Origin of the sequence: Janthinobacterium sp. SUN137 (assembly GCF_030587265.1) — a bacterium.
GTDB lineage: Bacteria > Pseudomonadota > Gammaproteobacteria > Burkholderiales > Burkholderiaceae_D > Janthinobacterium > Janthinobacterium kumbetense.
Genome location: NZ_JAPWHZ010000003.1, coordinates 830,389 through 886,823, shown reverse-complemented (window position 1 = coordinate 886,823; position 56,435 = coordinate 830,389). Strand labels below are relative to the sequence as shown.

Annotated in this window: 50 protein-coding genes and 2 tRNA genes (2 of these 52 only partly in view); 32 read left to right on the top strand and 20 right to left on the bottom strand. The window is 62.8% G+C overall.

Annotated features, from left to right (window positions below; all coding sequences use genetic code 11):
* From O3298_RS18895 to O3298_RS18870, 6 genes are all read left to right on the top strand, one after another.
* Positions 1-2,943 carry the 3' portion of an EAL domain-containing protein gene (locus tag O3298_RS18895; RefSeq protein WP_305060244.1) on the top strand. The gene continues 693 nt to the left of window position 1, outside the view, so 2,943 of the gene's 3,636 nt are visible here — the last part of the coding sequence; its start codon lies beyond the left edge, outside the window; the stop codon is at positions 2,941-2,943.
* 135 nt (positions 2,944-3,078) lie between these two features.
* Complete coding sequence (locus O3298_RS18890; protein ID WP_305060243.1) at positions 3,079-3,684, top strand: phasin family protein; 606 nt, start codon at positions 3,079-3,081, stop codon at positions 3,682-3,684.
* Positions 3,685-3,822: 138 nt separating this feature from the next.
* Positions 3,823-4,494 (top strand): TetR/AcrR family transcriptional regulator, encoded by a 672-nt coding sequence (locus tag O3298_RS18885; RefSeq protein WP_034758777.1) that lies wholly within the window; start codon positions 3,823-3,825, stop codon positions 4,492-4,494.
* A gap of 41 nt (positions 4,495-4,535) precedes the next feature.
* A complete protein-coding gene (locus tag O3298_RS18880) occupies positions 4,536-5,309 on the top strand; it encodes a hypothetical protein (RefSeq protein ID WP_099664834.1) in 774 nt (257 codons plus the stop codon).
* A gap of 11 nt (positions 5,310-5,320) precedes the next feature.
* Positions 5,321-5,866, top strand: coding sequence for a TIGR00730 family Rossman fold protein (locus O3298_RS18875; RefSeq protein WP_180278808.1), 546 nt, complete (start codon positions 5,321-5,323; stop codon positions 5,864-5,866).
* A gap of 312 nt (positions 5,867-6,178) precedes the next feature.
* Positions 6,179-6,772: a PEP-CTERM sorting domain-containing protein gene (locus tag O3298_RS18870; RefSeq protein ID WP_099664832.1), complete on the top strand. Its 594-nt coding sequence runs from the start codon at positions 6,179-6,181 to the stop codon at positions 6,770-6,772.
* Positions 6,773-6,901: 129 nt separating this feature from the next.
* Here the strand turns inward: O3298_RS18870 and O3298_RS18865 are convergent, their stop codons facing one another.
* The 3 genes from O3298_RS18865 to O3298_RS18855 form a co-directional block, all read right to left on the bottom strand.
* Positions 6,902-7,414, bottom strand: coding sequence for a YgjP-like metallopeptidase domain-containing protein (locus O3298_RS18865; RefSeq protein ID WP_034758768.1), 513 nt, complete (start codon positions 7,412-7,414; stop codon positions 6,902-6,904).
* 189 nt (positions 7,415-7,603) lie between these two features.
* Positions 7,604-8,020, bottom strand: coding sequence for a KGG domain-containing protein (locus tag O3298_RS18860; protein WP_305060242.1), 417 nt, complete (start codon positions 8,018-8,020; stop codon positions 7,604-7,606).
* Positions 8,021-8,067: 47 nt separating this feature from the next.
* Complete coding sequence (locus O3298_RS18855; protein WP_099664830.1) at positions 8,068-8,580, bottom strand: phasin family protein; 513 nt, start codon at positions 8,578-8,580, stop codon at positions 8,068-8,070.
* A 345-nt stretch (positions 8,581-8,925) separates the two neighbouring features.
* Between O3298_RS18855 and purU the strand changes: the two genes are divergently transcribed.
* Complete coding sequence (purU, locus tag O3298_RS18850) at positions 8,926-9,807, top strand: formyltetrahydrofolate deformylase (RefSeq protein ID WP_077401742.1); 882 nt, start codon at positions 8,926-8,928, stop codon at positions 9,805-9,807.
* A 39-nt stretch (positions 9,808-9,846) separates the two neighbouring features.
* On the top strand, positions 9,847-10,389 hold the full coding sequence (locus tag O3298_RS18845) for a YaeQ family protein (RefSeq protein ID WP_070291303.1): 543 nt from the start codon (positions 9,847-9,849) through the stop codon (positions 10,387-10,389).
* Positions 10,390-10,449: 60 nt separating this feature from the next.
* On the opposite strand, the gene O3298_RS18840 is transcribed toward O3298_RS18845, so the two are convergent.
* Entirely contained in the window at positions 10,450-11,235 is a 786-nt protein-coding gene (locus O3298_RS18840; RefSeq protein ID WP_099664828.1) for a head GIN domain-containing protein, read from the bottom strand.
* A 188-nt stretch (positions 11,236-11,423) separates the two neighbouring features.
* Between O3298_RS18840 and O3298_RS18835 the strand changes: the two genes are divergently transcribed.
* Positions 11,424-12,059, top strand: coding sequence for an SAM-dependent methyltransferase (locus O3298_RS18835; protein WP_152253319.1), 636 nt, complete (start codon positions 11,424-11,426; stop codon positions 12,057-12,059).
* Positions 12,060-12,172: 113 nt separating this feature from the next.
* On the opposite strand, the gene O3298_RS18830 is transcribed toward O3298_RS18835, so the two are convergent.
* Positions 12,173-13,447: a cytochrome c gene (locus tag O3298_RS18830; RefSeq protein ID WP_305060241.1), complete on the bottom strand. Its 1,275-nt coding sequence runs from the start codon at positions 13,445-13,447 to the stop codon at positions 12,173-12,175.
* Complete coding sequence (locus tag O3298_RS18825; RefSeq protein ID WP_289906520.1) at positions 13,444-14,166, bottom strand: c-type cytochrome; 723 nt, start codon at positions 14,164-14,166, stop codon at positions 13,444-13,446. The genes O3298_RS18830 and O3298_RS18825 overlap by 4 nt, the downstream gene beginning before the upstream one ends.
* Positions 14,167-14,319: 153 nt before the next feature.
* On the opposite strand from O3298_RS18825, the gene O3298_RS18820 reads away from it, so the two are divergent.
* Both O3298_RS18820 and O3298_RS18815 read left to right on the top strand, forming a co-directional pair.
* Positions 14,320-15,732, top strand: a complete 1,413-nt coding sequence (locus tag O3298_RS18820; RefSeq protein ID WP_289919181.1) for a PLP-dependent aminotransferase family protein — start codon at positions 14,320-14,322, stop codon at positions 15,730-15,732.
* A 97-nt stretch (positions 15,733-15,829) separates the two neighbouring features.
* A complete protein-coding gene (locus O3298_RS18815) occupies positions 15,830-16,177 on the top strand; it encodes a DUF4870 domain-containing protein (RefSeq protein ID WP_034786172.1) in 348 nt (115 codons plus the stop codon).
* A 21-nt stretch (positions 16,178-16,198) separates the two neighbouring features.
* Here O3298_RS18815 and O3298_RS18810 read toward each other — a convergent pair whose 3' ends face one another.
* The 3 genes from O3298_RS18810 to O3298_RS18800 are packed head-to-tail and all read right to left on the bottom strand — an operon-like array spanning position 16,199 to position 17,812.
* Positions 16,199-16,624: an SMI1/KNR4 family protein gene (locus O3298_RS18810; RefSeq protein ID WP_305060240.1), complete on the bottom strand. Its 426-nt coding sequence runs from the start codon at positions 16,622-16,624 to the stop codon at positions 16,199-16,201.
* A 21-nt stretch (positions 16,625-16,645) separates the two neighbouring features.
* Positions 16,646-17,293 (bottom strand): 3'-5' exonuclease, encoded by a 648-nt coding sequence (locus tag O3298_RS18805; protein WP_077401767.1) that lies wholly within the window; start codon positions 17,291-17,293, stop codon positions 16,646-16,648.
* Positions 17,294-17,302: 9 nt separating this feature from the next.
* Positions 17,303-17,812 (bottom strand): ProQ/FINO family protein, encoded by a 510-nt coding sequence (locus tag O3298_RS18800; RefSeq protein ID WP_034758713.1) that lies wholly within the window; start codon positions 17,810-17,812, stop codon positions 17,303-17,305.
* 566 nt (positions 17,813-18,378) lie between these two features.
* Between O3298_RS18800 and rpoD the strand changes: the two genes are divergently transcribed.
* Positions 18,379-20,925 carry an RNA polymerase sigma factor RpoD gene (gene rpoD, locus O3298_RS18795; RefSeq protein ID WP_289899202.1) on the top strand — a complete coding sequence of 849 codons (2,547 nt, stop codon included), beginning with the start codon at positions 18,379-18,381 and terminating at the stop codon, positions 20,923-20,925.
* Positions 20,926-20,989: 64 nt separating this feature from the next.
* Here rpoD and O3298_RS18790 read toward each other — a convergent pair whose 3' ends face one another.
* The 3 genes from O3298_RS18790 to ppc all read right to left on the bottom strand — a co-directional run bounded on the left by O3298_RS18790 (position 20,990) and on the right by ppc (position 26,999).
* Positions 20,990-22,129 carry an HAF repeat-containing protein gene (locus tag O3298_RS18790; RefSeq protein ID WP_305060239.1) on the bottom strand — a complete coding sequence of 380 codons (1,140 nt, stop codon included), beginning with the start codon at positions 22,127-22,129 and terminating at the stop codon, positions 20,990-20,992.
* Between the two features lie 56 nt (positions 22,130-22,185).
* Positions 22,186-23,982 carry a PAS domain S-box protein gene (locus O3298_RS18785; RefSeq protein WP_305060238.1) on the bottom strand — a complete coding sequence of 599 codons (1,797 nt, stop codon included), beginning with the start codon at positions 23,980-23,982 and terminating at the stop codon, positions 22,186-22,188.
* A gap of 176 nt (positions 23,983-24,158) precedes the next feature.
* A complete protein-coding gene (gene ppc / locus O3298_RS18780) occupies positions 24,159-26,999 on the bottom strand; it encodes a phosphoenolpyruvate carboxylase (RefSeq protein WP_305060237.1) in 2,841 nt (946 codons plus the stop codon).
* 243 nt (positions 27,000-27,242) lie between these two features.
* Here ppc and hemC point away from each other — a divergent pair, with 243 nt between their 5' ends.
* The 4 genes from hemC to O3298_RS18760 are packed head-to-tail and all read left to right on the top strand — an operon-like array spanning position 27,243 to position 31,368.
* Entirely contained in the window at positions 27,243-28,247 is a 1,005-nt protein-coding gene (hemC, locus tag O3298_RS18775) for a hydroxymethylbilane synthase (RefSeq protein ID WP_289906525.1), read from the top strand.
* Entirely contained in the window at positions 28,240-29,022 is a 783-nt protein-coding gene (locus O3298_RS18770; protein ID WP_289906526.1) for a uroporphyrinogen-III synthase, read from the top strand. Before hemC ends, O3298_RS18770 begins: the two co-directional genes overlap by 8 nt.
* Entirely contained in the window at positions 29,019-30,167 is a 1,149-nt protein-coding gene (locus tag O3298_RS18765; RefSeq protein WP_077401782.1) for a uroporphyrinogen-III C-methyltransferase, read from the top strand. Before O3298_RS18770 ends, O3298_RS18765 begins: the two co-directional genes overlap by 4 nt.
* A 4-nt stretch (positions 30,168-30,171) precedes the next feature.
* Entirely contained in the window at positions 30,172-31,368 is a 1,197-nt protein-coding gene (locus O3298_RS18760) for a heme biosynthesis protein HemY (protein WP_305060236.1), read from the top strand.
* A gap of 109 nt (positions 31,369-31,477) precedes the next feature.
* Here the strand turns inward: O3298_RS18760 and O3298_RS18755 are convergent, their stop codons facing one another.
* Complete coding sequence (locus tag O3298_RS18755; protein WP_305060235.1) at positions 31,478-33,907, bottom strand: membrane-bound PQQ-dependent dehydrogenase, glucose/quinate/shikimate family; 2,430 nt, start codon at positions 33,905-33,907, stop codon at positions 31,478-31,480.
* A 624-nt stretch (positions 33,908-34,531) separates the two neighbouring features.
* Between O3298_RS18755 and ppa the strand changes: the two genes are divergently transcribed.
* Positions 34,532-35,074 carry an inorganic diphosphatase gene (gene ppa, locus O3298_RS18750; protein WP_034786159.1) on the top strand — a complete coding sequence of 181 codons (543 nt, stop codon included), beginning with the start codon at positions 34,532-34,534 and terminating at the stop codon, positions 35,072-35,074.
* A gap of 52 nt (positions 35,075-35,126) precedes the next feature.
* Here ppa and O3298_RS18745 read toward each other — a convergent pair whose 3' ends face one another.
* Positions 35,127-36,260 carry a GNAT family N-acetyltransferase gene (locus O3298_RS18745; RefSeq protein WP_305060399.1) on the bottom strand — a complete coding sequence of 378 codons (1,134 nt, stop codon included), beginning with the start codon at positions 36,258-36,260 and terminating at the stop codon, positions 35,127-35,129.
* 90 nt (positions 36,261-36,350) lie between these two features.
* Between O3298_RS18745 and O3298_RS18740 the strand changes: the two genes are divergently transcribed.
* Both O3298_RS18740 and O3298_RS18735 read left to right on the top strand, forming a co-directional pair.
* Positions 36,351-37,967, top strand: a complete 1,617-nt coding sequence (locus tag O3298_RS18740) for an NAD+ synthase (protein WP_305060234.1) — start codon at positions 36,351-36,353, stop codon at positions 37,965-37,967.
* A gap of 41 nt (positions 37,968-38,008) precedes the next feature.
* Positions 38,009-38,347, top strand: coding sequence for a P-II family nitrogen regulator (locus O3298_RS18735; protein ID WP_034758685.1), 339 nt, complete (start codon positions 38,009-38,011; stop codon positions 38,345-38,347).
* 215 nt (positions 38,348-38,562) lie between these two features.
* Here O3298_RS18735 and O3298_RS18730 read toward each other — a convergent pair whose 3' ends face one another.
* From O3298_RS18730 to trxB, 3 genes are all read right to left on the bottom strand, one after another.
* On the bottom strand, positions 38,563-39,192 hold the full coding sequence (locus O3298_RS18730) for a trimeric intracellular cation channel family protein (protein WP_034786156.1): 630 nt from the start codon (positions 39,190-39,192) through the stop codon (positions 38,563-38,565).
* A 123-nt stretch (positions 39,193-39,315) separates the two neighbouring features.
* Positions 39,316-39,990: a Smr/MutS family protein gene (locus O3298_RS18725; RefSeq protein WP_305060233.1), complete on the bottom strand. Its 675-nt coding sequence runs from the start codon at positions 39,988-39,990 to the stop codon at positions 39,316-39,318.
* Between the two features lie 7 nt (positions 39,991-39,997).
* Positions 39,998-40,951, bottom strand: a complete 954-nt coding sequence (gene trxB, locus O3298_RS18720; protein ID WP_034786153.1) for a thioredoxin-disulfide reductase — start codon at positions 40,949-40,951, stop codon at positions 39,998-40,000.
* 216 nt (positions 40,952-41,167) lie between these two features.
* Between trxB and O3298_RS18715 the strand changes: the two genes are divergently transcribed.
* From O3298_RS18715 to O3298_RS18705, 3 genes are all read left to right on the top strand, one after another.
* Positions 41,168-43,528, top strand: coding sequence for a DNA translocase FtsK (locus tag O3298_RS18715; RefSeq protein WP_099664816.1), 2,361 nt, complete (start codon positions 41,168-41,170; stop codon positions 43,526-43,528).
* A 3-nt stretch (positions 43,529-43,531) separates the two neighbouring features.
* Complete coding sequence (gene lolA, locus O3298_RS18710; protein WP_035826475.1) at positions 43,532-44,188, top strand: outer membrane lipoprotein chaperone LolA; 657 nt, start codon at positions 43,532-43,534, stop codon at positions 44,186-44,188.
* A gap of 73 nt (positions 44,189-44,261) precedes the next feature.
* Positions 44,262-45,569 carry a replication-associated recombination protein A gene (locus O3298_RS18705; RefSeq protein WP_305060232.1) on the top strand — a complete coding sequence of 436 codons (1,308 nt, stop codon included), beginning with the start codon at positions 44,262-44,264 and terminating at the stop codon, positions 45,567-45,569.
* A 3-nt stretch (positions 45,570-45,572) separates the two neighbouring features.
* On the opposite strand, the gene O3298_RS18700 is transcribed toward O3298_RS18705, so the two are convergent.
* Entirely contained in the window at positions 45,573-46,313 is a 741-nt protein-coding gene (locus tag O3298_RS18700; RefSeq protein ID WP_289911923.1) for an NAD(P)-dependent oxidoreductase, read from the bottom strand.
* Positions 46,310-46,600, bottom strand: coding sequence for a DUF2917 domain-containing protein (locus O3298_RS18695; RefSeq protein WP_289911921.1), 291 nt, complete (start codon positions 46,598-46,600; stop codon positions 46,310-46,312). The genes O3298_RS18700 and O3298_RS18695 overlap by 4 nt, the downstream gene beginning before the upstream one ends.
* A 180-nt stretch (positions 46,601-46,780) precedes the next feature.
* On the opposite strand from O3298_RS18695, the gene O3298_RS18690 reads away from it, so the two are divergent.
* The 5 genes from O3298_RS18690 (at position 46,781) to O3298_RS18670 (ending at position 50,748) form a co-directional block, all read left to right on the top strand.
* Positions 46,781-48,202, top strand: a complete 1,422-nt coding sequence (locus O3298_RS18690; RefSeq protein ID WP_289911920.1) for a PLP-dependent aminotransferase family protein — start codon at positions 46,781-46,783, stop codon at positions 48,200-48,202.
* 276 nt (positions 48,203-48,478) lie between these two features.
* Positions 48,479-48,676 (top strand): hypothetical protein, encoded by a 198-nt coding sequence (locus O3298_RS18685; protein ID WP_099664811.1) that lies wholly within the window; start codon positions 48,479-48,481, stop codon positions 48,674-48,676.
* Positions 48,677-48,822: 146 nt separating this feature from the next.
* Positions 48,823-50,112, top strand: coding sequence for a serine--tRNA ligase (gene serS, locus O3298_RS18680; RefSeq protein WP_305060231.1), 1,290 nt, complete (start codon positions 48,823-48,825; stop codon positions 50,110-50,112).
* 110 nt (positions 50,113-50,222) lie between these two features.
* Positions 50,223-50,312 (top strand) — tRNA-Ser (locus O3298_RS18675).
* 346 nt (positions 50,313-50,658) lie between these two features.
* Positions 50,659-50,748, top strand: a tRNA-Ser gene (locus O3298_RS18670).
* Between the two features lie 163 nt (positions 50,749-50,911).
* On the opposite strand, the gene O3298_RS18665 is transcribed toward O3298_RS18670, so the two are convergent.
* Positions 50,912-51,532 (bottom strand): hypothetical protein, encoded by a 621-nt coding sequence (locus O3298_RS18665; protein WP_305060230.1) that lies wholly within the window; start codon positions 51,530-51,532, stop codon positions 50,912-50,914.
* Positions 51,533-51,657: 125 nt separating this feature from the next.
* On the opposite strand from O3298_RS18665, the gene hisC reads away from it, so the two are divergent.
* The 5 genes from hisC to O3298_RS18640 all read left to right on the top strand — a co-directional run.
* Positions 51,658-52,716 carry a histidinol-phosphate transaminase gene (gene hisC, locus O3298_RS18660; protein ID WP_289911917.1) on the top strand — a complete coding sequence of 353 codons (1,059 nt, stop codon included), beginning with the start codon at positions 51,658-51,660 and terminating at the stop codon, positions 52,714-52,716.
* Complete coding sequence (locus O3298_RS18655) at positions 52,674-53,147, top strand: GNAT family N-acetyltransferase (RefSeq protein ID WP_369811607.1); 474 nt, start codon at positions 52,674-52,676, stop codon at positions 53,145-53,147. The genes hisC and O3298_RS18655 overlap by 43 nt, the downstream gene beginning before the upstream one ends.
* Before the next feature lie 63 nt (positions 53,148-53,210).
* Positions 53,211-54,080, top strand: a complete 870-nt coding sequence (locus O3298_RS18650) for an NAD(P)-dependent oxidoreductase (RefSeq protein WP_099664806.1) — start codon at positions 53,211-53,213, stop codon at positions 54,078-54,080.
* A gap of 207 nt (positions 54,081-54,287) precedes the next feature.
* A complete protein-coding gene (locus O3298_RS18645) occupies positions 54,288-55,352 on the top strand; it encodes a YeiH family protein (RefSeq protein WP_251352042.1) in 1,065 nt (354 codons plus the stop codon).
* Between the two features lie 16 nt (positions 55,353-55,368).
* On the top strand, positions 55,369-56,435 hold the 5' portion of the coding sequence (locus O3298_RS18640) for a D-amino acid dehydrogenase (protein WP_305060229.1). It continues 238 nt past the right edge of the window; the window shows 1,067 of its 1,305 coding nt (coding positions 1-1,067); it begins with the start codon at positions 55,369-55,371; its stop codon lies beyond the right edge, outside the window.

The window sequence follows — 56,435 nt, the reverse complement described above, 5'->3', positions numbered from 1 at the left end:
TGGGTACTGCCCAAGCCGTCCGACCCCGAGGTCATCGTGCGCACCGTCAACGAGGCGCTGGGGCTGATGCCGGCGGCGGCACAGGTGCCGGGGGCGCCGGACGCCGGCGGCGCGGCGCTGCCCGCCGCGGGCAAGCTGGCGGGCATCGAGCACCAGGTCAGCGGCTACCTCGATGAACTGGAGTCGAGCAGCCAGCAGATTTCGCAGCTGGCCAGCCAGCGCGAGGGCCAGGCCGCCATCCCCGAAGACCTGGGCGTCATGACGGAGCGCCTGTCGCGTTCCCTGTCGAGCCTGCAGGCGGTCAGCCTGCGCCTGACGGCATTGATCGAGCTGGGCATCGAGCTGGGCGCCGAACGCGATCCGCGCGCCCTGATCGAGGCGGGCTGCAAGGTGGCGCAGAATATCTGCGTCTCGAAGTACGCGTGCATCGGCGTGCTGGAAGAGGGCGCCGAAAAGCTCAGCTATTTTTCCTCGTGCGGCGCCGAGAAAAACCTCGAGCGCATCGCCAGCGCGCCGCGCACGGGCATCCTGAACCGCTTGCTGGAGCAGCGCCAGCCCTACCGGGTCAATGGCTTGAAGGGCGACCCCGGCGCGCTGGGCTTGCCCGACACGCACCCGCCCGTGCACTCCTTCCTGGGCGTGGCCATCGCCTCGCGCGAACGCAGCCACGGCTGGCTGTACCTGGTCGACAAGCTGGGGGCGACTGAATTTTCCGAAGTCGACGAGCGGGTCGCCGCCACGGTGGCGGCGCAGATCGCCGTCGCCTACGACAACCTGCTGCTGTACGACGAGATCAAGCGCCATCACGAGCAGCTGACCCTGGACATGGCGGCGCGCATCCGCCTCGATGAAGACTTGCGCCGCTTCCGCCTGGCGATGGACGCCACGGCCGACGCGATTTTCCTCGTCGACCGCGCCGGCATGTGCTTCGTCGACGTCAACCAGACCGCTTGCCGCATGCTCGGTTTCGAGCGCGAGGATTTCCTGCGCGTGGGGCCTGGCCGCGCGCACGAGGGCGAATCCCAGCTGGAAGAGCTGTACAACAAGCTGCTGGCCGGCGACCAGGGCGGGCCGATGACGGAATTGCAGTTGCAGCGCAAGGACGGCTCGCCGCTGTCGGTGGAAGTGCAGCGGCGCACCCTGCGCTCAGGGCAGAGCTGGATCCTGGTGGCTGTGGCGCGCGACATCACCGAACGCAAGGATGCCGAGCAGCGCCTGATGAAGCTGGCCCATTTCGACACCTTGACGGGCTTGCCGAACCGCAGCCAGTTCTACGTCTCGCTGACCCATTCCCTGGCCCAGGCGGCCGAACACCAGTGGGCCGTGGCCGTGCTGTTCATGGATATCGACCGCTTCAAGAATATCAACGACACCCTGGGCCACACCATCGGCGACGACCTGCTGCGCCAGTTTTCCAGCCGCCTGGTCGATTGCCTGCGCGTGCGCGATACCATCGGCCGCTTTGGCGGCGACGAATTTGCCACCATCCTGGTGCTGCCCGACGGTGCCCAGCATGCCGTGGGCGTGGTCCACAAGGTGCGCGAGGCGATGCGCAAGCCCTTCGACTTGCAGGGCCATGAAGTGACGGTGACGGTCAGCATCGGCATTTCCGTGTACCCCGACGATGGCGTCGATGCGGACACGCTGATCCAATATGCCGACACGGCCATGTACCGCGCCAAGGAGGCGGGCCGCGACGCCTTCCGCTTCTTCACGGCGGAAATGAATGCGCAGTCGATGGCGCGGCTGGACATGGAAAACGCCCTGCGGCGCGCCATCGACAACGAGGAATTCGTGCTGTTCTTCCAGCCCAAGGTGAATATCATCTCGGGGCGCATCAGCGGCGCCGAAGCGCTGATACGCTGGCGCCGCCCCGGCCACGGCATGGTTTCGCCGGCCCTGTTCATCCCCCTGCTGGAAGAAACGGGACTCATCGTGCGCGTCGGTAACTGGGTGCTCGACGAAGCGTGCAAGAAGATCAGCGAGTGGGGCGCCAGCAGCATCGGGCCCGTGCACCTGTCGGTGAACGTCTCGGGCATCCAGTTTTTCGTCGGCGGCCTGGAAGAGGAGGTGCTCAAGGCCATCCGCAAATACGAGATCGCGCCCGAACTGCTGGAACTGGAGCTGACGGAAAGCTCGCTGATGTCGAACGCCGAGGAAACCATCGCCGTGCTGCGCAACCTGAAGGCGCTGGGCATCCAGATTTCCATCGACGATTTCGGCACCGGCTATTCCAGCCTGGCCTACCTGAAGCGCTTTCCCATCGACAAGCTGAAGATCGACATCGCCTTCGTGCGCGAAGTCACCAGCAATCCGGACGACGCGGCCATCGTGCTGGCCATCATCAGCATGGCACACAGCATGAAGCTGGAAGTGATCGCCGAAGGCGTGGAAAACGACGCGCAGCTGGCCTATTTGCGGCGCCACGGCTGCGACGAGATGCAGGGGTATTATTTCAGCCGCCCCGTGCCGCACGAGGAATTCGAGCAGATGTTGATGGGCGGCAAGTTGCTGCAGGCGCCTGAGGATGCCGCCGGCGAAGAGCAGCAAACCCTGCTGATCGTCGACGACGATGTCTTCATGCTCGACGTGCTCAGCGACTTCCTGGCGCAGGACGGCTACCGCATCCTCACGGCGCAGACGGCCGCCGAAGGCTTCGACATCCTGGCGCGCCACAAGGTGCAGGTGATCCTGTGCGACCAGTGCATGCCGCTCATGAGCGGCACCGAATTCATGGAAAGGGTCAAGCACCTGTGTCCCGACACTTTCCGCATCATGCTGTCGGCCTTTGCCGACCTGACGCCCATCATGGCGGCCATCAACCGCGGCGCCGTCGACCGCTTCTACACGAAACCGTGGAAAGGCGCCGTGCTGCGCGAGAATATCCGCGAAGGCTTCCGCCTGCACAAGCTGCTGCATGGCCAGGTGAAGGCGGCGGCCTAGGCGCTGGCCGCTGCGTGCGCTGGCGCACCTTCCGAGGCAGCTTTCTATCGGATTAGACTCCCGTCTCTAGTTTTGCTCACTAGAATAAAAAGTATCCATGAAGTGGCATGGCCTTTCATATGACGGGAGCTGGCGATGGTGAAGAAATTGAAGGAATTGGCGGAAGACAAGGAATTGGCGAACACCGTGCGCTCGTCGGCGCAGCAGATCTGGCAAGCGGGCCTGGGCGCCTTCGCCAAGGCGCAGGAAGAGGGGGGACGCGTGTTTTCCCGGCTGGTGAAGGAAGGCACGGAATTCCAGAAGCGCGCCGAAGACAAGGTTTCCGGCGTCAGCGACAGTGTCAGCAAGCTGGCCGATGGCGTGGGCAAGCAGGCCAGCGGCTCCTGGGACAAGCTGGAACAGGTGTTTGAAGAGCGTGTCGCGCGCGCCCTGGCCACCATCGGCGTGCCCACGCAACAGGATATTTCCGCACTGCACGCGCAGATCGACGCCTTGAGCCGGCAAGTGGCGGCGCTGTCGGCCCAGGCCGCGCCTGCGCCCAAGCCGAAGGCCGCGGCCAAGCCCGCCGTGAAGGCGGCGCCGAAAATTGCACCGAAAACCGCGCCGAAAGCGGTCGCCGCCAAGGCCCCGGCCAAGCCGGCAGCCCGGAGCGCGCCGCGCGCCGCGGCCAAGCCGGCCAGCAAAGCGGTGAGCAAGCCGGCAAGCAAGCCGGCGGCGAAGAAAAAAGCACCGCCCGCCTGAGCCGGTGCCGCATCCCTCCAGCCTGCGCGAGCAGGCTTTTTCTTGCCCGGGCTTTTCGCCGGCGCCCGGGGGCGGAGTGTTTCATTACAGCTATCTTAGGTGGTATGCTTGAGGCAGAACACAGAGAGATTGCCCGCCATGCTACAAAAAGCACCACGCCGTACCCGCGAACGCATCCTGGAGTTGTCGCTGCGCCTGTTCAATGAGTTTGGTGAGCCGAATATCACGACGACCGTGATTGCGGAAGAGATGAACATTTCGCCCGGCAACCTGTATTACCACTTCCGTAACAAGGACGACATCGTCAATTCCATCTTCGTCCAGTTCGAGGCGGAAATCGAACGCATCCTGACCGTGCCCGACGGGCGCCGCTCGAATATCGAGGATGTCTGGCTGTATTTGCACCTGATGTTCGAACTGATCTGGCGCTACCGCTTCTTCTATCGCGACCTCAACGATTTGCTGTCGCGCAACCGCAAGCTGGAATTGCACTTCAAGCTGATCCTGGCGCACAAGATCAAGGTAGCCACGCAGCTGTGCGAAGACTTGCGCAGCGAACAGTCGCTGGAAGCGTCGGACATGGAAGTGGCCGCGATGGCGACGAATATGGTGGTCGTTGCCACCTACTGGCTGTCGTACGAATATGTGCGCAACCCGCGCAAGTACAGCGAGCAGCAATCGATGTCCGACGCGCTGGCGCGCGGCTGTTACCAGGTGCTGTCCCTGATCGGGCCGTATTTGCGCAATGAAACGCATTTGCTGTTTCGCAAACTGTCGGAAGAGTATGTGACAAAACTCAAGAACGACTGACGCGACTGCTGGCGCCACGTCGTCATTTACAGGAGAGATATATGGCTTGGAAACAATTTCCTTATCCGGACGAAGCATATGTCTACACCCCGCAAACCCTGGAAGCGGCCTGGGCGCGCCTGCATGCGGGCGATGTGGAACCCTTTCCCACGCACCCGGCGCTGGTGCAGGCGTGGCTGGCCTTCCATGCGGGCGACTTCGAGCGGGCCGTGAAACTGGGCCTGGCTGTCGGCGTGCCCGGCTATGCGGTGGCGCACAAGGCGACTTGCATCTATGCCACGCACCTGGAAGTGGATGACAGCCGGAAACTCGACATGTACGAGGAAGTGGCGGAGCGCTGCGAGCGCCAGCAGAGCGAGCAGCCGGACAATCCGGCCGGCTACTACTGGCACGCCTACAGCCTGGGCCGCTATGCGCTGGGCACGTCCGTCGTCAAGGCCCTGGCGCAGGGCATGGGCGCGCGCGTGCGCAATAGCCTGGACCGCACGATGACGGTGGCGCCCATGCATGCGGAAGCGCATATCGCGTTTGGGATTTATCATACGGAAATTATCGACAAGGTCGGCGCCATGATAGGCGGCCTGACCTACGGCGCCAACAAGGAAGATGGCTACCAGCACTTCAAGACGGCGCTGGCCCTGACGCCGTATTCGGCGCTGGCGCACAGCGAATATGCGCGCGCCTTGAATATGCTGGACGGAAAGAAAAAGCTGGCGGAAGCGCTGGCCCTGTATGAAAAGGCGGCCGAGTGCGTGGCACTGGACGCCAAGGAGCGCCTCGAGGTCGAGGCGGCGATCGATGAATTGAAAGGGTAGGGAATACTGTGATCAAGGCTTTATGTGTGTATTGCGGCGCCAACGCGGGCGTCTCGCCGGACTATGCCGTGGCGGCGCGCGAACTGGCGCGCGTGCTGGTGGCGGAAAATATCTCGCTCGTGTATGGCGGCGGCAAGGTGGGACTGATGGGCGTGATCGCCGATGAAGTGCTGCGCCTGGGCGGCGAGGTGACGGGCGTGATTCCCACCCAGCTGGTCGAGCGCGAAGTGGGCCACACGGGCTTGACGCGGCAGTTCATCGTGAAGGACATGCACGAGCGCAAGGCGATGATGGCCAGCCTGTCCGACGCCTTCATCGCCATGCCCGGCGGCTATGGCACCCTGGAAGAGCTGTTCGAGATGCTCACCTGGGCGCAGCTGGGCTTGCACGCCAAGCCCATCGGCTTGCTCAATGTCGACCGTTTTTATGACGGCTTGATCGCTTTCGTGCAAAACGGCAAGGAGCAGGGCTTCATCCGCCCGCAGCACGCGGCGTTCCTGAACGCCGACGCCGATCCTGCGGCTCTGGTGCAGCGGTTGAAGGATAGTGCGCCGTAAATTTTCTTTGTGAAGTCTCATCCAGAGCCATGCATTGTGAAATGCATGGCTTTTTTATTTCTGTGCGGGAAAATTGATCAAGATCAATTAATTAATTAATATAAATATAGCTAAAATGTTTCCACGCAGGCATGTTTTTTTGAAAATGAAGATGCTTTTTATGCATGAATGTGTTCTACTGCAATTGTTCAAAAGACAGGCATGTCGGACACCCAGCGAGGCGCCTCCCGTTTCCCGCTACGACGCCTAGATATTGCAAGTTGCCACAACCTCGCTACTTCATCATCTTGAAAGGATACTATTGTGAAACCAATGACTCTCTTGCGCGCGACTGCCGTCGCCGCCATTCTCGCCGCCGGCGGCGCCCACGCACAAACCACCGTCATCGGCTTCGATGCGCTGGAGCAACCCGGCATTCTCGGATCCGTCTTCGATTCCTATTCCGAAGGCGGCTACAATTTCGACAGCAGCTTCCTGGGCCTGTTGAGTTCCGCACATCAAAGCAACTTTGCCTATGCCGGCTCGGCCGGTCTTGGCGCCACCGTGCTGACGACGACAACCTTAAGCCGTACCGATGGCGCCGCTTTCTCGCTGAGCTCGATCCGTCTGGCTGACTTCGTGAGCTTGCCTGGCCCCTACGACGTGACGTTCTTCGGCCATCAGGTGGGCGGCGGCACGGTGACCCAGACCTTCAGCCTCGATGGCAGCCACAACTTCAGCGACTACACGTTCACGGGTTTCAACAACCTGCTGTCGGCAACGTGGCAGGAGGGCGCCTTGCACACCTTCCAGGTCGACAATATCGCCGCCAGCGTGAGCGCCGTGCCGGAACCGGCCACCTACGGCATGATGTTGGGCGGACTGGGTTTGCTGGCCTTCCTGCGCCGCCGCAAAAACGCCGCCTGAGCCTGAGCACGCTGCCGGTCCCGCCGGCACATGCGTCAAGAGCCGTCCGTCTTGCCGGGCGGCTACTCTGACCCACACCAACAATGCCGCCCAATGGATGCCCGGGGCGGCATTGTTGTTATGTGGATGTCATGACCACAGGCGCTGGCCGGACAGGTCGAGCTGGGTCAGGTACAGGCGCACGTCGAATTCGTACTGGTGGTATTGCGGTTCCATATACGTGCACAGCTTGTAGAACGCCTTGTCATGCTGCTTTTCCTTCACGTGCGCCAGTTCGTGCACGGCGATCATGCGCAGGAATTCCAGCGGCACTTCCTTGAACATGGTGGCCACGCGGATTTCATGCTTGGCCTTGAGCTTGCCACCCTGCACGCGCGAGATCGAGGTATGCAAGCCCAGCGCGTGCTGGATCACATGGATCTTGCTGTCGAACGCCACCTTGTTGATGGGCTCGGCATTGCGCAGGAATTCATTCTTCAAGTCCTGCACATACTGGTATAAAGCCTTGTCGTTGCGTACATCGTGCGCGTTCGGATAGCGTTTCAACAGGACGTCGCCCAGCTTGTCTTGCGCGATCAGTTGCTGCACTTGCGCTTGCGTTTGTTCGGAATAGGCGCTCAGGTATTTCAGGGATGGCTGCATGCGGGGAAGGGCGGGGCGTGGCGCGGAGGTGTCGGTAAGGCGAGAATGTACCATACCGCCGCCCCCCGCGCTGCGCCAGCCCTTGCACGGGGCTACCCGGGCTACCCGGGCTACCCGGGCTGCCAGGGCCGCCCCTGCCTACCTGCATCAAGCCGCGCGCCGCAGGGGCAGCCCGGCGGCCTGCCCCGCTCAGCCCGCTCCGCCTGCTCCGCCCTTGTCGTCGTCGTCCTTGCCGCCCTGCCGGCCGGGGCGGCCCTGCTCGGTGCCGCCGCTGCGCGTGGTCGTGCCGCTGCGGTTTTCATTGGCGCGCTGGGCCGACTGCCGGCTTTCGCCGCCTTTGCGGCCGATTTCCGCCATATGTTCGCGGTTGCGGCTGACGGCTTCGCCGCCTTTCTGTCCGGCCCGGCGCGCTTCTTCCGAGTCGAATTCATGCGCCGTGCCCTTTTGATGGGCTGCCTGGCCGCCCTTGCTGGCGATTTCGCGTTGCTGTTCCTCGTTCATGGCGGCGAAACCGCGTTTGCTCGGGCCTTTGGCACTGCCCGATTCGCCGGCTTTCTGGCTGCTGCCAGCGCCTTTTCCCTGTTCATTACCTTGATTGCTAGCCATGTCGCTCTCCTTGCTGTCGAGTGGGGTCAAGTGGTCAATTCCAGTGCTCAATGCGCCTGATCGGATTGCCTGCCGGTGTCGCGGCTGCGGCCGGCGCCATTGCTGGGGGCCGTGGCGTGCATCTTTTCGATCATTTCACGCTGGCGCTGCGTGGCTTTTTCCGTTTCCTCGGCCGTCTTGCGCACCACTTCGTCAGCGAAGGCCACGGCCGTGCGCCTCGCTTCGGGCAGGTGGTTCTCTGCCGTGCGGTTCATTTCGACATTGGCGTTGGCGACGAGGTTGCCGAGCTGCTGCTGGTACTGCTGCAGCTTGTTGCTGCTCGGCTGCAACTGGGCTGCGGCCAGCGACATGAACTCGCCCGTGTCGCGCGCGCACAGCAGTTGCTGGCTGGCGCTGCTCCATTCCTGCAGCAAGTCTTGCGCCAGCCGCAGATGCAGCTCGCTCAGTTGCTGCGCCGTATCGACCAGCTTGCGTGATAGTTCCGTGGCGAAATTGCACTGGGCCTCCAGGTGGGACTTCAGGGCGGGGCTGAAACTGGGGGAAATACTGTTTGTGAACATGTTCTACCTCAATGAAAAACGGATCCAGGAAACACCCGGTGCACCGGATGCGGCGTATGGTGAAACAAGCAAAGGGATAGACGCCGGATGGCGTGCCAGGTTCCACGCCAGCTGCCCGTTTGGCGTGGGAATGGCGCCTGGAAGACGGAGAAATGCGATGACTTTGTGTTAGATCAAATGAACGTGAATCGGCTTGCCGCCGCCGGCAGCCATGCTGCTTGTGTGGAAAATGCGGGTTGACTTGCCCGGCCGTGCGACAATAGCCGGCTCGCGGCAGCGCAGCCGATGGCCGGCGCGCGTGGCTGAGCCGAGCATAGCCCACTTTTTTTGCTTTATTCCGCGACCATGACGCATCCCGAATACATCCTGACCCTGTCCTGCCTGGACCAGCGCGGCATCGTGCACCGCGTGTCCGGCTTCCTGGCCGAACGCGGCTGCAACATCCTCGATTCCGCCCAGTTCGGCGACCAGGAGTCCCAGCTGTTCTTCATGCGCGTGCATTTCGCGCTGGAAGACGGCGCCGTCAGCGACGCCCAGTTGCGCAGCGACTTCGCCGACCTGTCGCAAGCCATGCAGTTGAACGGCCCCTTCCACGGCCAGCTGCACGATGCGCGCGTCAAGCCGCGCGTCATGCTGATGGTGTCGAAGATCGGCCATTGCCTGAACGATTTGCTGTTCCGCTACAAGAGCGGCTTGCTGAACGTGGAAATTCCCGCCATCGTGTCGAACCACATGGAGTTCTACCAGCTGGCGGCCAGCTACAATATTCCGTTCCACCACCTGCCGCTGGCCACCGGCGCGCCGGAAGCGGCCAAGCTGGCGCAGGAAGCGAAGATCATCGACTTGATGGACACGCACAAGATCGACCTGGTGGTGCTGGCGCGCTACATGCAGATCCTGTCGCCAGGCCTGTGCCAGGCGCTCGATGGCCGCGCCATCAATATCCACCATTCCTTCCTGCCCAGCTTCAAGGGCGCCAAGCCGTATGCGCAGGCGCATCACCGCGGCGTCAAGCTGATCGGCGCGACGGCCCATTTCGTCACGGGCGACCTGGATGAAGGCCCGATCATCGAGCAGGACGTCGAGCGCGTCGACCATGCGATGGATGCGGAAACCCTGACGGCCATCGGCCGCGACGTCGAGTGCGTGGTGCTGGCGCGCGCCGTGAAATGGTTCGTCGAGCACCGCATCCTGAAAAATGGCGACAAGACCGTGGTTTTCCGCTGATACCGACTTCACTATTTACTTTACCGAGACAGAAACACGATGGCCCTCAAAGCAACAATTTTCAAAGCCGATCTGCAGATCGCCGACATGGACCGCAATTACTACCAGGATCACGCGCTGACCCTGGCGCGCCACCCGTCCGAAACGGATGAGCGCATGATGGTGCGCCTGCTGGCGTTCGCCATCCACGCCGACGAGGCGCTGACGTTTACCAAGGGCCTGTTCGACACGGAAGAGCCCGACCTGTGGCAGAAAGACTTGACGGGCGCCATCCAGCTGTGGATCGAAGTGGGCCAGCCGGACGAAAAGCGCATCCTGAAGGCGTGCGGCCGTTCGGAACAGGTCATCGTCTACAGCTATGGCGCAACCAGCCACATCTGGTGGAAGCAGATCGCGAACAAGCTGGAACGGGCGAAGAACTTGACCGTGATCAACTTGCCGTCGGAAGCGGCGCAAGACATGAGCAAGCTGGCGCAGCGCACGATGCAGCTGCAATGCACGATCCAGGATGGCCAGATCTGGCTGACGGACAGTGTCAATACGGTCCTGATCGACCGCGAACCGGTGAAGCCGGCCCGCTGATGTAGCCTGTCTGAAACGCAAAAAGCCCGGATCGCTCCGGGCTTTTGTCATTGCGGGGGCTTAATTCGGCGCCGCGCCCAGCCGCTTGATGCTGCTCGAACGCTGCATGCTGCGGCTGATGCGCGGGTCGCCGTAGTAGCTCACTTCGCCCGAGCCGCCGATGCTGATGGTCAAGTCATCCTTGGCCCACACCTGCGCCTCGCCCGAGCCGCCGATGCTCACCTGCACGTCGCGCGCGGCCAGCTTGCCCGCCTGGATATTGCCCGAGCCGCCGATCGAGGCCGTCAGTTGCTCCGTCTTGCCGCTGGCCTTGAAGTTGCCGCTGCCGCCGATGGCGATGGAGACCTGGCGGCTGTCGAGGTCGCGTGCGTGGATGGAGCCGGAGCCGCCCACGTCGAAGCGCAGATTCTCGGCACGCAAGCCCGTGGCCGTGATGTTGCCCGAGCCGCCCACGCTGATGCGTTCCACCTGGCGCGCCTGGATGACGATGTTCAGGCTGCTCTGGCGGAAGTTGGCGTTGCGCTTGGCGGGGCGGATGCGCAAGGTGCCGTTTTCCACCGCCGTCTCGATCAGCGGCAGGATATTGTCGTCGGCCTCGATGGTGATGCTGTCCGTGTTGCCGATACGCAATTCGACCGTGCCCGGCACGTTCAGCGCCACGGCATGGAAACTGCCCACTTCGCGCGTCTGCTTTTGCAGCTTGCCGCTGCCCTGGATGCTGTTGCCGGAAATCCAGTCGAGCGGCGAGGCCAGCGCCGGCGCGGCCGGGAGGGCCAGCGCGCAGGCGGCCAGCAGCAGGACGGTGGCGGCGCGGGCACGGCGTGGGTGGAAAAGTGTCGGTGTCATTCTTGCTCCCTGTTTGGAATTGGTATACTTGCATGGTATGCCAGCCGGCCGCGCCTGCGTAGTGCGCTGCGACAGACTGCGCCAGCAGCGGCATGGAATGCAGGAGGATGCGACAGGATGGCATGAGGTATCATGCCGGTATTGGATATACGACGACCGGTACGCGCCGGTCACACTACTGGAATTACATGCTGATCATCACCATCAAACAGGGCAAGGAAAAGAGCTTGCTGGGCCAATCGTGGATTTACGCGTCCGCGATTGAAAAAGTCGAAGGCAAGCCGCAGGAAAAAATGAAGCCCGGCTCGACGGCCATCGTGCAAAGCTCATCGAAGCAATTCATCGCCCGCGCCGCCTACAATTCGAAGTCGCAGATCCGCGCGCGCATCTGGAGCTTCAAGGAAGACGAACCGGTCGACCACGCGCTGATCAAGCGCCGCGTCAAGGCCGCCATCGAGAAAAAATTATCTGCCATCAAGAAGGCGGGCGAAAACCAGCTGTTGACCCTGATCAAGGGCGAAGACGAGGGCTTGCCCGGCCTGGTGGTGCAGCTGTTTGGCGGCGTGCAAGGCTACCTGATCTGCGAATTCAACGCGGGCGGTGTCGATGCGTGGAAAGTGGCCATCGTGCAATCGCTGATGGCGTCCACGGGGTGCGCCAACGTGTACGAGCGCTGCGACGACCTGATGCGCAAGGGCGAAGGCTTGCCCCTGATCGACGGCGCCCTGGCCGGCGAAGAGCCGCCCGATGAAGTCATGCTGACGGACAACGGCGTGCGTTATGCGCTGGACCTGAAGACGGGTCACAAGAGCAAGTTCCGCTGAGAACGGCTGCTTGACGTGAAAAAACCGGCGCTGGCCGGTTTTTTTCGTATGCGCGCCGGCAAAACGTTCAGGGCAAGGAGATGCAACGCCGCCATGGACGTTTTTCAGGCGAGCTACTCCAGCGGCACGCTGCGGTACTTGTTCACTTCCAGCGCAGAAACCGCCGGCGCGTCATTGCCCCACGAGGCGCGCAGGTACGTGACCACGGCCGCCACTTCCGCGTCATCCATGACGGGGCCGAACGGCGGCATGCCGTAGGGGCGCGGGTTGCCTTTTGTCCCAGGCGCGAAGCCGCCGTTGAGGACGAGCCGGATGGCGTTGACGGCCGACTCCGTCGTCAGTGCGCGGTTGCCGGCCAGCGGCGGGTAGCCGGGCGGCACGCCCTTGCCATCGGCCTGGTGGCAGCTCGCACATTGCGCCTCATACAGTTTCGCGCCCAGCGCCAGTTGCTGCCGGGCTTGCTCCGAGGTGTCGCGCGGCGCCCGTTGCGCGGGCTGCGCGGGGCCGGGCAGGCTTTTCAGGTAGACGGCCATCGCTTGCACGTCGGCATTGCTCATGTGCTGCAAGCTTTGCCGCACCACTTCGGCCATGGGGCCGAAGACGGTGGCGCGCGGCGAGACGCCCGTTTGCAGCAATTCCACGATATGCGCCGTGTCCCAGTCGCCCAGGCCCGCTTCCGCATCCGACGTCAGCGACGGCGCATACCAGCCCAGCACGGGAATCAGGCCGCCCGACAGGCCGTCGTCGCTGCCGCCCAGGGTCGTGCGGCTGCTATGGCAGGCGCTGCAGTGGCCCAGGCCCTGCACTAGGTAGGCGCCGCGGTTCCACTCCATGCTTTTGCCCGTCAGCGGCTGGTACACGCCCGGTTTGAAATACAGGGCGCGCCAGGCGGCCAGCGCGACCTGCTGGTTGTAGGGGAAGCGCAGCGCGTGCGGCGCGTTGGCTTGCCGGTGCGGCGGCACGCTCTGGAAATATGCATACAGGGCGTCGCTATCCTCGCGCCGTACCTTGGTGTAGCTGGTGTAGGGAAAGGCCGGATACAGCAGCCGGCCATCCTTCGACTTGCCGTTGTGGATGGCGCGCCAGAAATCGTCGCTCGTCCAGCTGCCGATGCCCGTTTCCCTGTCGGCCGTGATGTTGGGCGAGAGCACCTTGCCGAACGGCGTCTGCAAGGCGCGGCCGCCCGCGTAGGGCACGCCGCCGCGCGTCGTGTGGCAAGCCATGCAGTCGCCCGCCTTGGCCAGGTAGGCGCCGCGCGCGACCAGCTGTTCCTGGCTCAGGGTGCTGGCGGTGGCTGGCGGTCCCACGTCGTCCGCCGGCCACAGCAGGAATTTGGCACCGGCTGCACCGATGGCGACGATGGCGGCCGCGAGCATCCATTTTTTCATGGCGCCACCTGTGCGCCGGAGCCGGGCACGCCGCCGCAATGCAGCGGCAAGGGCAGGGCGATACTGGCGGCCGGACGCGCGTCGGCGCTGGCCACCTGCGTGCCCAGCCAGGCCGAGACGGCGCCCACGTCCGCGTCGGACAGGCGCTGCGCCACTTGCGCCATGCAGTCTGGCGCGTGGGCGCGGCGGATGCCGTTCTTCCACGCGCCCAGCTGGGCGTTGATATAGTCGCGCGGCAAGCCCAGCAAGCCGGGGATGGCGGGTGCCACGCCGGCCAGCTGCTGGCCGTGGCAGGCGATACAGGCGGGAATTTTCTTGCCGGCATCGCCATGCAGCACCAGCTGCTTGCCGCGCGCCAGGGCCGTCGTGCCGGCGCTGCTGGGCTGGGCCGGCGGCGGGGCAGGGTGCTGTGCCGCAAAATAGCCGGCAATTTCGCGCAGGTAATCGTCAGGCAAGTGTTCCACCATATAGTTCATCATCGGATACTGGCGCCGTCCCTCGCGAAAGTTCAGCAGCTGGTTGTACAGGTAGCCGGCCGGCTTGCCCGCGATGCGGGGAAAGAAGGCGTCGTGGCGTTCCTTTTGCGCATGACAGGCCGTGCACGCCTTGATGCGCTGTTCCAGGCTGTCGTGGCTGGCGGAAATGCTGGCGGGCGCGGCCAGCGCCGTGGCGGGCAGGGCAATGGACAGCAACAGCACGAGGGGGGAATGCAGTAGCATGGAGAGTTGCATGGAAAAGTAACCTGTCTCGTCGGTCGATTATGGCGTGCCGGTGTTGCTGCCCGGATGTTGTTACCCTAGCATATAACGGGTGCTGTCACTGTGACAGGATCAGTTGTGCAATAAAACTACGGATCAGTTTGAGGAGCAGGGTTGAAACGATATGAGGAATTGGCGGAAGAAGTCGCCGCCATGATCAGCACGCAGCTGTTGTTGCCTGGTGATAAGTTGCCTTCCGTGCGCCAGCAGCATGCGCGCAGGGGCGTGAGCCCGTCGACGGTGTTCCAGGCCTATTATTTGCTCGAAGCGCGCGGCATGATCGTCTCGCGGCCCCGCTCCGGCTACTACGTGGCGCCGCAGCGCGCCGCGCTGGCCCCCGAGCCGGACAGTTCCCGCCCGCTCGACGCCAGCACCACGGTCGATGTCAGCGACCTCGTGTTCGAAGTGCTGGGCGCCGTGGGCGCGCGCGATATCGTGCCCTTCGGCTCGGCGTTTCCCAGCCCGCATCTATTCCCGATGGAAAAGCTGGCGCGGGCCGTGTCGGCCAGCATGCGCCGCCTCGACCCGTGGAGCACGGTCACGGATTTATCGCTGGGCAATGCCGAACTGCGCCGCCAGATCGCCCTGCGCTACCAGCTCGACGGGGTGCTCGTTTCCAGCGACGACATCGTCATCACGAATGGCGCGCTGGAAGCGCTGAACCTGTGCCTGCAAGCCGTCACGCGGCCCGGCGACACGGTGCTGATCGAGTCGCCCAGCTTCTATGCGTGTTTGCAGGCGCTGGAGCGGCTGGAACTCAAGGCCGTGGAAATTGCCACCAGCCCCCGCGACGGCGTCGATCTGGCGGCGCTCGAGGAATTGCTGCTGCGGCACCGGCCCAAGGCGTGCTGGCTGATGACGAATTTCCAGAATCCCCTGGGCAGCCTGATGTCGCCGGAAAAGAAGCGCGCGCTGGTCGAACTGCTGGCGCGCCATGGCGTGCCGCTGATCGAGGATGACGTGTATGGCGAGTTGTATTTCGGTAAGCAGCGCCCCGGCTTGACGAAAAGCCATGACAGCGCGGGTCTGGTGATGCATTGCAGCTCGTTTTCCAAGACCCTGGCGCCCGGCTTTCGCCTGGGCTGGGCCGTGGCGGGCCGCTACGCGCGCCAGGTCGAGCGCCTGAAGCTGACGACCAGCCTGTCGGCGCCCATCCCGCTGCAGATGGCGCTGGCCGATTACCTGGCGGCAGGCGGCTACGACCGCCATTTGCGCCAGCTGCGCCTGACCCTGGCGGCGCAGCAAAATACCATGCTGCAAGCCATCGCCGTGCATTTTCCGCCCGGCACGCGGGTCACGCGGCCGCAGGGCGGTTATTTCGTCTGGGTGGAGATGCCTGCCGGTATCGACGCGCTGGCCTTGCACCGCAGCGCGCTGGCGGCCGGCATCAGCATCGCGCCCGGCCCCATTTTTTCCGCCACGCGCGCGTTTCGCCACTGCATCCGCCTCAATTACGGCCACCCGTGGAACGCGCAACTGGAAGAAGCCATCGCCACCCTGGGGCGGCTGGCGCTGGCGGCGGCATAGCGGCGAAAAAAAAGTCCCTTGCGGCAGCAAGTGTTCCATTCCAAAAAGAAATATTACTGTTATATTGATGTATCTATAACTAATGATGGGAATCATAATGGATAACACGCAGCCGGAAGTGGGTCGTACACAAGATACGACGATCGCCATTCTGTCCCACGTTGGCGGCCTGTTCACCAGCTGGGTGGCGCCGCTGATCATTTATTTGATCAAGAAAGATGATGCGGATAAATTCTCGGCCGAGAACGCCCGCGAAGCGCTGAATTTCCAGATCACCCTGATCATCTGGTATTTCGCCTGCTTCATCCTGTCGTTCGTGCTGATCGGCCTGTTCCTGTTCTGGATCGTGGCGCTGGCCAACCTGGTGTGCTCGATCGTCGCGGCCGTCAAGGCCAGCAATGGTGTCACTTACCGCTACCCCTTGACCTTGCGCCTCGTCAAGTAAGGCTGTGCCGGCCGCCGGGTGTCAGCCCGGGCGGCCGGGCAGCGCGAGGAATGCGGCAAAGCCGGGCGCCACCGCGGTGGTGGCGCCTGTTTCGTGCGACCACAGCACGACCACGGGTTCGCCCGATGGCCCCGTTTGCGCATAATCAAAACAGTAGTAATCGCCCGTGCCGAACTGGGCGAAGGGCAGCAGGCTGCCGGCCTCGTCGCATGTCCCCGCATTCTCCAGCCATTCCTGCCAGCCTTCGCGGTAATGGCGTGCTATCGATTCCCACGTCTTGCGCGCATTGGCCGCGTCGTAGACGGGAAACACGCTCAAGGCGCCCAGCGCGCGGCCATTGTTCTCCAATAACCATTGCACATGGGATGCGGGCAGCTGCCGCCCCAGCGCCTGTTCGGCGGCGGCGATCGCGTCACGCGTGGTGCCGATGGACTTGTTCTTGCTCATGCTGCAGGAAGGCGCGCCGGCTCAGGCGGCGATAGGCGGCGGGGCTGGCGGCGTGCTGGCGCGCGGGGCTTTTTGCGGCGCGACCTTGCCGCCGTCGGCGATCCAGCGGCGGTACACGCGCAGGGCCACTTGCGCATCGTCGGCCGCATACAGGATCTGCTTTTCCGTCAGGCGCGACGTGGCCCAGTTGGTGGTGGAAATCTTTTTCGATTTCTGCAGGTGCAGGCCGAAGAACTTGGCCACGGCCGTCTTCGCGCCCAGGTCGTTGCGCTGGCCGCCGCGCAGGGCGACGGACAGGTCGAGCACCTGGGCCGGGGCGATGCCCAGCTTGTTGCGCAGGCGCTTGACGTCGTCGGACAGGCCGAAGCCCACCTTCAGGGTGGTGGTCGATTCGAGGATGGCCTTGAGTTCGGCCAGAGCCGGCGCCGGCGTGCTGCCCACCTGGAACAGGTAGGCGATGTCGTCGGTGGCCAGCTGGATCAGGTGCGGTCCCGTGGAGGACTCGCCCTTCACAAAAGTCGGCTTCGATTCCGTATCGAAGCCGATGGCGTCCGCTGCCAGCAGGGCGGCCATGGCCGCCTGCGCATCATCGCTGGTGCGTACCAGCTTGACGTGGTCGAGTGCAATGCCTTGATAGGGGGGCAGTGGCGGTGCGGCAGCTGTGTCCATGAAACCGGATCAGCCTTTGCGCGAGAATTTCGCGGTCAGCTGATTCAGTTTTTCCAGGCGCAAACGGTTCGCTTCTTCGGCGGCCGCGGCATCGCGCTCGGCTTTCTTGCGCTCGGCTTCCTTCTTGAAGCGCTGCTGCAATACTTGCGTGGCGTGGTCGCGGTGGGTTTGCGTCACTTCCGCGCCGGCTGTGCCGTCGAGGTCGTAGCGTACCTTGGCTTTTTCCATCACGCGCAGGTAGCGCAGCGAACCCGTGTGGATGCCCAGCGCCGTGCGCATCAGCTTGCGGTCCAGGTCCGGCAGGCGCGCGAGGATCTGCTTGTCGATACCGATCGACAAGGGCAGGCAATCGCGGAATGGCGGGAATTGCTCCTGGAACTGTTTCAGCAGCGCGCGCGCGGTCAGGCCGGCAGGCGCCGGCGTGGTCGCTGCGGCCGGTGCCGCCGCAGGGGCTGCATCGACTGGCGTGTCAGGAGTGGTGGCTTGCTGGTCTGGCGTGGAGCTGGTCATCGACATCATTGGTTGGGCTATAAAAGGGGAGCATAGCACGCGCCACAGGCAAGTGCATTGTCTTTTTTGGCAACTTGACCTGCGATAAGCGGGTTCGCACTACAGCCGGCACAGCGCGAAATACGGGAAATGTGTATAATGTCGGCTTGCGCTGATGACTGGACCCTGTTTTTGAAGGTCTGGCTCAGGTGTGCAGGGGATAGGAGCAGTGCGGCGCAGGGCCACCATTATTGATATTTTTGATATCGGTTATTCCACTTATCAATTATTCAGATAACGGGCCTTCGTGCATAATCTTGCTCTCCGCTGTGTCTTCACTGAACAACAATAGATTCAAGCCCGTTCTGGTACGGGCTTTTTTTCATTCCGCAATGTACATCGCTTATTTATCTGACCCGGCTTCGGCCCCGCGCTCCTCATGCCGGATGCGCGGGCTATGAACGTCACGATAGACAGGCGCCGCTGCCCTTGACGGCAGCCGCAACAATACGCTCCATCGAGTCCGGTTTCGCAGGCTTAGGTGGAATCATTCACTTCGCGCCGACACCATCTGGTCTCGCATTAAGAGATATCTCATGAAGAATACGCCAAAAACTTTAACGTTGTCCGCCAAGGCGCCACGCCCAGCCGCGGCGCCGCTTGCCGTACCCAAAACGACTTTATCTTACTTCATCGATAATGCGCAAGCGAATCCGGAAGCCACCGTCACGACGGCGCCGACCGTCGTCACCGTGGTGAAGAAAAGCCGCTCGCGCCTGGCTGCCGTGCCGCCGGCCGAAACGGTAGCGGAAGCCGCTGTTGCCGCGCCCGTGGCCGACGCCGCCGAAGCCGTGGAAGCGGCGCCCGTCAAGACGCCGAGCGTCAAAGTGGCGCCAAGCGCCAAGGCGGCGCCTGCGCCGCGCAAGGTCAGCGAAAGCGCCGCCACGAACAAGGTGGTGACGGCAGCCCGTTCGAAAGTCGTGCGCGCCAAGCCTGAAGCGGCGCCCGTGACCATCATCACCGGCGCGCAAGTGGTCAGCAAGACCACGGACGCCGACGCGCTGGCCGCTATCGATACCTCGAATTACTTTTTGCCGACCGTCAAGGTGCCAGGCCGCCGTGGCCGCAAACCGAGCGAATTCACGCCGGAAAACGACGAAGTGGCAGCACTGAACGCCGTCGAGCGCGCCGAACTGAAGGCCGTCTCGAAAGCGCGCGACCGCAAGGCCAAGGGCGGCCTGGCCGATGCGCTGGGCGATCCGGAAGCATCGGCAGCGGACCTGGAACGCCGCCGCAAGCAGATCACGGGCTTGATCAACATGGGCAAGGAACGCGGTTTCCTCACCTATGCCGAGATCAATGACCAGTTGCCGGAAAACATCATCGATCCGGAAGCCATCGAAGGCATCATCGCCACCTTCAACGACATGGGCATCGCCGTCTACGAGCGCGCCCCTGACGCGGAAAGCCTGTTGTTGACCGACAACGTCGCCACCGTCACCAGCGACGATGAAGTGGAAGCGGCTGCCGCGACGGCCCTGTCGACGGTCGACTCCGACTTCGGCCGCACCACCGACCCCGTGCGCATGTACATGCGTGAAATGGGCGCCGTGGCGCTGCTGACGCGCGAAGGCGAGATCGAGATCGCCAAGCGCATCGAAGGCGGCTTGAAGGACATGATCCAGGCGATTTCCGCCTGCCCGACCACCATCGGCGAAATCGTTGCGCTGTCGCAAAAAATCGCGCGCGACGAAATCAAGGTCGATGAAGTGGTCGACGGCTTTGTCGATTTGAACGAAAGCAATGCCCCGGCGCCTGCCGCTGCCGCCGCGCCCGCCGCCGCCAGCGGTGACGACGAGGAAGAGGAAGAAGAAGCCGAGGAAGAAGACGGCGACGCCAATGGCGGCGCGGCCGGTTTCTCCAGCGAGCAGTTGGCCCAGCTGAAAAAGAATGCGTTGGAGAAATTCAACGTCATTTCGACGCAGTACGACAAGATGCGCAAGGCGCCCGAGGGTTACAACTCGAAAGCCTACGTCAAGGCGCAGGAAGCCATTTCGCAGGAATTGCTGGGCATCCGCTTCACGGCCAAGGTCGTCGAAAAGCTGTGCGACACCCTGCGCGGCCAGATGGAAGAAGTGCGCCACATCGAGCGCGCCGTGCTGGAACTGTGCGTGAACAAATGCGGCATGCCGCGCGCCCACTTCATCAAGGTGTTCCCGGGCAATGAATGCGACCTGGAATGGGTCGACCGCGAAGTCGACTGCAAGTATCCGTACAGCGCCATCCTCAGCCGCAACGTGCCTGCCGTCAAGGAACTGCAAAAGAAGATGATCGACCTGCAAGCCCGCGTGGCCCTGCCGCTGGCAGACTTGCGCAAGATCAACAAGCAGATGGCTGCCGGCGAAAAGCGCGCCCGTCACGCGAAACGCGAAATGACGGTCGCCAACTTGCGTCTGGTTATTTCGATCGCCAAGAAATACATCAACCGCGGCTTGCAATTCCTCGACCTGATCCAGGAAGGCAACATCGGTCTGCTGAAGGCTGTCGATAAATTCGAATATCGCCGCGGCTACAAGTTCTCGACCTACGCCACCTGGTGGATCCGCCAGGCCATCACGCGTTCGATCGCCGACATGGCCCGCACCATCCGCGTGCCGGTGCACATGATCGAAACGATCAACAAGATGAACCGCATCTCGCGCCAGATCATGCAGGAAACGGGCAGCGAGCCGGACCTGGCGACCCTGGCCGTCAAGATGGAAATGCCGGAAAACAAGGTGCGCGAGATCATGAAGATCGCGAAAGAGCCGATTTCCATGGAAACGCCGATGGGCGAAGATGGCGATTCGCAACTGGGCGACTTCATCGAAGACAACACGACCCTGGCGCCGCTGGACGCCGCGCTGCACGCGTCGATGCGCAACGTGATCAAGGAAGTGCTGGACTCCCTGACGCCGCGCGAAGCGAAAGTGCTGCGCATGCGTTACGGCGTGGAAATGTCGAACGACCACACCCTGGAAGAAGTGGGCAAGCAGTTCGACGTGACGCGCGAGCGCATCCGCCAGATCGAAGCGAAAGCCATGAGCAAGCTGCGCCAGCCTTCGCGTTCGGACAAGCTGAAAACCTTCTTGACGCAAAATTAAGTAGTCAGCAGGCAATAAAAAAGAGGCGCAAGCCTCTTTTTTTTCGCCCGTGCCGTGCGCGGCCTTACAGGAAATGCATGCGCTGGCCCGACACGCCGGCGCGGTGACGGCGCTGCAGCTGGTACAGCGCCACGCCGCCGGCGGAGATGAGGAAGGTGACGACCAGCCATTCCAGCGGGTTGCGGCGCGGCGGCGGCGGCGACGCTTGCGACGGCACGGCGAAGGCCTGGAATTTATGCCCCGTGTAGATGGCGCCCACCACGAGCCCGGCGTCCGTGATCTTGTTCGTCAGGTACAGGCCGTCGTCGCGGCGGCGCACCGTCATCACGCCTTCCTTGTAGACAAAGGTCATCGGTTCAAAGCCGTTGATGCTGACGCTGCCGACGACGTGTCCGGCCGCGTTGACTGCCGTGGCGTAGCTGTCGCCCTGGCCGATCATGGCGCCCAGGTCGAGCATGCGCTTGCCGTCCCAGGCAAAGGCGTGCCAGCGGCGCTTCTCCGTTTCCGAAGCGCCCACGATCAGGCCTGCGTCATTGATGGCGGTAGCCGAGCTGATGCGTCCGCCGGGCAGGGTGCCGATTTCCTGCATGCCCGTGCCGGGGCGGTAGACGAAGGCGCGGCGGTAGCCATCGCCGCGCTGGGCCGTGCCCACCACCACGCCATGGTTGTTCAGGCCGCTGGCATAGCTGCTGGCGCCGCCCAGGGTGCCCAGGTCTTGCAGGCTGTGGTCGGCTTTCGTGACAAAGGCGTGGAAATCGCCGCCGCTGGTATCGGCATAGCCGGCCACCTGGCCGTCGCGCGCGATGGCCGTGGCATAGCTGCTGGTGCCGCCCAGGGTACCCAGGTCGCGCATGCCGCCCGCCACATCGTAGTGGAAGGCATGCCAGGCGCCACTGGCCGTCTGTGCCGAACCGACCACCACGCCATGGGTATTGATGGCCTTGGTGAAACCTTCATTGCCACCCAGTGTGCCCAGCTCGCGGATGCGGCCATGCTGATACGTGACGGCGCGGCGCCGTCCTTCTTCCTCCATGATGATGCCGGCCACCAGGCCCGCCGGGTTCAGGTCGGACGCGATACTGCCGTTGCCATCCCTCTCGCCAAAGCCGCGTTCGGCATAGATGGCGGCGCTGGCGGTGGGGACGACGGTCAGCAGGCACAGGCCGAGCAGTGAGGCATGGAAGCGTAAGAACCGTGGCTGCATGATGGTTTCCTCAAAGAAAAAAACTTACTATACTTTCTTATGTTGAAAATGCATACTTAATTTGCTACTGTTTTTGCTAATTTTTGTATTTCATCATGCTCGGCCGGCGCGCCTTTCCTCGCGTGCGGCAGGTGGATTGCCAGCACCGTGCCCCGCCCCTCCTGGCTGTCGATGCGCAGTTCGCCGCCCAGCGCATGGACACGTTCGCGTATGCTCTTCAGGCCGAAGGCGGCCTTCTTGCCGTGGGCGTCCGGCTGCATGCCGATGCCGTTGTCGCTGATGCGCAGCACGATGGCATCCGTATCTTGCGCCAGCGCCACTTCCACTTCGCTGGCCTGGGCGTGGCGCACGATGTTCGACAGCGATTCCTGCAGCACGCGGAAGATGGCCGACGTCTGGCGCTGGTCCAGGCCCAGGTCGGGCGCCTCGCTGTCGAGCGAGAGCTGGTAGCGGATGGCGCCGCGGCTTTCCATCTGGCGTATCAGCCATTCGGCTGCCGGGCCCAGGCCCAGCTCCAGGGTGCTGGGATGCAAGTCATTGATGATGGTGCGCACCGAGCGGATGGTGGCGTCGATGGTGTCGAGCACGCGCTGGGCGTGGCGGTGCAGGCGCGGGTGGGTCCTGGCCGTGCGCGCGTGCAGCAGCGACACGTCGATGCGCAGCACCATCAGGTTCTGGCCCAGGTCGTCATGAATGTCGAGCGCGATGCGGCGCCTTTCCTCTTCCTTGATGGTCTGCTGGTGGTCGGTCAGTTCGCGCAGCTGGGCCAGGGTGCGCTGCAGGTTCTCTTCGTTGCGCTTGCTTTCCGTGATGTCGATGCCCATGGCGATGATCATCTGCGGCCGGCCTTGCGCATCGAAGATGGGTTTTTTATGCGTCTGCAGCAGGCGGTTTTCCTGCAGCCGCGCATTCCACACGAGTTCTTCGCGGATCACCACCTGGCGGCTGGCAAACGCTTCCTGGTCCGCCGCGTGGAATCCCTGGGTCTGGTCCGAGGGGAAGTGCTGCACGTCGCGTCCCTCGGCGATATCCTGGAACAGCACGCCCCATTGCTGCTCGCAAGCCTGGTTCATCAGCAGCATGCGCGAATCGGCGTCTTTCAGGAACAGCGACAGGGGCATCATGGAAATGATGTCCTGCAGCCGCTCTTCGCTGCGCGCCAGGGCCGCTTCCGTTTGCGCGCGCATGGCGATTTCCGCGGACAGCTGGAGATTGACATCGAGCAGCTGGGCCGTGCGCAGGGCCACGCGGCTTTCCAGCTCCGCATGGGCGACGGTCAGCGCGTGTTCGGCCCGCTTGTGTTCCGTGATGTCGCTGGCCATGACCAGGGCTCCCGTCAGGGTGCCGCGCTGGTCGTACAGGCGGCGTCCGCTGAGCATGGCCCAGCGTTCCGAGCCGTCGCCATGCTGGTAATGCAGTTCTCCCATGCAACTATCCGTCGCCGTCTGGCGCAGCGGACACAGGCGCAGCAAGGTGGCTTCGTCGTGGAATTCGTCCATCGAGTGGTCCAGCAGCTGTTCCGCGGGGACGCCCAGCATGTCGCACAGGCGCTGGTTGACGTGCAGGATGCGGCCGTGCGCATCCGTTTGCCACATGCCGTCCTGCGCCGTTTCGCTCAGGTGCTGGTAGCGCATCAGGCTATCGTCGAGCTGCGCGCGCGTCAGGGCCAGGTGGCTGCGCAGCTTGCGCATCAGCCAGAGGACGGCGACGGCGGCGGCCAGCAGCAGCAGGGCCAGCCAGACATGCTGCCAGAAATCGAGTTCTTGCCAGGCCGCGCCGGCGAACCAGCCCAGCATGATCAGGATGAGGGCGCCGCAAGCGCCACTCAGGGTTTCAATCGACCATTTGCTCATCCGCGTCCCTGGCGTCGTGGTTGGCCGCTGCCGTGCGCCTGGCGCCGGAGAGGGGAAGGTATCCGACGCTAGTGTAATACCAATTGTTGTTTTCTTGAGAATATTTTTCCATTGGGCAAGCAAAAGGGCCGGCCCTTGCGGTGCCGGCCCTGTTTGCCGATGGCAAGGCGGTGCGATCAGCCCGTGTTGCGCAGGCCGGCCGCCACGCCATTGATCGACAGCTGGATGCCGCGGTGCACCCTTTCGTCGATCCGGCTTTCCGCCGACAGGGCGCGGTTGCGCTTGATCAACTCCACCTGCAAGTGGTTCAGCGGGTCGAGATAGGCGAAGCGGTTCTGGATCGAACGGGCCAGCAGCGGATTGCCCGCCAGGCGTTCCGTGTTGCCGGTGATCAGCTCCAGGCAGCGCAGGGTGTTGCCGTGCTCGTCCGTGATGCGCTTGTAGATGCGTTCGCGCAAGCCCTGATCCGCCACCAGTTCCGCATAGCGCGAGGCGATCGCCAGGTCCGTCTTGGCCAGCACCATGTCCATGTTCGACAGCAGGGTGGCGAAGAATGGCCATTCGGCGTACATGGCGCGCAGGGTGGCGATCTTGTCATCTTTCGCGGCCCCGTCGGCTTGATTGATCCACGTTTCGATGGCGCTGCCGAAGCCGAACCAGCCCGGCAGCAGCAAGCGGCACTGGCCCCAGGAAAAGCCCCAGGGAATGGCGCGCAAGTCTTCGATGCGCTGGTTGGCCTTGCGCGAAGCGGGGCGGGAACCGAGGTTCAGCTCGGCGATTTCCGCGATCGGCGTAGCCGAGAAGAAATACTCCGTAAAACCCGGCGTTTCATACACGAGGTGGCGGTAGGCGTGATAGGCGAGGTCCGACAGTTGCGCCATCACGGCTTCGAACTGCGCCAGCTGGCCGTTGCGGGCCGGATTGGCTTCCTGCGGCGCCAGGCTCGCTTCCAAGGTGGCGGCCACCAGCAATTCCAGGTTGCGCCGGCCGATTTCCGCGTTGGAAAACTTCGAGGCGATGATCTCGCCTTGCTCCGTCAGGCGGATCTGGCCGTTGACGGTGCCCGGCGGCTGGGCCAGGATGGCTTCGTAGCTGGGTCCGCCGCCACGGCCCACCGTGCCGCCGCGGCCATGGAACAGGCGCAGCTTGACGCCGGCCTTCCGGAAGTCGGCGACCAGCGCCAGTTCCGCCTTGTACAGTTCCCAGTTGGACGTGAGGAAGCCGCCATCCTTGTTCGAATCGGAATAACCGAGCATGACTTCCTGCAATTGTCCCTGCTTGGCGATCAATAGTTTGACCAAAGGCAAGGCCATGACCTGGCTCATGATGCCGGCCGCGCGCTGCAGGTCGGGGATCGTCTCGAACAGGGGGATGACCATCAGCTCGCAGATGCTGTCGCCAGTTTGCCAGTCGGTGCGCAGCAAGCCCGTTTCCTTTTGCAGCAGCAACACTTCCAGCAAGTCGGACACGGTTTCCGTGTGCGAGATGATGTAGTTGCGGATGGCTCGCGCGCCGTAGCGCTGGCGGATGTCGCGCGCCGCGCGCAGGATCGCCAGTTCGGAATCCGTTTCCGCCGCGTAGGCGATGTAGGGCGAGTGCAGCAGGCGCGGCTGGGCCAGTTCGTTCAGCAGCAGCGCCTGCTTGTCTTCCTCGGACAGGGCCGTGTAATCGGCGGCCACGCCGCTTTTCGCGAACAGGTCGGCCAGCACCCGCTCGTGCACGTCCGAGGTCTGGCGCATGTCCAGCGACGCCAGGTGGAAACCGAAGATGTCGGCCGCGCGCGCCAGGGTGGCCAGGCGCGGGCGCACGAGGGCGGCGCCGTGGTGCGGCTCGAGCGAGGCGACGATGGTGCGCAAGTCGGCCACAAAGGCGGCCGCGTCCGGGTAGGCGGCCGCGGCGCCCACTTCCTTGCGCAGGATGTTGGTGGCGCCCAGGGCGCGGGCCGTGGCGGCCAGGCGCGCATAGATGCCGATCAGGGCGCGGCGGTACGGCTCGTCGCTGCGGTGCGGCGAGGCGTCGGGCGACTGGTCGGCCAGCGCCTGCAGTTCGGCGCTCACGCCCACCATCAGGGTCGAGACGGACAATTCCGCGCCCAGCGCGTGCGCTTCGTCGAGGTAGAAGTCGAGGATGGTGGTGGCGTGGCGCGCCAGCGCGTGCTGCATGGTGCCCGCGTTGACGTTCGGGTTGCCGTCGCGGTCGCCGCCGATCCAGCTGCCCATCTGCACGTAGGCGGCGTTGATGGGCTCGATCGTGCCGTCGCCGTTCGGGTATTCGGCGGCGATATCGTCCTCGATGTCGTCATACAGGCCCGGCAGTTCGCGCAGGAAGGTGATGCGGTAGTAGGACAGGGCGTTTTCGATCTCGTCGGCCACCGTCAGCTTCGAGTAGCGCAGCATGCGCGTCTGCCACAGGGTGGCCACGCGCGAGCGCAGCAGCTGCATGTTGGCGTGCCGCTCTTTCGGCGTCTGCGGCAAATCGCGCTCGGCCAGTAGGCGGGCGATGTCGTGCTCGGCGTCGAGGATGCTCTTGCGCTGCACTTCCGTCGGGTGGGCCGTCAGCACGGGGGCGATCAGGGCGTCCTGGAAAAAGGTGTCGACCGTCTTGCGCGGCACGCCGGCCAGGCGCAGTTTTCTCAGCGCGAAGCTGACGCTGCCCTTTTGTGCCGGCGAGCCGGCCAGCAGGTGGGCGCGGCGGCGGCGGATGTGGTGTTGATCTTCCGCAATGTTGGCCAGGTGCGAAAAGTAGGAAAAGGCGCGCACGACGGAAATCGTCTGCTCGCGGCTCAGTTCCTTGAGCATGGCGTCGAGTTCCAGCGCGGCGCCCGCGTCCGCTTCGCGGCGGAAGCGCACGGACGTCTGGCGTATGGTTTCCACCACATTGAAGACGGCGTCGCCTTCCTGTTCGCGCAGCACGTCGCCCAGCAGGCGGCCCAGCAGGCGGATGTCTTCTTTCAGCGGCGCATCCTTGTCGGAGCCGGCCGCTGGAACTATTTCTGGTGCTACTGCGTCATTGAGCATAATAAAGAACCAAAGTAAGTGTAAAAGCAAGGGAATGTGGATCGCACCGGGCGTTTGGCCGCAGAGGGGAGGGGGCGCATGATAAAATTTGTGGTCTTCAACATGGACGCTAGCCTGACTTGGCCTTCTAGGCTAAGCGATAACGATTATAGCGACGCCTGGCGCCACCCGATACAAAATTGATATCAGACGGGCGAAATGGCAACGATAATGACAACGACAGCCACAGCGAAAGAACTTGTTTTGAAAGCATCCGAATTGACCCCGAACGAATTGAATATTCCTGCCCGCCTGGTGATCGCCACACGCGAGAGCCGTCTTGCCATGTGGCAAGCTGAACACGTGCGCGCCCGCCTGGCCGCCCTGTATCCGCAGTGTAGCGTCGAAATTCTCGGCATGACCACACGCGGCGACCAGATTCTGGACCGCGCCTTGTCCAAGGTAGGCGGCAAGGGCCTGTTCGTCAAGGAGCTGGAAGTGGCGATGGAAGAAGGCCGCGCCGACCTGGCCGTGCATTCGCTGAAAGACGTGCCGATGGAGTTGCCGGAAGGCTTTGCCCTGGCCGCCATCCTCGAGCGCGAAGACCCGCGCGACGCGTTCGTGTCGAACGATTACGCCAGCCTGGCCGAGCTGCCGCACGGCGCCGTCGTCGGCACCAGCAGCCTGCGCCGCCAGTCGCTGATCGCCGCGCGCTATCCGCACCTGACGATTCTGCCCCTGCGCGGCAACCTCGATACGCGTTTGGGCAAGCTGGACCGCGGCGACTACGCGGCCATCATCCTGGCCGCCGCCGGCTTGAAACGCCTGGGCCTGGCGTCGCGCATCCGCGCCGTGCTGGCGCCGGAAGACAGCTTGCCGGCCGCCGGCCAGGGCGCCATGGCGATCGAGATCCGCAGCGGGCGCGCGGACGGCGCCGACCTGGTGCGCCTGCTGGCGCCGCTGAACCACACGGCCACGGCGCAAGCCGTCACGGCCGAGCGCAAGGTGTCGAAGATCTTCGGCGGCAGCTGCCAGATTCCGCTGGCCGCGTTCGCCACCGTCGAGGGCGAGCAGATGCGCTTGCGCGCCATGGTCGCCACGCCGGACGGCGCGCGCATGGCCAGCGCCGATGTTAGCGGTGCTGCCGGCGCGCCGGAACTGCTGGGCGAGCAAGTGGCCGAATTGCTGCGCGGGCAAGATGCCGCCGGCATCCTCGCCTCGTGCGCCGTCACTCCCGACAACCATGAAGGCCTGGCGCCGCATGCCTGACACCGTGGTGATCACGCGGCCCGCGGCGCAAGCGGGGCCGCTGGCCGCCCGTATCGCGGCGCTGGGCTTGCCCGTGCAACTGCTGCCGCTGCTGGAAATCCACGCGCTTGACGGCGCAGAGGAATGCGCGCGGCTGCACGCCGTGCTGGCCCGCCTGCGCGATTACGACCTGGTGGCGTTCGTCTCGCCCAACGCCATCGATTGCGTCTTTGCGCATCTGCCCGCCTGGCCGGCCGGCCTGGCGCTGGCCGTGGTGGGCGAGGGCAGCCGGATGGCCCTGGGCGCGCATGGCGTCACGGACGCCAACGCGACCATCACGAGTCCGCTGGACACGGCGCGCAGCGACTCCGAACATTTATTATTGGCGCTGGACTTGCCGGCCCTGCGCGGCAAGCGCGTGCTGATCGTGCGCGGCGATGGCGGACGCGATTACCTGGCCGACGGCTTGCGCGCTGCGGGAGCAACTGTCGAGTTCGTCACGGCTTACCGCCGCAAGGTGCCAAGGCTGACGCCATCCTTGCGGGCGACCCTGGAAAACCTGTTGCAGCATAATAATGACTGGATCATCACCAGCTCGGAAGCGCTGCGCGGCTTGCTGGCGCTGCTGGGCGAAATGGATGCTGAAAAGGCAGCTGTTGTGAAAATGCAACAGCAGCATCTGATCGTGCCGCACGCCCGCATTGCACAAACGGCGGCGGCCCTGGGTTTTGCCCGAGTCACCTTGACAGGATCAGGCGACGCAGGAGTGCTCGCCGCGTTACAATCACGACCATGAACGAAATGCCTACACTCTCCGAACCGAATGCAACGCCTGGCAGCGCCGTGAAGACGGCGCCGCAGGCGGCCGACCAACCTGCCGGCCGCGCGCCGACCCTGCTGGAACAGCTGCAAAAGCCCATGAGCATCGCCGTCATCGTGCTGGCCGTGCTGCTGGCTGCGCAAAGCTGGTCGACCAGCAAGCAGATCCGCAACCTGCGCGAAGAAGTGGCCAAGCGCCTGCAAAAAGGCGATGTCAGCAACGCCGAAACGGGCGTGCTGGCGCGCAACGTGCAAGAAGGCACGAAAGAGCTGCAAATCAAGGTGGGCGCGCTGGAAAACCGCCAGAGCGAAACGCAAAGCCAGCAGCTTGCGCTGGAACAACTGTACAACGACTTGTCGAAGAACCGCGACGAGTGGGCGCTGACGGAAATCGAGCAAGTGCTGTCGACGGCCAGTCAGCAGCTGCAACTGGCCGGCAACGTGCCCGGCGCGCTGATCGCCCTGCAAAATGCGGACCGCAGCCTGTCGCGTTCCGACAAGCCGCAATTCATCACCATCCGCCGCGCCATCGGGCGCGACATGGAAAAATTGAAAGCCCTGCCCAGCGTCGATTCGACGGGCGTGGCCCTGCGCCTCGACGCCGTGATCGCCCAGGTCGACTCCCTGCCGATGCTGTCCGACGAAACCCCGGCCTTGCCGGCCGCACCGGAAAAACCGGGCAAGGCCAAGCCCGTGCGCGATGCGAGCGGCAAGCTGATGGGGCCGCCTGCGCCGGAACCGCTGCTGCAGAAAGTGCGCGACGGCTTCAATACCTGGAGCGGCGACATGTGGGCCGACGTGCGTCAATTGATACGCATCCGCCGCGTCGATACGCCGGAAGCGCTGATGCTGTCGCCGACGCAATCGTATTTCTTGCGTGAAAACGTCAAGTTGCGCCTGCTCAATGCCCGCATGGCCTTGTTGTCGCGCAATGAAACGGCTTTCCGCAACGATTTGATCGCCGCACAGGATGCGCTGGCCAAGTATTTCGACACCCGCGCCAAGAGCACGCAGACGGCGCAAGCCCTGCTGCGCCAGGTGCAGGGCAGCAACCTGGCCATCGAAATGCCAACCTTGTCCGACAGCCTGACGGCTGTGCGCAACTACAAAGCGAAGTCCTGAGCCCATGCGTCTATTTCTCTGGTTACTCGCCCTGATGGCCGCGGCGATCGGTATCGCCGTGACGGCCCGTTTCAATCCCGGCAACGTGGTGCTGTTCTATCCGCCATACCGCATCGATTTGTCGCTGAATTTCTTCCTGTTGCTGCAGGTCGTGCTGTTCGTGCTGCTGTACCTGCTGGTGCGCGCCGTGCGCGCCACCGTGCGCATGCCGGCGCAAGTGGCGGCCTACCGCCAGCGCAAGCGTGAGCGCGACGGCAACAAGGGCTTGCGCGAAGCCTTGAAAGCCCTGTTCGAAGGCCGTTTCGGTCATGCCGAGAAGGCTGCCTTGCGCGCCGCCGAGCTGGAAGAGAACGCCGGCCTGGCCGCGCTGATCGGCGCGCGCGCCGCGCACCGCATGCGCCAGTCCGAACGCCGCGACAGCTGGCTGTCGCGCGTCGAATGCGATGCCAGCCTGAAAACGGCCCGCTTGATGACGGTGACGGAATTGCTGGTCGACGACCACCAGCCGGAAGCGGCCCTGGCCGCCGTGCGCGAACTCAATGCCAGCGGCACGCGCCACATCCACGCGCTGCAATGGTCGCTGAAAGCCGAGCAGCAGGCGAAGAACTGGCCGGAAGTGCTGCGCCTCGTGCGTTCGCTCGACAAGCACCGCGCCCTGCATCCGGCCCTGTCGTCGCGCCTGCGCGAACTGGCCTACGACCATCTGCTGTCCGACCCCTCGCATGACGCCGAGTCGCTGATGCGCGTGTGGTCCACCGTGCCAAGCGCCGACCGGGTCAAGCCGTACATCGCCTGCCGCGCCGCCACGGCCCTGAATGCGCGCGGCCTGCACGATGAAGCGCGCCTCGTGTGCGAAGAATCGCTGGCCGCCGACTGGGACGAGCGCGTCGTGCGCGCCTACCGCGAAGCGGCGGCGCCAAGCGGCACGCCGGCCCTGCTGCTGCAGATCGAGCATTGCGAGCAATGGATGAAGCAGCGTCCGCTGGATGCGGAACTGGCGCTGACCCTGGGTACCTTGTGCCTCAAGCAAAAACTGTGGGGCAAGGCCCAGCGCCACCTGGAGCAGGCTTTGTCGGATGCCAACGAGCCGCAAATGGTGCGCGACGCCCACCTGAAGCTGGCGCAGATGCACGACGCCCTGCAGCAGACGGAACAGGCTGCCGCGCATTACCGGCAGTGCGCACTGGCTACCATCCTGTAAGCCGCTCGCAGACGTAAAAAAGCCGTTCAGTGCAGACTGAACGGCTTTTTTTATGCGCGCACTCCATGGCGGAGTGCGCTGCTACCTTGCTAATTTACTTCTTCGAGCTTTACTTCTTCGTTACTGCAGTGCCTTCCGGCAAGGCATATGCGACCAGGGTGTCGCTCATCTTCGTGCCCAGCGAACCGTGGCCGCCGGCCATGACGACGACGAACTGGCGTCCCGACTTGTTCGACACATAGCTCATCGGCGTAGCCTGGCCGCCGGCTGGCAAGCGGGCCTTCCAGATCACTTTGCCGTTGCTGACATCGTAGCCGCGGATGTAGTAGTCGAGCGTGCTGCTGAGGAAGGTCACGCCACCGCCCGTGGTGACCATGCCGCCCAGGCTGGGCACGCCCAACGGCAAGGGAATCGGCACGGGACCGCTGTCGCGCGTGGTGCCGTTCTTGTGCATCCACACTTTCTTCATGGTGCGCAGGTCGACGGCGGCCACATAGCCCCACGGCGGTGCCTGGCATGGGAAGCCCAGCGGCGACAGGAAGGCCTTGATTTCCACGGCGAACGGCACGCCCGTCTGCGGTTGCAAGCCCATTTCGCCACCCGTGCCGCCCTTGGCCGTCGTTTCCGCGCGCGGCACGAGTTTTTCCAGGAAGCCCATGTAGTCAGGGTTGACGATCAACAACTGGCGCACGGGGTCGATGGCCGCGCCACCCCATTCGAAGATGCCCAGCGGGCCCGGCGAGATGACGGCGCCCTTGCCAGCCGTTTGCGGCGTGAACGGGCCTTCATAGCGGCGTTCCTTGAAGATGATGCGGCAGGCGAGCTGGTCGAACGGCGTGGTGCCCCACATGTCCGCTTCGCTGATATTGCGTTCTGGCAAGAAGGTCAGGGCCGAGAACGGCTGCGTGGGCGACAGGGTGTCGCCGGCGGCAGGATTGCTCGTCGGCACGGGTTTTTCCGGCGCCGGCACGACCAGGTTGCCGTCGCGGCGGTCGATCACGTAGATGTCGCCGCGTTTCGTCGTGGCAACAACAGAGGGCACTTTACCTTTCGGCGTGTCGATGTCGACCAGGCTCGGCTGGCCGCCGATGTCCATGTCCCAGATATCGTGGTGCACAGTTTGGTAGACCCAGCGTACTTTGCCCGTCGCCAGGTCCAGCGCGACGATGGCGCTGTTGAATTTCTCGCCATTCTTGTTGCGGTTGCCGCCCCAGGTATCGGGGGTTTCATTGCCCATCGGAATGTAAACCATGCCCAGCTTTTCATCGATGCTGGCCACGCCCCACGAGTTGGGCGAGTTGTTGGTGTAGTTCTTGCCTTCAGGGAAAGGCGCCGTATCTTCCGGCGTGGCCGGGTCCCAGTTCCACATCAGCTTGCCGGTGACGGGATCGTAGCCGCGGATCACGCCCGATGGCTCTTCCGTCGAATGGTTGTCCGTCACGCTGGCGGCGATCACAGCCATTTTCTGCGAGACGGCCGGCGGCGAAGTCGGCATCAGGAAACCGCGCTTGATCATGGCCATGTTTTTATACAGGTTGACGACGCCATTGTTGCCAAAGCTCTTGCACGACTCGCCCGTATCGGCGTTGACGGCGATCATGGTGCCGTCCATGGTCGGCGCCAGGATGCGGCGCGGGCATTCCATGCTGGCAGCTTCGGGAGCTGGATTGTTCTTCGCGCGGCCCGCGTTGACGTCCCAGTAGGCGACGCCACGGCAGATCATGTGCTGGTAGCTGGCCGCATCGCGGTTGATTTTCGGATCGTGGCGCCAGATTTCCTTGCCCGTGTCCGGGTTCAGGGCGATGACGATGTTGTGCGGCGTGCACAGGTACAGCATGTCATTGACCTTCAGCGGCGTGACTTCGTTGGCGATCTCGCCCGGGTCGTTGGGACCCTTGAAGTCGCCCGTGTGGTAGGTCCAGGCTTCTTTCAGGCCGGAAATATTCGCCGGCGTAATCTGTGCGGCCGGGGCATAGCGGTCGCCATAGCCGGAGCGGCCATACGCGGACCAGTCGTTGTGCTCGACGCCGGGCGCGAAATCGCCGGAGGCCGTGGCGGCCATGTTTTCGGCCGGCACGTCGCCATGCAGGTCATGGTAGTCCTGGAACAGGGCGATGACGCCGGCGATGACGGTCAGGGCCACGGCGGCGGAGAGGGCCGTCTTGCCCGCTTGCGGCTGTTTCGCTGCGTCGGCGGGTGGGGCCAGGCGGCGGCTGACGAAGGGCAGCAGCAGCCAGACGGCGGCGGCAAACCAGATGTCCAGGCGCGGCAGCAATTGCCACCAGTCGAATTTCACTTCAATGAGGGACCAGATGAGGGTGGCGAGCAGCAGCAGCGCCATGCACGGTTGCGCGCTGCGCTTGCCCTGGAATACCAGCGCGCCGGCGATCAGCATGCCTATGCCGGCCAGCAAGTAGTACCAGGAGCCGCCGAGCGTGGCCAGCCAGATGCCGCCGCCCAGCAGGGCGAGGCCAAACAGAATGAAAATAACGCCGGTGACCTTTAATAAAGGACCGGGCCGGAAAGAGGGAATCATCATATTCCTTTTTGCAAGGATTTATCGGTAGCGCGTGATGCGCCATATTGAATTCAGGGAAGGCGTCGATTGCAGAATATACAAAGTTTGGAATCACCAGAATGTGACAGTTTATCAGAATTGATGATTGTCTTCCGGTAGCGCCATTTTTTGGCGGGACTCTTATTTGAATCAAATAAACGCTTCAAATAAGAACAAATATTATGCTGGATAACGATTTTGCGGGGCTGGCAGGCCGCCTGGAGGGGAGAGGGCGGGGTGTCGCGCAATAATGCAGGGGCGCCGCGGAATGAATGAGAATAAAACTGTTGTTATAAGTTGCTGCAAAAAATGCAATGCGGATTATAATAACCATGCCTGGCGTGTGGCGATATTCAAATGAAAATACGCAGATATTCCATCGGCATTAATTCAAGGCGTCGGTAGTATTGCTTAGGTGTTTGTACTTATTATTGCCGATGGTTTGTTTATTCTCTCGATGGCCGGCTGCGCGCGCCGGCGGGCCATGCGCGCCACTGTTGCTGGCTGGACGCGCAAAACGCCGGCGGGCCGCTGCTGCATCGCACAAGCTGCCTGTACTTCGCTATAATTGCGCGGTTAAAACACAATCCGCTAATGAGGAACCCCATGAGTTTGAATAACGTCTCTTCCGGCCGCGATCTGCCGAACGATTTCAACGTCGTCATCGAAATCCCGATGAATGCCGATCCGATCAAGTACGAAGTCGACAAGGAAAGCGGCGCGATTTTCGTCGATCGCTTCATGGGTACCGCCATGCATTACCCGTGCAACTACGGCTACGTGCCGAACACCCTGTCGCCGGACGGCGACCCGGTCGACGTGCTGGTCATCACCCCGTTCCCGCTGATCCCGGGCGTGGTCGTGCGCTGCCGTCCTATCGGCGTGCTGAAAATGACCGACGAGTCGGGCGAAGACGCGAAAGTGCTGGCCGTGCCAGTCGACAAGGTCCTGTCGATCTACAGCCACTGGCAAAAGCCGGAAGACCTGAACGAACTGCGCTTGCGCCAGATCCAGCATTTCTTTGAGCACTACAAGGATCTGGAAAAAGGCAAATGGGTCAAGATCGACGGCTGGTATGGTCCTGAAGTGGCCAAGGAAGAAATCCTGAACGGCGTTGCCGCCTTCAAGACCGACGCCGCCAAAGCCTAAGAACACCCGGTAAGAAAAACGCTCCCCGCCTGCGATGGCCGGGAGCGTTTTTTTATGCGCGAAACGGGCTGTGCTCGTTCAATTCATCGAGGTAGGCATCGATGCCGCCCCGTTCGCGCTCGAGGAAGCGCTGCACGGCGTCCGCAAAGGCCGGGTGCGCCAGCCAGTGGGCGGACCAGGTCTTTTGCGGCAGGAAGCCGCGCGCCATCTTGTGCTCGCCCTGGGCGCCCCCTTCGAAGGTGGCGATGCCGTTGGCGATGCAAAACTCCAGCGGCTGGTAATACGCCGTCTCGAAATGCAGGCAGGGCACGTGTTCGAGCGCGCCCCAGTAGCGGCCATACAGGGTGTCGGCCGTGTGGATCACCAGCGAGGCGGCAATGGCCCGGCCTTCGCGCTCGGCGATTACCAGGAGTATGTTCTCCGGCATGCTGGCGCCGATGCAGCGGAAGAAGTCCAGGCTCAGGTAAGGCGAGGAGCGGTGTTCCGCATAGGTGTTGCTGTAGCAGCGGTGGAACAGTTTCCAGTCAGCATCAAGAGCGTCCACGCCGCGCACCTGGCGCAGGGTGACGCCCGCTTCGCGCACCTTGCGCCGCTCGGCGCGGATATTCTTGCGCTTCTTGTGTTCCAAAGTGGCGAGGAATTGCTCGAAATCCGTGTAGCCCGGATTGAGCCAGTGAAACTGCACGCCACTACGCATCAGGTAGCCGGCTTCCTCCAGCTGGCGCGCCTCGCTTTCCGGCGGGAACAGGATGTGGCAGGACGATACCTCGCTGGCTTGCTGCTGCGCCTGCAGGAAGGCCAGCAGGGCCGCGCGCGCCTCGCCATCGCGGGCCATCAAGCGGGTGCCGCTGACGGGCGTAAACGGTATCGCGGACAGCAGTTTCGGGTAATATTCGAGACCATGTTGCTGATATGCATCGGCCCAGGCCCAGTCGAACACGTATTCGCCATACGAGTGCATCTTCAGGTACAGGGGCAGGGCGGCGGCCAGCACCTCGCCTTGCCACAGTACCAGGTAATTCGGTTGCCAGCCCGTGTCCGCGCTGGCGCAGCCGGACTCGTGCAGAGCGTGCAAAAAGGCGTAGGAAAGGAAGGGAGTGGCGTCCGCCTGGCTTGCCAGCAGTTCAGACCAGGCCGCTTCGCCAATTTCAGCCAGGGTAGTGACGATAGCCGTGCGATAATTCATTGTTATAGTGTGCATTCATCACTCTCGGGGCGCCGCCATCGGCCTGCGCGCCCCTGTCTTGTTTAATAGAACGAAATATCCATCATCATCATGACAGTCAAAGTCGCAATTGCTCAAATGAATAGTACGGTCGGCGATCTGGCCGGCAACCGTGCCAAGATCTTCGATCTTTCCCGCCGCGCGTTCGAGGCGGGCGCCGATATCGTGCTCACGCCGGAACTGTCGCTGGTCGGCTATCCACCCGAGGACCTGTTGCTGCGCAATGCATTCTACGCAAAAACGCAGGAAGCGTTTGCGGGACTGGCTGCCGACCTGGCCCAGTTCAAGGATTTGCACGTGGTGGTGGGCTTGCCCCTGCAAGACGAGAAGGGCGTGCGCCACAATGCTGCCTCCGTGCTGCTGAACGGCGAAGTGCTGGGCACCTACCGCAAGCACGACTTGCCGAATACGACCGTGTTCGATGAAAAACGTTACTTTACGTCGTCCGACCAGGCTTTCGTGTTTGGCGTGAAGGGCGTGCGTTTCGGCATCAATATCTGCGAAGACACGTGGTTCGAGCATGCGCCGATGCGCGCCCGCGCGGCTGGCGCGCAAGTGCTGCTGGTGCCGAACGGCTCGCCGTACCACATGAACAAGCAGCATCTGCGCTATGACACCATGCGCAAGAACGTCAGCGCGCAAGGCATGGCCCTCGTGTACGCCAACCTGGTCGGTGGCCAGGATGAGCTGATTTTCGATGGCGACTCGTTTGTCATGGATGCGGCCGGCACGATCTGCGCCCAGCTGCGCCATTTCGGGGAAGACTTGCAGGTCGTCGATTTCGACGGCGCCACCCCCGTATCGCAGCCGCTGGCCGCACCGTTGACCACCGAAGCGCAGGTGTACCAGGCGCTGGTGCTGGGCGTGCGCGACTATATCGGCAAGAACGGCTTCCCTGGCGTGCTGATCGGCATGTCGGGCGGCGTCGATTCCGCGCTGACCCTGGCCATTGCCGTCGATGCGCTGGGCGCCGACAAGGTGCGCGCCGTCATGATGCCGTCGCAATTTACGGCCGATATCTCGTGGATCGACTCGCGCGACATGGTAAAACGCCTCGATGTGCGCTACGATGAAATTCCGATCAAGCAAACTTTCGACGCCTTCCGCGCCACCCTGGCCGAGGAGTTCGCGGGACTGGCGGAAGATGCGACGGAAGAGAATATCCAGGCGCGCATCCGCGGCACCTTGCTGATGGCCCTGTCGAACAAGCATGGCAGCATCGTCTTGACGACGGGCAACAAGAGCGAGATGGCCGTTGGCTATTGCACCCTGTACGGCGACATGGCGGGCGGCTTTGCCGTGATCAAGGATATCGCCAAGACCCTCGTCTACCGCCTGTGTGCGTACCGCAACAGCGTGTCGGACGTGATTCCCGAGCGCATCCTGACGCGCGGACCGTCGGCCGAGCTGCGCGCCGACCAGCTGGACCAGGATTCCTTGCCGCCGTATGAAATACTCGACGGCATCATGCAGCTGTACATGGAAGAAAATCGGCCGATCGCCGACATTATCGAGGCTGGCTACCCGCCGGCCGACGTGGCGAAAATCACGCGCCTGATCAAGATCAATGAATACAAGCGGCGCCAGTCGCCGGTGGGCATCCGCGTCACGCACCGTGGCTTCGGCCGCGACTGGCGCTATCCCATCACTTCCAAGTTCTACGAGTAAGCAGCCATCTGTCCACAATCCAACAATTTTAAGGAGTAGCCATGAAACAGATTACCGCCATCATCAAACCATTCAAGCTCGACGAAGTACGCGAGGCCCTGGCCGATGTGAACGTGACGGGCTTGACCGTGACGGAAGTGAAGGGCTTTGGCCGTCAGAAAGGCCATACCGAGCTGTACCGTGGCGCCGAGTATGTGGTCGACTTCTTGCCGAAAGTCAAAGTCGAAGTGGTGGTGGACGACAGCGTGTCGGAACTGGTGGTCGACGCCATCATCAAGGCGGCCCGCACGGGCAAGATCGGCGATGGCAAGATCTTCGTGCGGGACGTGGAGCAGGTCATCCGCATCCGTACGGGCGAAACGGGTCCAGACGCCGTCTAGCACCAGCCATAAGCTACTGCGCGTCGTGCTTTGCGGCCTGCGATGCTCACCGTGCTTCAGCACGGTTGCGCTTCTTAGCCACAAATCGCTGCCGCTCGCTACGCTTCTGGCAGGCGCTATGTAGATGTTCTTCAGCAGACCGTAGGTCGGATTAGCGCCAGCGCGTAATCCGACATGAGTTGCCAATAATATTATGGATTACGCATCAGCACCGTTCAGCGCCCCAAGCGCATGTCGAATTTCCAGCAGATCAGGCGCAGAATCGTGATGCCGCTGGCGCTGGTCCACAGCGCAAAGTCGTGCTCGGCGCCGAAGTGCATCTGCAATAAATAAGCCCAGCAGCCGAAAAACGCGCAGATCGCATACGGTTTGCCGTCGCGAAATACCATCGGCACTTCGTTACAGACGATGTCGCGCATCACGCCGCCGAAAATCCCCGTAATCACCCCCATCATCGAGGCTATAAAGATCGGCATGCCGGCGCGCATCGCTTCGGCCACGCCCGCGATGGCGAACATGCCCAGGCCGATGGCGTCGGCGATGACGATCAGGCGTTCCGAGACGATCTGGCGCAAATGCTGGATCAGGGGCGCGGCCGTCAGGGCCAGCACGAAGATCAAAATTGCGTATTCCTGGTGCGACACCCAGAACAGGGGCCGCTTGTCGAGCAGGATGTCGCGCAGGGTGCCGCCGCCGAATGCCGTGATGAAGGCCACGACGAACACGCCGACCAGGTCCATGCGCTTGCGGCGCGCTTCGATGAAGCCGGAAAACGCGCCCACCAGAATGGCGATGACCTCAATGATCTTGATCAGCGAGCCAGGCGGCAATTGGGGTGGCATCATGGGTGGAGCGCTTGAGCAGGAAATAATTGTCACAGGTTAACATGACACGGCCCCGAATGGTGACAAACGGGGCCGTGTGCAGTGCGGAACTGGTGACTGAATTGTAATTGCTTGCTGTCAAGCCTAGCGGATCGGCTGCAGTGCGGAAGAAAGCAATACCACCAGCGCGCCATCGCCCCCTTCGGAGCGGCGCGCCTGGCAAAAGGCGATGACTTCATCCTTTTGCACGAGCCAGCTGTGCACCATCGATTTCAAGACCGGTTCCTGGCCTTTCGAGCCGAAACCCTTGCCGTGGATCACGCGCACGCAGCGCAGCTTGCGCCGCGTGGCCTGGTTCAGGAAGGCGCCGATGCCGTCGCGCGCCTCGTCGCGGCGCAAGCCGTGCAAGTCCAGCTCATCCTGCACGGGCCAGTGGCCCTTGCACATCTTTTTCACGACGTCCGGTCCCACGCCGGGGCGGGCGTAGTTCAGGGCCGGATCGTTTTCCAGGTAATGGTCGACTTCGAACAAGTCCGACAGCGATTCGCGCAGCACGGCCGCATCGTCCTCTTCCGGCGACAGCTTGCGTGCCGGCTGCTGGGCTGCCATGGCGCCCGCCTTGGGCAGGCTGGGCACGTAGCGGTCCGACTCGGGCAGGCGTTTGACGCCGCCGATGCTGGCCTTGAACAGATTGCTTTCCACGGCTTGCACCTTGGCTTGCTGGACGCGCTCCGCCGCAGCTTGCGCGCGCGCGTCCGCCTGCTCCTTGAGCTGCTTGCTGACCGCTTTCAGGTCGGCAAAGTCTTTCATCGACGCCATGCGACGCTTACTCCTGGCCTTCCAGGTAGCGCTGGGCGTCCAGTGCTGCCATGCAACCCGTGCCGGCGCTGGTGATGGCCTGGCGGTAGATGTGGTCTTGCACGTCGCCGGCGGCAAACACGCCCGGCGCGCTGGTGGCGGTGGCCATGCCTTCCAGGCCCGTCTTGGTCTTGATGTAGCCGTTGTGCATTTCCAGCTGGCCTTCGAAGATGCCCGTGTTCGGCTTGTGGCCGATGGCGATGAACACGCCATGCACGCTCAGCGCTTCGACCTTGCCGTCGATGGTCGACTTGATGTTCAAGCCCGTCACGCCGCCTTCGTTGCCCGTCACTTCGTCCAGGGTGTGGTTATATTTCAACACAATCTTGCCTTCGGCAACCTTGGCGTTCAGGCGGTCGATCAAAATTGCTTCCGCGCGGAACTTGTCGCGGCGGTGGATCAGGGTGACTTTATTGGCGATGTTCGACAGGTACAGCGCTTCTTCGACGGCCGTGTTGCCGCCGCCGACGACGGCCACTTCCTGGTTGCGGTAGAAGAAGCCATCGCAGGTGGCGCAGGCGGACACGCCCTTGCCCATGAATTCCGCTTCCGATGGCAGACCCAGGTATTGCGCGGATGCGCCCGTGGCGATGATCAGGGTGTCGCACGTGTATTCGTGGCTGTCGCCCTTCAGGCGGATCGGTTTTTCATTCAGGAAAGTGGTGTGGATGTGGTCAAACACGATTTCCGTATTGAAACGCTCGGCGTGCTGCAGCAGGCGCTGCATCAGGTCCGGACCTTGCACGCCCATCGGGTCGCCTGGCCAGTTTTCCACGTCGGTGGTGGTCATCAGCTGGCCGCCTTGTTCCACGCCGGTGACCAGCATCGGGTTCAGGTTGGCGCGGGCGGCGTAGACGGCGGCGCTGTAGCCGGCTGGGCCGGAGCCGAGGATCAAAACGCGGGCGTGTTTGGTAGTGGTCATAATGAGGCTTCTCTATGAGTGGGGTCTATCCGAATTGGGGGCATACGCGCGAAGAACAAGGGCGTATTGCGCTTGCGCAAGCAATCCACGATTATAGACCAAGCCGCCTGTAGCGACGAATCGTGGGGCCGTCCGGGGCATATATGGCTTAGAATACTTCCTTATTATGGGAAATTCCCTTTCAGAAACATTTTTCACCTTGCAGCGCTTCCCAGAATGACTAAACCAGCCCAGGCCAATCAAAATAGCTACACCCGAAAACCGGTCGAACGCCGGCCCCTGCCCAACCGGCTGGTGCGGCTGTTGTCCGAGGCGCGCTGGTTCGCGCTGGCCGCGTTTGCCTTGTATTTCGTGCTGATCCTGGCCAGCTTCAACAAGCTCGACCCTGGCTGGTCGCACGCCACCAATGTCGACAAGGTCGCCAACCTGGGCGGCAAGCTGGGCGCCACCTTTTCCGATCTGTTGCTGTATATCTTCGGTTTTTCCGCCTGGTGGTGGTGCGTGTGGCTGCTGCGCACGGTGTGGCATGGCTATCGCCGCCTGAGTAAGCGCTTCCTGCTGGAAGAGGAAGAGGTGGAGCGCGAGCACCACGTCGAGATGCTGATCCGCATCGTCGGCTTCTCCATCATGCTGATCGGCAGTATGGGCCTCGAATACCTGCGCATGGCGAAAAGCCTGCACGTGCAGCTGCCGCGCGATCCGGGCGGCGTGCTGGGCCAGCTGGTGGGGCACTCGGCCCACGTGGCCTTCGGTTTCACGGGCGCCACTTTATTGCTGTTGCTGCTGTTTGGCCTGGGTTTCAGCCTGTTCTTCCATGTGTCTTGGCTGCAAGTGGCCGAGCGCATCGGCGGCGCCATCGAAGACGCTTTCAACTGGTTCGTGCTGCGCTACCAGGACCGCGAAGACCGCCGCCAGGGCGAAGTGGCCGCCGTGCGCCGCGACGAAGTGGTGGTCATCGAACGGGCCAAGCACGTGGAAAAGCACGTGGCTGCGCCGCCCGTGAAGATCGAGCCGCAGGTTGTGACGGTGGTGAAATCCGAGCGCGTGGAAAAGGAACGCCAGGCCCATCTGTTCGAGAACCTGGGCGATGGCAAGCTGCCGCCCTTGTCGCTGCTCGACGAGGCGCCGCCCGTGGTGGAAACGGTTTCCGTGGAAACCCTGGAATTCACGAGCCGCCTGATCGAAAAGAAACTCTCGGACTTTGGCGTGGATGCCAAGGTAGTGGCCGCTTACCCCGGCCCTGTGGTCACGCGCTATGAAATCGAGCCGGCCACGGGCGTCAAGGGCAGCCAGATCGTGGGCCTGGCGCGCGACCTGGCCCGTTCGCTGTCCTTGACGTCGATCCGCGTGGTGGAAACCATTCCCGGCAAGAATTACATGGCCTTGGAATTGCCGAACAGCAAGCGCCAGATCGTGCGCCTGACGGAAATCCTCGGCTCCAAGGTCTACAACGATGGCGTGTCCAGCCTGACGATTGCGCTGGGCAAGGATATCGCCGGCAAGCCCGTCGTGGCCGACCTGGCGAAAATGCCGCACTTGCTGGTGGCCGGCACCACCGGTTCCGGTAAGTCGGTCGGCATCAATGCGACGATACTGTCGCTGCTGTACAAATCCGACCCGCTCGACGTGCGCCTGATCCTGATCGATCCGAAGATGCTGGAAATGTCCGTCTACGAAGGCATCCCGCACTTGCTGGCGCCCGTCGTGACGGACATGCGCCAGGCCGGCCACGCGCTGAACTGGGCCGTGAACGAGATGGAACGCCGCTACAAGCTGATGAGCAAGATGGGCGTGCGTAACCTGGCCGGCTACAACGCGAAGATTGCCGACGCGAAAAAGCGCGAAGAACACATCCCGAATCCGTTCAGCCTGACGCCGGATTCGCCGGAACCGCTGGAAAAACTGCCGACCATCGTCATCATCATCGACGAACTGGCCGATTTGATGATGGTGGTGGGCAAAAAAGTCGAGGAATTGATCGCGCGTATCGCGCAAAAGGCACGCGCCGCCGGCTTGCACTTGATTCTGGCCACGCAGCGCCCATCTGTAGACGTGATCACGGGCTTGATCAAGGCCAACATTCCCACGCGTATCGCCTTCCAGGTATCGTCGAAGATCGACTCGCGCACCATTCTGGACCAGATGGGCGCGGAAACCTTGCTGGGCATGGGCGACATGCTGTACATGCCGCCCGGCACCGGCTTGCCGATGCGCGTGCACGGCGCGTTTGTGTCCGATGAAGAAGTGCACCGCGTTGTCAGCCATTTGAAGCTGCAGGGCGAACCGAATTACATCGAGGGCATCCTCGAAGGCGGCACCCTGGAAGGCGACGGCGCCGAAGGCGGCGCGCCGGGCGAGGGCGGCGGCGAGGCCGATGCCCTGTACGACCAGGCGGTGGCGGTGGTGCTGAAAAACCGTCGCGCCTCGATTTCGCTGGTGCAGCGCCATTTGCGCATCGGCTACAACCGCGCCGCCCGTCTGCTCGAGCAGATGGAGCAGAGCGGGGTGGTATCAACCATGCAATCCAATGGCAACCGGGAAATCCTGGTGCCGGCGGCAAGTGCCGAACAAGGGTAAAGAATGAAAAGCAATACTTTCGCAGCAAAAATGATGATCGGCGCGGCCAGCGTTGCCTGCAGCCTGCTGTTCGCGGCCAGCGCCTCGGCCAGCGCGCTTGAGCAATTCAAGAGCTTTGCGGCCGGCACCAAGTCGGCCAAGGGCGAATTCGTGCAGCGGCAAGTCAAGAAGGCGGACGCCAGCGGCAAGGCGAAAGTGTCGACGCCCGCCAGCGGCACGTTCGAGTTCGCCCGTCCGGGCAAGTTCATCTGGACCTACCTGAAGCCGTACGAGCAGTTGCTGCAAGCCGATGGCGACAAGCTGTATATCTACGACAAGGACTTGAGCCAGGTGACGGTCAAGAAACTGGGCGACGCGCTCGGTTCCTCGCCGGCGGCCATCTTGTTCGGCAGCAACGACCTGGAAAAGAATTTCACCCTGGCGGAAGCGGGTACGCGCGACGGCCTGGAATGGCTGAAAGCCACGCCGAAAGCCAAGGATACGACGTTCGACGAAATCACCATCGGCTTGCGCAACGGCGTGCCCGAAGCGATGGAATTGCGCGACTCGTTCGGTCAGACCTCGGTGCTGGCGTTCAAGAACTTCCAGAAAAATCCGGCGCTTTCGGCCAATCACTTTAAATTTGTCATGCCCAAGGGCGCCGACGTCATTAATAATTAAGACTGTCGCGCCTTGCGTATGAGCCGGCCTCGCAGCAATGCGGGGCTTTTGCATTCTTATTAGGTAACTCATTATGGCGGATCTCTTTTCCACCGCGCCGCGCCAGCCGCTGGCCGAAGCCTTGCGGCCAGCCACCCTGAACGAAGTCATCGGCCAGACGCACCTGCTGGGCGCTGGCAAGCCGCTGCGCCTCGCGTTCGAGGCGGGCAAGGCCCATTCGATGATTTTATGGGGGCCGCCCGGCGTGGGTAAGACCACCCTGGCGCGCCTGATGGCGAATGCCTTCGACAGTGAATTCATTGCCTTGTCGGCCGTATTTGCTGGCGTGAAAGATATCCGCGCAGCCATGGACCAGGCCCGCCACAGCCTGGACCAGTTCGGCAAGCACACCTTATTGTTCGTCGACGAGATCCACAGGTTTAATAAATCGCAACAAGACGCCTTGCTGCCCTTCGTCGAATCGGGCCTGGTGACGTTCATCGGCGCGACGACGGAAAACCCCAGTTTCGAAGTCAATTCGGCGCTGCTGTCGCGCGCGCAAGTGTATGTGCTGAAATCGCTCAACGAAGACGAGATGAAGCAGTTGCTGGCCAAGGCGCAAAGCACGGCCTTGACGCACCTGACCTTCGACGAAGCGGCGGCCGACACCCTGATCGGCTATGCGGACGGCGATGCGCGGCGCTTCTTGAACTTGCTGGAGCAGGCCGAGACGGCCGCCAGCTCGACGGGCACGACCACGATCGACGCGGCCTTCGTCGACAATGCGCTGACCTTGAATTCGCGCCGTTTCGACAAGGGCGGCGACAATTTCTATGACCAGATTTCCGCCCTGCACAAGTCCGTGCGCGGTTCCAACCCGGACGCGGCCCTGTACTGGTTTTGCCGCATGATCGACGGCGGCGCCGACCCCCGTTATTTGTCGCGGCGCATCGTGCGCATGGCCTGGGAAGACATCGGCCTGGCCGATCCCCGCGCTTTGACCATGGTCAATGACGCGGCGGAAACATATGAACGGCTCGGTTCGCCCGAAGGCGAGCTGGCGCTGGGCCAGGCCGTGATTTACCTGGCGATTGCCGCGAAAAGCAATGCCGGCTACAACGCGTTCAACACGGCCATGGCCTTCGTCAAGAAAGATAAATCGAAGGAAGTGCCCGTGCACTTGCGCAATGCGCCGACGAAGCTGATGAAGGAACTGGGCTACGGCCACGCCTACCGCTATGCGCACGATGAACCTGATGCGTATGCGGCCGGTGAAACGTATTTTCCGGACGGCATGGCGGAACCAGGCTGGTACCAGCCCGTGCCGCGCGGCCTGGAAAGCAAGATCGCCGACAAGCTGGCGTGGCTGCGCGAGCTGGACAGGAAGGCAGGGAAGGGCTGAGGCTTACAGGCCCAGCAAGGTAAAACCGTCATCCTGCGGCGCGTAGCCCACCAGCTGGCGCGTCGCCGCGATCGACAAGCGTTTATAACGGTTGTCCGACACGCCATGCACGACGTGGTAGCCGGGCGGCACGTCGGCGGCGATGCAGCGGGCCAGCAATTGCACCACGTCGCGCTCGCTGATGAAGGCGGCGATGTCGCGCGCGCTGTGTTGTTGACCTTTCTCAAACTGCGCCACGTTGGCGATGCGCACGGCGATCGCCGTCATGCCATGCTGGTGGGCGAACGCGGAGGCCACGCCTTCGCCGAAGGCCTTGCTGGCGCCATACATGTTCGCCGGGCGCGCCGGCATGTGCTCGTGCACCTGCACATCGAGCGGATAGCCTTCCACGGCTTGTGCGCTGCTGGCAAACACGACTCTTTTCACGCCTTGCGCCTGTGCCGCGCGGAAGATATTGTGCGTGCCGATGACGTTCGGTTGCAGCAGTTGCGCATCGAAATCGGCGCTGGCGTGCGGCACGCCGGCCAGGTGCAGCACCATGTCGATGCCGGCGCAGGCGGCCAGGCAGGCACTATAGTCGCTCACGTCGAGCTGAATGAACGGGCAGGGCGCTTCGGCCAGCTTGCCTGTGTGCAGGTCGGCCAGGCGCAGGGAAAATTCCCCGTGCCGGCTCTTCCAGAAAACGGTGCCGATAACGCCGGCGGCGCCCGTGACGAGGACGCGCGGTGGTGGTGCTTGAGTCATGTATTCCTAATATTCAAGGTGTGAGGCAGTGCCAGGTTCAGCCAGCGCAGCAGGGCGGGGCGCGGTGCGGCCGTGCCATGGACGCGGATGTGTCCGCTACCCACGGCTTCGACCAGCACCAGGCCGTCATTCGGTATCGTGTAGCGTTCGCCGCTGCGCAGCACGCAATCCTCGAACTGGGCGTAGGCCGTGATCCACGCCGTGCCGGACAGGCATTCGATGACCTTGGCGTGCGCTTTTTCCAGGCGCAAGGGCCGTTCGTTGCGTAATTCGTGGTCGGTATGCATGGCGTCGCTCCTGTTGTGCTGACAGGAACAGCTTAGGCCCTTGCCGTGAACCATGACAGATGCAGGAAATCGAAATTGTGATGAATACAGTACACTTCGCCGTAGACTGTGCTTATCAAAAAAGCGGACAACTGTATCTGTGCCGGCCCCGCGCGGCCGCCGCATACTGAAGGGATGAACATGAGCGCGCATTTGAATCTGTACGAACACCTGGCCAACGAGCTGGGTGCGCTGATCGACTCGCGCGTGTTCGCGCCCGGCGACCGCCTGCCGTCGATACGCCACCTGGCGCAGCAAAAGCGCATTTCCATCAGTACCGTGATGCAAGCCTTGCGCCTGATGGAAGACCGGGGGCAGGTCGATGCGCGGCCCCAGTCCGGCTATTTCGTGCGCCACCGGGCGCCGCGCCGGCCCTGCAGCGCCGACGCCCAGCACCTGAAGGAGCCGGCCTTTGTCGGCATCAACAATCTGTTGATGCGCGTGCTGAAGGATAACGAAACGGCGAATATCGTGCAGTTGGGCACGGCATGGCCGCCCGACGAGATCCTGCCGATCAAGCGCATGCAGCGCACCATCAGCGCCGTGGCGCGGCGCGATCCCGTCCTGCTGAGTAAAGTCAGCTGCTACGACATCAGCGAAGGCAATTTCCTGCGCCAGGTGGCGCGCCGGGCGCTGGACTGGGGCAAGCTCGACCCGCACGAGATCGTCGTGACGAATTCCTGCACGGAAGCGATCAGCCTGTGCCTGCGCGCCGTCGCCAAGCCGGGCGACACCATCGCCATCGAGTCGGCCACGTATTTCGTGCTGCTGCAGATGATCGAAAGCCTGGGCATGAAGGCGCTGGAAATTCCCACCGACCCGAAGACGGGGCCGTCGCTCGACGCGCTGGAACTGGCCCTGCGCGCCGGCCTCGTGCAAGCGTGCCTGTTCGTGCCGAACGCGAACAACCCGCTCGGCTGCGTCATGCCGGAAGTAAACAAGAAGCGGCTGGCGGGGCTGCTGTCGGAATTCAATATTCCGCTGGTGGAAGACGACGTATATGGCGACCTGTGCTTTGCGCCGCAGCGTCCGTGGCCCGTGAAGGCCTATGACACGAGCGGCAATGTGCTGTTGTGCTCCTCGTTTTCCAAGGCGATCACCCCCGCGTCGCGCGTGGGCTACGTGCTGGCCGGGCGTTTCGCGCAGGAAGTGGCGCTGCTGAAAACCGTGTCGAGCGGCGCCACCAGCCATTTCTTCCAGGCCGTGCTGGCCGACTTTCTGGAAGGCAGCAGCTACGACCAGCAGCTGCGCAAGATGCGGCGCACCCTGGTGCAGCGCATCGCCCGCATGTCCGACGCCGTGGCGGCCAGCTTTCCGGCGGACTGCATGCTGTCCGAGCCGCAGGGCGGTTTCGTGCTGTGGGTGCAGATGCCGCCGCAAGTCGATGCGCTGGCCCTGCATGGCCAGGCGATCGCGGACGGCGTGGCGTATATGCCGGGCCAGCTGTTCTCGGCCTCGGGCAAGTTCGGCAATTATCTGCGCCTCAATTGCGGCAATGCGTGGACGCCGCGCATCGAGCAGGCTATCGGCCGCCTGGGGCATCTCGTCAAGGACGCCTTGTAGAACGCCTGTCAAAACCTACTGCGCGGCGCGCTTTGCGGCCTGCGATGCTCACCGTGCTCTAGCACGGTTGCGCTTCTTAGCCACAAATCACTGCCGCTCGCTACGGTTTTGTCAGGCGTTGTTCATTCCCTTGTTTTCCCTTCAGTCCCCGTTTTTCACCGTTCGCTCCCTGTTTTTCGCCGCTGGTCGCAAGCCGGTGGCGTTGTTTGCGGCCGTTGGCTAAAGTACCACCATACCAGCAGCAGTCAACGAAACAAACTAACCAGGAGTCACATCATGAACGCACTGAAAAACATGGAAATCACCTTTGTCGCCGCCGCCATCATCGCCATCGGCGCCAGCTTCGCCACCGCCGGCGCGAATACCCTGGAAGTGAGCGCCAGCAGCAGCGTGATCGCCCAGGCCGCAGACATGCCTGTCGTTACCGTCAGCGCCCGCCGCCTGACCGCTGCCGAAAAAGCCGCGTTCATTTAAGCAATAAGCCAAGCAGAAAATGTAAAGCGGGCGCGAGTGCCCGGCCAGGCCGCCATGACGATGGTTGACCTTGCGCAAAACTCATCGAAGTGAACTGGGTCTTGGTACAATGAGTGCTTTCGATACATCGGCACCGCCATCCACCCATGATAGATATCCAACTTCTCCGTAAAGACATCGCCACCGTCGCAGAACGCCTGGCGACGCGCAAATTCCAGCTCGACGTGGCAGGCTTTACCGCCCTCGAAGCCGAACGCAAGGCGATCCAGACGCGCACCGAAGAGCTGCAGGGCAAGCGCAATGCGCTGTCCAAGCAAATCGGCATGTTGAAAGGCAAGGGGGAAGACACCTCGGCCGTGATGGCGCAAGTGGCCGGCCTGGGCGATGAGTTGAAAGCCGATGAAGCGGCCCTGACCCTGGTGCAAGCCAAGCTGAGCGATTTCATCATGGCCGTGCCGAACTTGCCGCATGAATCGTCGCCCCTGGGCACGGACGAGTCGGGCAACGTGGAAGTACGCAAGGTCGGCACGCCGCGCACCTTCGATTTCGAGGTCAAGGATCACGTCGACGTGGGCGCCCCGCTGGGCCTCGACTTCGAAGTGGCTACCAAGCTGACCGGTTCGCGCTTCTCCGTCATGAAGGGCGGCATCGCCCGTTTGCACCGCGCACTGGCGCAATTCATGCTGAATACGCATGTGGACGAGCACGGCTACACGGAATGCTACACCCCGTACATGGTCAACGCCGATTCCTTGCGCGGCACGGGCCAGCTGCCGAAATTCGAAGCCGATCTGTTCTCGGTGAAAAAAGGCGGCGCGGAAGGCGAGGGCGAGACCTTCTACCTGATCCCCACGTCGGAAGTGTCGCTGACCAACATCGCGCGCGATGAAATCCTGGTGCTCGATCAATTGCCCCTGAAAATGACGGCCCACACGCCATGCTTCCGCTCGGAAGCGGGCAGCTACGGCCGCGACACGCGCGGCATGATCCGCCAGCACCAGTTCGACAAGGTGGAAATGGTGCAAGTAGTGCATCCGGACACGTCGTACCAGGTGCTGGAAGAAATGGTCGGCCATGCGGAAGCCATCTTGCAACGCCTGGGTCTGCCATACCGCGTGATGTCACTGTGCACGGGCGACATGGGTTTCGGCGCCACCAAGACCTTCGACCTGGAAGTATGGCTGCCGGCGCAAAACACCTATCGCGAGATTTCGTCCCTGTCGAATTGCGAAGCCTTCCAGGCCCGCCGCATGCAGGCGCGTTTCCGCAACGCCGCCGGCAAGCCGGAACTGGCGCACACCCTGAACGGCTCCGGCCTGGCGGTGGGCCGCACTTTGGTGGCCGTGCTGGAAAACTACCAGCAAGCGGACGGCAGCGTCGAGATCCCGGCCGTGCTGCGCCCATACATGGGTGGCCTGACGCATCTGAAGGCTTAAAAGGTTCGGGCAGCCGGTGAATGGAAGGCGAAAAATAGTCCTTCCATTTTTTCAAGCGGCTGCTATAATCTTGCCTTCTCGCAGCAATGCGGGGAAAGACCGCAGCAAATGGAGAGGTGGCAGAGTGGTCGAATGTACTTGACTCGAAATCAAGCGTACGTTAAATCGTACCGTGGGTTCGAATCCCACCCTCTCCGCCAGAACAAATAGAGAAAGCTCCCGCAAGGGAGCTTTTTTTATTTGTGGCGGCGAAGAGGAGCAAGGCGCCTGCGCGCCTTGCGCGTGGGATTCGAAGACGAGCGCGTACTCGCGCGAGGCTCCCCGAATCGTCCAATTGGTGTTCACGCGTGCTCCAAGGCGGCATCTACAAAGGCGAGCCGCGCCTTTACGAGGCTCTCCGAATCGCCCAATTGGTTTTTTGGTTTGGCCACCAGCCCTCAGTTGCAAATCGCCAATAAAACCCCTACCCAACCCAACAATCCCCATGCTAAAATAGCGCCTCGTTCAAACAGGCACGTCAGTTTGAACGAATAGACCGCAGTAAACGGAGAGGTGGCAGAGTGGTCGAATGTACTTGACTCGAAATCAAGCGTACGTTAAATCGTACCGTGGGTTCGAATCCCACCCTCTCCGCCAGAATACATAAGAGAAGCTCCCGCAAGGGAGCTTTTTTTATGCCCACAACAGATGCCAGCCACCAGCGTATCAAGGCCAGGTAGAAAAACCGCCCAAAGCGCGCAGCGCAAGGCGTTTTTTCCTCCATTCAGACTTTGAAAGCCAGCGTCCCCACTACCGCAAGCTAGTGCACGAGCTTGGCCATCGCAAACGCGACGCCCGACATGGCAATGATCGTCCCCACACACGACAGGATGACAGCCGACTTCGCCTCAGCCACATCTGACTTGGTCGCATAATTGGAGCGCACCACAGCGAGGTCCAGTTTCAAGCCACTGACATCCGTCTTGAGAACGCCGATATCGGTCTTGAGAGCAGCGACATCCGTTTTCAGACCAGCAACATCCACCTTGAGACCAGCCACATCGGCCTTTACATCCTTTACGTCCAGTTTCACACTGGCCATGTCTTTTGCCAGTGCGTTGACTTGCTCGTCCATGGCGCAATCCTCCGTGCTTGTCACTGCATGCTCCTCGCTTTTTTCACCGCTGTCAAACAGTGTCCCGAGGGTATCGCGCATGGCTTTGCTATTGCTTGCCAGGCGTTGCGCCAGCGCCGTCACGCGCTGCAAGTCGGCCATTCCTTCGCCCTGTAGCTGCTCCGTGGCAGTCTGCAATTCGACGGTGATCTGCTCGCTGAGACTGGCTGCGACCTGCAGCCACGCATCGATCTTGCGCTGGCGTGACTGTTGCGTCAGCGCGCCATGCCGCACCTGCGTATCGCTCAGCTTGTGCATGCTGTTCATGCTGCGTCCTCTTCACGTTGGGGCCGATGTCGCCCACGCTACTCTTCGCCGATGGTGTCCGCCTTGACCCCGCTCACCCTATGGTAATCTACCGTACCCCCATCCTGCCCCCACCAATAAAACCAATGAGCCGATTCTGGAGCACCATCGTCAGCGAGCTGACCCCCTACATCCCGGGCGAGCAACCGAAACTGCCCGGCCTGGTCAAACTCAACACCAACGAAAACCCCTACGGCCCTTCGCCCCAGGTGCTGGCCGCGCTGCGCGCAGCGGCCAACGACAGCCTGCGCCTGTATCCGGACCCTTCCGCCAGCGAATTGAAGCAAACCCTGGCCGATTACCACGGCTTGAGCAGCGCGCAAGTGTTCGTCGGCAACGGTTCCGACGAAGTGCTGGCGCTGGCCTTCATGGCCTTGCTCAAGCACGATGCGCCGCTGCTGTTCCCGGACATCAGCTACAGCTTCTATCCCGTGTATTGCAAGCTGTACGGCATCGATTACCGCACGGTAGCGCTCGACGATGCCATGCGCATCCGTCCGGAAGACTACCAGGGGCCGTGCGGCGCCATCATCTTCCCCAATCCCAACGCGCCGACAGGCGTGGACTTGCCGCTGGCCGGCGTGGAAACCATGCTGCGCGACCATCCCGACGCCGTCGTGGTGGTCGATGAAGCGTATGTGGATTTCGGCGGCGAGAGTGCCGTGGCCCTGGTCGAGCGTTATCCGAACTTGCTGGTGGTGCAGACGTTCTCGAAGTCGCGCTCGCTGGCCGGCTTGCGCGTGGGCAGTGCTTTCGGGCACCCGGACCTGATCGAGGCGCTGGAAAGGGTGAAGAACAGTTTCAATTCGTATCCGCTGGACCGGCTGGCGCTGGCCGGCGCCGTCGCGTCGCTGCACGACGAAGCGTATTTCCAGCAAACGCGCCAGGCCGTGATCGCCAGCCGCGAGCAGTTGACGGCGGACCTGGCGGCGCTGGGCTTCGAGGTGCTGCCCTCGGTGGCCAATTTCGTGTTTGCCCGCCACCCGCAGCATGACGCGGCGCAACTGGCCGCCGGCTTGCGCGCCCGTTCCGTGATCGTGCGCCATTTCAATGCACCGCGCATCAGCCAGTATTTGCGCATCAGCATAGGCAACCCGGACGAATGCGCAGCCCTGGTGGCGGCGCTGCGCGAACTGCTGTGCTGACCTTCTTGCCTGCCAGCCTGGCCGATGGCGAGGCGCTGGCCAGCCTGCGCGTGGCTGCCATGCGCGCAAGCCTGGAGCGCATCGGCCGCTATGACCCGCAGCGGGCGCGCCAGCGCTTCCTGGCCACGTTCGACCCCGATTGCACCTGGCAGTTGCGCCATGACGACACGCTGGCCGGCTTCTATGTGTTGCGGCCGCAAGCGGACTATCTGTTGCTCGACCACCTCTACCTGGCGCCCGGCTACCAGCGGCAAGGCATGGGCGCGGCCGTGCTGGCGCGCGTGTTTGCCGAGGCCGATGCGGCCCGCAAGAGCGTGCGTGTGGGCGCCTTGCGCGGCAGCGAGGCGAACCGTTTCTATGTGCGTCACGGCTTCGTGCCCGATGGCGAGGAAGAGTTCGACCTGTATTATCGGCGCGCCCCCGCGCCTTGAGGCTGCCGGCGGCGACTGTTTGTGCAACAATAATCGGATTCATTCATCGACAGGACGGACAATATGGCAAAAGTGGCATTCATCGGTTTGGGCGTCATGGGTTTCCCCATGGCAGGTCACCTGGCGGCGGGCGGGCACGACGTCACCGTGTACAACCGCAATCCGGCCCGCGCGGCCGCCTGGCTGGAACAGCACAAGGGCAGCAGCGCCGCCACGCCGGCCGCCGCCGCTGCAGGCGCCGAGTTCGTGTTTACGTGCATCGGCAACGATAATGATCTGTATCAAGTCATCCTGGAAGAGGGCGGCTTGCTGTCCGCCATGGCGCCGGGCAGCATCCTGATCGACCATACGACGGCCTCGGCCGAAGCGGCGCGCACCATCCATGCGGCGGCGAAAGAGCAGGGCGTGTTCTTCCTCGACGCGCCCGTGTCCGGCGGCCAGGCGGGCGCGGAAAACGGCAAGCTGACCGTGATGGTTGGCGGCGATGCGGAAGCGTATGCAAGGGCCGAGCCCGTCATCGCGCTGTTCTCGCGCGCCGTCACCTACATGGGTGCCTCCGGTTCCGGCCAGCTCACAAAAATGGTCAACCAGATCTGCATCGCGGGCCTCGTGCAAGCCTTGAGCGAAGGCATCGCCTTTGCGGAAAACGCGGGCCTGGACGCGGCCCTCGTCGTCGACGTGATTTCCAAGGGTGCGGCGCAGTCGTGGCAGCTGGAAAACCGGGGCAAGACCATGATCGAGCGCAAGTTCGACTTCGGCTTCGCCGTCGACCTGATGCGCAAGGACCTGGGCATCTGCCTCGCCGAAGCCAAGCGCAACGGCAGCGACTTGCCCGTGACGACCTTGACGGACCAGTTCTATGGCGAAGTGCAGCAGGCGGGCGGTAACCGCTACGATACATCCAGCCTGATTACCCGCCTGAACAAAAAGTAAGCCCTCAGGCTCATAGTTAAAGAGCGGCGCGTCCCTGCAAAGGGCCGCGCCGCTTGTCGTTTACGCCAGCATCAACCTTAAAACGTCAGTTTCCGGAACATCCGGTTTCGATTTTCATGGAAAAGCATGGACTTCGCTAGCTCATCGTGTATTATTAAAAAACGAGATGAAATGTCCCAATTTTTAAAACATTATGAGCGGACCCGCATGAAAACCAACTCCTCAGCGATAACACGCGTTGTCGACAAGAACATTCCCTACCTGTCTTCCGCCGTCGCCATCTGGCGTCCCCGCGCCGTGCTGCGCAGCTGGCCCGGCGTGGCCATCGCGCTGGTGATCGCCCTGTCGGCCACCTTTATTTCCAGCAATTACGGCGGCCCCCAGTTGCTGTATGCGCTGTTCTTCGGCCTGGCCTTCCACTTCCTCGCATCCGACCCTACCTGCAAGCCCGGCATCGAGTTTTGCAGCAAGGTGCTGCTGCGCACGGGCGTGGCCCTGCTGGGCGCGCGCATCACCTTCAACCAGATCGCTTCCGTGGGCGTGACACCCTTATTGATCGTCGTCGGCGGCCTGGTGGCCACCCTGGGCTTTGGCTATATGCTGGCCAGGTGGCTGAAACGGCCCATCACGGAAGGGATTTTGTCCGGTGGTTCCGTGGCCATCTGCGGCGCCTCGGCCGCGCTGGCCATCTCGGCCGTGCTGCCGCAAACCAAGGAAAACGAGAAATTCACGCTGCTGACGGTGGTGGGCGTGACGTCGCTGTCGACCCTGGCCATGATCGTCTACCCGCTGCTGGTCAAGCTGCTGGGCTTTGACCCGACGGAAGCGGGCGTGTTCATCGGCGGCACCATCCATGACGTGGCGCAAGTGGTGGGCGCCGGCTACCTGGTCAGCAACCACACGGGCGACGTGGCCACCTTCGTGAAACTGACGCGCGTCGCCTGCCTCGTGCCTGTCGTGCTGGGCCTGTCGATCATGTTCAAGCGCAAGGATGGCAAGAGCGAAGTCGATGCGCCGCCGCTCGTACCGTTCTTCCTGATCGGCTTTGTCTGGCTCGTCATCACGAACAGCCTGGGCCTGATTCCGCAGGAAGTGAATGGCTGGATCAACAATGCCTCGCGCGCCTGTCTCGTCATCGCCATCGCCGCGCTGGGCGTCAAAACGTCGTTCCAGTCGCTGGCCTCGCTGGGCTGGCGTCCCGTGATCATGCTGGTGATGGAAACGGTGTGGATCGCCGCCTTCGTCGCCATCGCCGTCCTGCTGACGCGCTAAGCGAAGCGGGCCCGCCATGAAGATCCTCGTCCTCGGCGCCGGCGTGGTCGGCACGGCATCGGCCTGGTATTTGCGCCAGGCGGGCCACGACGTGCGCGTGTTCGAGCGCCAAGCGGGCGCCGCGCAGGAAACCAGCTTCGGCAACGGCGGACAGATTTCTGTCTCGCATGCGGAGCCGTGGGCGAATCCCGCCACCCTGCGCAAGGTCGTGCGCTGGCTGGGCAAGGACGATGCGCCGCTGCTGTTCCGTCCCCGCCTGGATGCGCTGCAATGGCAGTGGGCCTTGCACTACCTGCGCGAGTGTTTGCCGTCGAGGGTGGCGCGCAATATGCGCCAGATCGTCGCCCTGGCCGAGTACAGTCGGCAGAGTTTGCAGGCACTGCGGCGCGAGACGGGCATAGCCTACGATCACCTCGAGCGGGGCATCCTGCATTTTTATACGGACCAGCAGGAGTTTGACAAATCGCAAGCGGGCGCCGCGCTGTTGCGCGAACTGGACTGCCCGCGCAACACCGTCAGCGCCGACGAGGTGATACGGCTGGAACCGTCCCTGGCCCATGCCCGCCGGCACATCGTCGGCGGCGATTTCACGGCCAGCGACGAGTCGGGCGACGTGCATCTGTTTACCACGGCGCTGGCCGCTCGCGCCGCGGCTGCCGGCGTGGATTTCCAGTACGGCACCACCGTGACGCGCCTGCTGGCCGATGGCGAACGCATCGCGGGCGTGGAATGCATCGATGCGCACGGGCGCCACCGCCTGGAATACGCGGACGCAGTGGTGGTGGCCATGGGCAGCTTTTCCGCGCCCTTGCTGCAGCCGCTGGGCATACGCTTGATGTTGTATCCGGGCAAGGGTTATTCCGCCACCTATCCCATCCTTGACCCATCCGCCGCACCGACCGTCTCGCTGACGGACGATGGCCATAAATTGGTGTTTTCGCGCCTGGGCGAACGCCTGCGCGTGGCGGGCACGTGCGAGCTGAACGGCTACACGCGGGAACTCAATCCCGTGCGCTGCGCCGCCATCACGCGCCGCGTGCAGGCGCTGTTTCCCCACGCCTGCGATTACAGCGACCCCGTCTA

What these genes read in the sequence shown, in the direction of transcription:
- O3298_RS18890 (WP_305060243.1), top strand. Translation starts at nt 3,079, where the DNA reads ATGGTGAAGAAATTGAAGGAATTGGCGGAAGACAAGGAATTGGCGAAC.
- O3298_RS18885 (WP_034758777.1), top strand. Translation starts at nt 3,823, where the DNA reads ATGCTACAAAAAGCACCACGCCGTACCCGCGAACGCATCCTGGAGTTG.
- O3298_RS18880 (WP_099664834.1), top strand. Translation starts at nt 4,536, where the DNA reads ATGGCTTGGAAACAATTTCCTTATCCGGACGAAGCATATGTCTACACC.
- O3298_RS18870 (WP_099664832.1), top strand. Translation starts at nt 6,179, where the DNA reads ATGACTCTCTTGCGCGCGACTGCCGTCGCCGCCATTCTCGCCGCCGGC.
- O3298_RS18865 (WP_034758768.1), bottom strand. Translation starts at nt 7,414, where the DNA reads ATGCAGCCATCCCTGAAATACCTGAGCGCCTATTCCGAACAAACGCAA.
- O3298_RS18860 (WP_305060242.1), bottom strand. Translation starts at nt 8,020, where the DNA reads ATGGCTAGCAATCAAGGTAATGAACAGGGAAAAGGCGCTGGCAGCAGC.
- O3298_RS18855 (WP_099664830.1), bottom strand. Translation starts at nt 8,580, where the DNA reads ATGTTCACAAACAGTATTTCCCCCAGTTTCAGCCCCGCCCTGAAGTCC.
- purU (WP_077401742.1), top strand. Translation starts at nt 8,926, where the DNA reads ATGACGCATCCCGAATACATCCTGACCCTGTCCTGCCTGGACCAGCGC.
- O3298_RS18845 (WP_070291303.1), top strand. Translation starts at nt 9,847, where the DNA reads ATGGCCCTCAAAGCAACAATTTTCAAAGCCGATCTGCAGATCGCCGAC.
- O3298_RS18840 (WP_099664828.1), bottom strand. Translation starts at nt 11,235, where the DNA reads ATGACACCGACACTTTTCCACCCACGCCGTGCCCGCGCCGCCACCGTC.
- O3298_RS18835 (WP_152253319.1), top strand. Translation starts at nt 11,424, where the DNA reads ATGCTGATCATCACCATCAAACAGGGCAAGGAAAAGAGCTTGCTGGGC.
- O3298_RS18830 (WP_305060241.1), bottom strand. Translation starts at nt 13,447, where the DNA reads ATGAAAAAATGGATGCTCGCGGCCGCCATCGTCGCCATCGGTGCAGCC.
- O3298_RS18825 (WP_289906520.1), bottom strand. Translation starts at nt 14,166, where the DNA reads ATGCTACTGCATTCCCCCCTCGTGCTGTTGCTGTCCATTGCCCTGCCC.
- O3298_RS18815 (WP_034786172.1), top strand. Translation starts at nt 15,830, where the DNA reads ATGGATAACACGCAGCCGGAAGTGGGTCGTACACAAGATACGACGATC.
- O3298_RS18810 (WP_305060240.1), bottom strand. Translation starts at nt 16,624, where the DNA reads ATGAGCAAGAACAAGTCCATCGGCACCACGCGTGACGCGATCGCCGCC.
- O3298_RS18805 (WP_077401767.1), bottom strand. Translation starts at nt 17,293, where the DNA reads ATGGACACAGCTGCCGCACCGCCACTGCCCCCCTATCAAGGCATTGCA.
- O3298_RS18800 (WP_034758713.1), bottom strand. Translation starts at nt 17,812, where the DNA reads ATGATGTCGATGACCAGCTCCACGCCAGACCAGCAAGCCACCACTCCT.
- rpoD (WP_289899202.1), top strand. Translation starts at nt 18,379, where the DNA reads ATGAAGAATACGCCAAAAACTTTAACGTTGTCCGCCAAGGCGCCACGC.
- O3298_RS18790 (WP_305060239.1), bottom strand. Translation starts at nt 22,129, where the DNA reads ATGCAGCCACGGTTCTTACGCTTCCATGCCTCACTGCTCGGCCTGTGC.
- O3298_RS18785 (WP_305060238.1), bottom strand. Translation starts at nt 23,982, where the DNA reads ATGAGCAAATGGTCGATTGAAACCCTGAGTGGCGCTTGCGGCGCCCTC.
- ppc (WP_305060237.1), bottom strand. Translation starts at nt 26,999, where the DNA reads ATGCTCAATGACGCAGTAGCACCAGAAATAGTTCCAGCGGCCGGCTCC.
- O3298_RS18770 (WP_289906526.1), top strand. Translation starts at nt 28,240, where the DNA reads ATGCCTGACACCGTGGTGATCACGCGGCCCGCGGCGCAAGCGGGGCCG.
- O3298_RS18765 (WP_077401782.1), top strand. Translation starts at nt 29,019, where the DNA reads ATGAACGAAATGCCTACACTCTCCGAACCGAATGCAACGCCTGGCAGC.
- O3298_RS18760 (WP_305060236.1), top strand. Translation starts at nt 30,172, where the DNA reads ATGCGTCTATTTCTCTGGTTACTCGCCCTGATGGCCGCGGCGATCGGT.
- O3298_RS18755 (WP_305060235.1), bottom strand. Translation starts at nt 33,907, where the DNA reads ATGATGATTCCCTCTTTCCGGCCCGGTCCTTTATTAAAGGTCACCGGC.
- ppa (WP_034786159.1), top strand. Translation starts at nt 34,532, where the DNA reads ATGAGTTTGAATAACGTCTCTTCCGGCCGCGATCTGCCGAACGATTTC.
- O3298_RS18745 (WP_305060399.1), bottom strand. Translation starts at nt 36,260, where the DNA reads ATGAATTATCGCACGGCTATCGTCACTACCCTGGCTGAAATTGGCGAA.
- O3298_RS18740 (WP_305060234.1), top strand. Translation starts at nt 36,351, where the DNA reads ATGACAGTCAAAGTCGCAATTGCTCAAATGAATAGTACGGTCGGCGAT.
- O3298_RS18735 (WP_034758685.1), top strand. Translation starts at nt 38,009, where the DNA reads ATGAAACAGATTACCGCCATCATCAAACCATTCAAGCTCGACGAAGTA.
- O3298_RS18730 (WP_034786156.1), bottom strand. Translation starts at nt 39,192, where the DNA reads ATGATGCCACCCCAATTGCCGCCTGGCTCGCTGATCAAGATCATTGAG.
- O3298_RS18725 (WP_305060233.1), bottom strand. Translation starts at nt 39,990, where the DNA reads ATGGCGTCGATGAAAGACTTTGCCGACCTGAAAGCGGTCAGCAAGCAG.
- trxB (WP_034786153.1), bottom strand. Translation starts at nt 40,951, where the DNA reads ATGACCACTACCAAACACGCCCGCGTTTTGATCCTCGGCTCCGGCCCA.
- O3298_RS18715 (WP_099664816.1), top strand. Translation starts at nt 41,168, where the DNA reads ATGACTAAACCAGCCCAGGCCAATCAAAATAGCTACACCCGAAAACCG.
- lolA (WP_035826475.1), top strand. Translation starts at nt 43,532, where the DNA reads ATGAAAAGCAATACTTTCGCAGCAAAAATGATGATCGGCGCGGCCAGC.
- O3298_RS18705 (WP_305060232.1), top strand. Translation starts at nt 44,262, where the DNA reads ATGGCGGATCTCTTTTCCACCGCGCCGCGCCAGCCGCTGGCCGAAGCC.
- O3298_RS18700 (WP_289911923.1), bottom strand. Translation starts at nt 46,313, where the DNA reads ATGACTCAAGCACCACCACCGCGCGTCCTCGTCACGGGCGCCGCCGGC.
- O3298_RS18695 (WP_289911921.1), bottom strand. Translation starts at nt 46,600, where the DNA reads ATGCATACCGACCACGAATTACGCAACGAACGGCCCTTGCGCCTGGAA.
- O3298_RS18690 (WP_289911920.1), top strand. Translation starts at nt 46,781, where the DNA reads ATGAGCGCGCATTTGAATCTGTACGAACACCTGGCCAACGAGCTGGGT.
- O3298_RS18685 (WP_099664811.1), top strand. Translation starts at nt 48,479, where the DNA reads ATGAACGCACTGAAAAACATGGAAATCACCTTTGTCGCCGCCGCCATC.
- serS (WP_305060231.1), top strand. Translation starts at nt 48,823, where the DNA reads ATGATAGATATCCAACTTCTCCGTAAAGACATCGCCACCGTCGCAGAA.
- O3298_RS18665 (WP_305060230.1), bottom strand. Translation starts at nt 51,532, where the DNA reads ATGAACAGCATGCACAAGCTGAGCGATACGCAGGTGCGGCATGGCGCG.
- hisC (WP_289911917.1), top strand. Translation starts at nt 51,658, where the DNA reads ATGAGCCGATTCTGGAGCACCATCGTCAGCGAGCTGACCCCCTACATC.
- O3298_RS18655 (WP_369811607.1), top strand. Translation starts at nt 52,674, where the DNA reads ATGCGCAGCCCTGGTGGCGGCGCTGCGCGAACTGCTGTGCTGACCTTC.
- O3298_RS18650 (WP_099664806.1), top strand. Translation starts at nt 53,211, where the DNA reads ATGGCAAAAGTGGCATTCATCGGTTTGGGCGTCATGGGTTTCCCCATG.
- O3298_RS18645 (WP_251352042.1), top strand. Translation starts at nt 54,288, where the DNA reads ATGAAAACCAACTCCTCAGCGATAACACGCGTTGTCGACAAGAACATT.